Origin of the sequence: Brevibacillus fortis (assembly GCF_003013395.1) — a bacterium.
GTDB classification, from domain to species: Bacteria; Bacillota; Bacilli; order Brevibacillales; family Brevibacillaceae; genus Brevibacillus; species Brevibacillus fortis.
The window spans coordinates 169,387-227,057 of the sequence record NZ_PXZM01000029.1 but is presented as its reverse complement, the minus strand read 5'-3'; the positions used below and the strand labels follow the sequence as shown (position 1 = coordinate 227,057).

Annotated in this window: 15 protein-coding genes (2 of these 15 only partly in view); 12 read left to right on the top strand and 3 right to left on the bottom strand. The window is 46.3% G+C overall.

Translation table 11 applies throughout. The features are described 5' to 3' along the window. The 8 genes in view from C7R93_RS18350 to C7R93_RS18315 are tightly spaced (at most 45 nt apart) and all read left to right on the top strand, a layout consistent with a single transcriptional unit that may run on beyond the window. Positions 1 to 169: the final stretch of an SDR family NAD(P)-dependent oxidoreductase gene (locus C7R93_RS18350; RefSeq protein WP_106840169.1), read on the top strand. It extends 11,780 nt beyond the left edge of the window; the window shows 169 of its 11,949 coding nt (coding positions 11,781–11,949); the start codon falls outside the window, past its left edge; the stop codon is at positions 167 to 169. Further along, complete coding sequence (locus tag C7R93_RS18345; RefSeq protein WP_106840168.1) at positions 166 to 21,678, top strand: non-ribosomal peptide synthetase; 21,513 nt, start codon at positions 166 to 168, stop codon at positions 21,676 to 21,678. The genes C7R93_RS18350 and C7R93_RS18345 overlap by 4 nt, the downstream gene beginning before the upstream one ends. 2 nt (positions 21,679 to 21,680) lie before the next feature. After that, positions 21,681 to 33,059: an SDR family NAD(P)-dependent oxidoreductase gene (locus C7R93_RS18340; protein WP_106840167.1), complete on the top strand. Its 11,379-nt coding sequence runs from the start codon at positions 21,681 to 21,683 to the stop codon at positions 33,057 to 33,059. 18 nt (positions 33,060 to 33,077) lie between these two features. Beyond that, on the top strand, positions 33,078 to 40,424 hold the full coding sequence (locus tag C7R93_RS18335) for a beta-ketoacyl synthase N-terminal-like domain-containing protein (protein WP_106840166.1): 7,347 nt from the start codon (positions 33,078 to 33,080) through the stop codon (positions 40,422 to 40,424). A 30-nt stretch (positions 40,425 to 40,454) separates the two neighbouring features. Further along, a complete protein-coding gene (locus C7R93_RS18330; RefSeq protein WP_106840165.1) occupies positions 40,455 to 46,466 on the top strand; it encodes a non-ribosomal peptide synthetase in 6,012 nt (2,003 codons plus the stop codon). 26 nt (positions 46,467 to 46,492) lie between these two features. Beyond that, on the top strand, positions 46,493 to 48,310 hold the full coding sequence (gene asnB / locus C7R93_RS18325; protein ID WP_106840164.1) for an asparagine synthase (glutamine-hydrolyzing): 1,818 nt from the start codon (positions 46,493 to 46,495) through the stop codon (positions 48,308 to 48,310). 39 nt (positions 48,311 to 48,349) lie between these two features. Beyond that, the gene (locus C7R93_RS18320) at positions 48,350 to 49,666 is read left to right on the top strand and encodes a hypothetical protein (protein ID WP_106840163.1); all 1,317 of its coding nucleotides are present in this window, start codon (positions 48,350 to 48,352) and stop codon (positions 49,664 to 49,666) included. Positions 49,667 to 49,711: 45 nt separating this feature from the next. Further along, positions 49,712 to 50,878: a cytochrome P450 gene (locus C7R93_RS18315; protein WP_106840162.1), complete on the top strand. Its 1,167-nt coding sequence runs from the start codon at positions 49,712 to 49,714 to the stop codon at positions 50,876 to 50,878. Between the two features lie 131 nt (positions 50,879 to 51,009). Here C7R93_RS18315 and C7R93_RS18310 read toward each other — a convergent pair whose 3' ends face one another. Then, entirely contained in the window at positions 51,010 to 51,234 is a 225-nt protein-coding gene (locus tag C7R93_RS18310; RefSeq protein WP_106840161.1) for a PLDc N-terminal domain-containing protein, read from the bottom strand. Between the two features lie 130 nt (positions 51,235 to 51,364). Next, complete coding sequence (locus C7R93_RS18305) at positions 51,365 to 52,255, bottom strand: LysR family transcriptional regulator (RefSeq protein WP_106840160.1); 891 nt, start codon at positions 52,253 to 52,255, stop codon at positions 51,365 to 51,367. 110 nt (positions 52,256 to 52,365) lie between these two features. Here C7R93_RS18305 and hutG point away from each other — a divergent pair, with 110 nt between their 5' ends. From hutG to C7R93_RS18290, 3 genes are all read left to right on the top strand, one after another. Beyond that, positions 52,366 to 53,334, top strand: a complete 969-nt coding sequence (gene hutG / locus C7R93_RS18300; RefSeq protein WP_106840159.1) for a formimidoylglutamase — start codon at positions 52,366 to 52,368, stop codon at positions 53,332 to 53,334. A gap of 12 nt (positions 53,335 to 53,346) precedes the next feature. Further along, entirely contained in the window at positions 53,347 to 54,534 is a 1,188-nt protein-coding gene (gltS, locus tag C7R93_RS18295; protein WP_106840158.1) for a sodium/glutamate symporter, read from the top strand. A gap of 334 nt (positions 54,535 to 54,868) precedes the next feature. Next, positions 54,869 to 56,443 carry an FAD-dependent oxidoreductase gene (locus C7R93_RS18290; RefSeq protein ID WP_106840157.1) on the top strand — a complete coding sequence of 525 codons (1,575 nt, stop codon included), beginning with the start codon at positions 54,869 to 54,871 and terminating at the stop codon, positions 56,441 to 56,443. Between the two features lie 132 nt (positions 56,444 to 56,575). Here the strand turns inward: C7R93_RS18290 and C7R93_RS18285 are convergent, their stop codons facing one another. Then, positions 56,576 to 57,136, bottom strand: a complete 561-nt coding sequence (locus tag C7R93_RS18285) for an AAA family ATPase (RefSeq protein ID WP_425266737.1) — start codon at positions 57,134 to 57,136, stop codon at positions 56,576 to 56,578. A gap of 476 nt (positions 57,137 to 57,612) precedes the next feature. On the opposite strand from C7R93_RS18285, the gene C7R93_RS18280 reads away from it, so the two are divergent. After that, a protein-coding gene (locus C7R93_RS18280; RefSeq protein WP_106840155.1) for a DUF3238 domain-containing protein crosses the window boundary here: on the top strand, positions 57,613 to 57,671 show its start. Its footprint extends 529 nt past the window's final position; 59 of the gene's 588 nt are visible here — the first part of the coding sequence; its start codon is at positions 57,613 to 57,615; its stop codon lies off the right edge, out of view.

Genomic DNA, 57,671 nt, shown 5'->3' with positions numbered 1-57,671 from the left:
AGAGTTGAGTCAGAAAGAGATCGCTTCCACTACAGATGTAGAAACAACGTCTCAGGCTAGCGGTGAACGGACGGAAAATCTCGCAGTCGATATGTTGCAAAAATTCAAAGAAGGCCAGCTAAGTTTAGAAGAGATCGAACAGTTAATCGACAAAGGAGGGATTATATGATGCGACGGGAAATTCTCATGGCTTACAAAGAAGGTAAGCTGTCTGCTGAGGAAGTCCAAGAGAAGCTTCTGGAGCTGGAAAACCCATCGTTTACAAGTCCTCTGTCCGTCGGGCAGCAAGGATTGTGGATGTTGCAAAAAATGTCTCCTACCATGAGTGCTTATAATGTTCCGTTATGCTTTTGCATCCGCCAGAAATGGGACGTAGCATTATTTAAACAGGCTTGCCAACTTGTACGAAAACAGCATCCGATTTTACAGAGTTCGATTATGGAAGAGCAAGGTGTTCCTTATCTGCTTCATCGCCTGGAGCAATCGCTTGCCATTGAGCAAGATGACATCTCGCACCTAACGTCTCAGGATGTTTTGCCGTATCTCAGGAAAAAAGTAAAAGAACCCTTTTCATTGGAAAAGGGTTCTTTGCTTCGCATTCATCTATTGTCACGCGCAGAAGAAGAGCATTTTGTCCTGATTACGATTCATCACATGATATTTGACGGACATTCCTCGTTGCTATTACTACAAGCATTCGTCCATACATATATCGAGCTGGTTGAAGGAAAACAGCCAAACGTAACACCAAATTCAACCGTTTACGCTGACTTCGTAAAGTGGGAACAGGACATGATGGCGAGTGTGGAAGGTGGGGAACATCGTTCTTACTGGCTGGAGCAATTGTCAGGGACGCTGCCACAGCTGGAGCTTCCTGCCGATCGTCCACGTTCTTCTGCACCAAGCTTTGAGGGGCAGGTTTTTACGCACGTATTTTCACGAGAATTGAGTCAAGAGGTGAAGAAGCTCTCCAAGCATTACCGCATGAACCCATCAGTTCTCTTGTTAGGGATATTTAAAGCCTTATTGTATCGCTATACAGCTCAAACAGATGTGATTGTCGGCATGCCGACGATGGGACGTCCAGAAGAAAGATTCGATTCTCTGATCGGTTATTTTGTCAATATGATCCCCATCCGCAGCCAGGTAACAGGGGAAAAGCCCTTCTCCCAGTTCATTCGAGAATTGCAGCTTACACTGATTGACGGCATGGATCATGCGGTCTACCCTTTTCCAGCGATGGTTCGAGAAGCAAACATTCCTCGACTGCATGGAAATTCACCCGTATTCGACATCATCTTTACGTACCAAAATTTTCTGCAATCACAAAACTTGCAGCGACTTTATGATGAATGCCAAAACAAGCTGCCCATCGAATTGATTGATGGTATTCATCAAGAGGGTGAGTATGAATTTGAGTTAGAGGTGTTTGAGCAGGAAGCCGAGTTTGTATTGAATCTGAAATACAATCCACATGTATTTGATCAAGCGACGATACAGCGGATGGCAGAGCACTATCAGAATATCGCAAACGAAGTCATCCAAAATCCTGAGATCGCTTTGGATGAGATACCACTTATTTCTGTGGAAGAACGTAACATGCTGCTCGTGGAGTGGAATGCGACTGAAGCGGCATACCCACAGGCTTTATGCATCCATGATTTGTTCGAAAAGCGAGTCCAACAAACGCCAGATGCCGTGGCTGTTGTTTATGAAAATCAATCGTTGACCTACCGTGAATTGGATGCGCAGATTACCAAGCTGGCGATCTATTTGCAGGCCAAGGGAGCAGGTCCAGAAGCTACAGTTGGGATTTGTGTCGAACGCTCTTTGGAAATGGTCATAGGCATTTTAGGCATTCTAAAAGCTGGGGCAGCTTATGTTCCATTAGACCCAACCTATTCCACAGAGCGGTTGGTATACATGGTGGAAGACAGCAAGACCACTTTGGTGCTTACCCACGCTAGCCTTTTGGACAAGTTAACTTCCTTCACAGGAGAAAATACGAAATGCCTCGTGTTAGACAGGGATTGGGAAGAAGTTGAGCAGACAGCCCAGCTACAGAAAACGCTCAACAGGGAAGTAAACCCAACCAATCTAGCTTATGTAATTTATACATCAGGAAGCACAGGGAAACCCAAAGGGGTTATGGTGAGTCATGAAAGTATCATCAATACCCTATTTTTCCTGGAATCCCGTTATCCCGTTATGGAGAACGACGTTTATCTGCTGAAAACTAACTATGTGTTTGACGTTTCTTTGTCCGAGCTGTTTGGTTGGTTCATTGGCAGAGGACATCTGGTCATTCTTCCGCCACATGGGGAAAAATTGCCGGAGATGTTAGCCGAATACATCGTGAAGCATCGCGTGACGCATGTCAATTTTGTTCCAGCGATGCTTAATGTTTTCGTAAACGGCGTTGTGGAGAATAAGCCATTCCTACAGCATTGCCCGCTAAAATATGTGATGGTTGCGGGTGAGGCCTTTCCAAAAGAGTTGGTGAAAAAGACGGTTGCCACTTTTCAAAAGGCAAAGATTGAAAATATTTACGGACCAACAGAAGCCTCCATTTATGCAGCATGGTTCTCCTGCTCTGAAAATGAACTGGTCAGTAGCAATACACCGATTGGTAGACCTGTCGCAAATACGCAGCTCTACATTGTTGATCGCCATATGAATCCGGTTCCAGTAGGTGTTCCAGGAGAGCTTTGTATAGCGGGGAAAGGCTTAGCTCGCGGTTATTTGAATCGCCCAGAGCTAACCGCAGAGAAGTTTGTGGATAACCCATTTACACCGGGAACCAAGTTGTATAAAACAGGTGATTTAACACGTTGGCTGCCTGATGGAACGATTGAGTATTTAGGACGAATCGATCATCAAGTGAAAATTCGGGGTTTTCGAATTGAATTGGGTGAGATCGAGAGCCAATTAAGTGCTCATCCACAGATCCAAAGCGTTGTCGTGTTGGTGAAAGAAGAGGGAGATCATAAACGGTTAGTTGCTTATTATGTTCCGAAAGCAGGTGCCAACCATGAACGGCTTGAGCCATCAAAATTACGGGATTATTTGAGAAAGAATCTGCCAGAGTATATGCTCCCGGCATTTTTTATTTCCATGGATAAAATCCCGTTAACGGCTAATGGAAAAGTGGATCGCACAGAGCTACTGAATCAAAAGCTTATGGTAACACAGGCAAAGAAACAGAGTCTGCCGCAATCTGATATTGAACAGCGGACGTTAAAGATTTGGCAGGATGTCCTGAATGTAGAGGGGATCAGCACAGAAGATGGCTTTTTCGATGTAGGTGGAGACTCGATTCTAGCTACCATGGTTGTTGCCAAAATGACGGAAGAGTTTCATTGCGATCTTAATGTGACCACTCTCTTTAAGTACGTCAATATTAGGGAGATTAGCGAATATATCGCAACAGTAAAAGAGAATGAATCGGATGAGCAAGCAGATGTTGTCAATCCGAACCAAGCAACGGCGAATAGCGGAGTACAAGTGGAGGAGACTTATCCTGAATACTATGAGGATAGCATCGCGATTATTGGAATCTCCTGCCACTTCCCGGGAGCTAAAAATCATAGAGAGTTTTGGGAGAATTTACGAAATGGCGTAGAAAGTGTGCGTTTCTTCTCTAATGAGGAATTAGATCAATTACACCTACCGGATGAATACTTACAGAATCCTAATTTTATCCCTGTGCAGTCCACCATTGAAGGGAAGGATCACTTCGATCCAGGGTTCTTCCACCTTTCAGCCAGAGACGCAGAATTTATGGACCCGCAGTTTCGACTGTTATTGACCCATTCATGGAAAGCATTGGAGGATGCAGGGTATACACCGAAACAGGTTCCGCAAACGGGTGTATTTATGTCGGCGAGCAATAGTTATTATCAAGCACTCTTGCCGCATTTTACCAAGGAAACACCGAATGTCATGAAGGACCCCAATGAATATGTATCGTGGGTTTTGGCGCAAGGTGGAACCATTCCAACGATGATTTCTCATAAAATGGGGCTGAAGGGTCCGAGCTTTGCCGTCCATTCCAATTGTTCTTCCTCGCTGGTTGGCTTGCATCTGGCTTATCGCAGCCTGCAATCGGGAGAATCGAAAGTGGCTTTAGTAGGGGGCGCAACTATTTTCCCTACGACTTATACAGGGTATGTCTATCAAGCCGGATTGAACTTTTCCAGTGATGGTCACTGCAAGACGTTCGACGCCTCAGCAGACGGAATGATCGGTGGAGAAGGAGTCGGCGTGGTTGTCCTCAAAAAAGCTTCCGATGCGATCAAGGACGGCGATCATATCTATGCCCTTATGAGAGGAATTCGCATCAATAATGATGGGGCAGATAAAGTCGGATTTTATGCGCCAAGTATAAAAGGTCAGGCTGAAGTGATTCAGCAAGTATTAGATGACACCAAGGTTCATCCTGAAACAGTTAGCTATATTGAAGCGCATGGGACGGGCACTTATTTAGGCGATCCGATAGAATTTGCAGCGCTCAATGAAGTGTATACAAAATACACAACCAATAAACAGTACTGCGGACTTGGATCGGTTAAGACCAATATTGGACATCTCGATACAGCCGCAGGGTTAGCAGGTTGCATTAAAGTAGCATTAAGCTTATACCATAAGGAAATTCCTCCATCGCTAAACTATGAAAAGCCGAATCCGAATATCCATTTGGATCAGTCGCCGTTTTATGTGGTTGATACGCTCAAAATATGGGAGGATGCACCCGTTCCCCACAGAGCAGCATTGAGTTCATTTGGCCTTGGCGGGACGAATGCGCATGCCATTTTTGAACAATGGAATGCTGGGGCAGGAGCTAATCGTGGCAGCGTAAGAGATGATGACAACAATCGCGTTTATTTCGTGCCGCTATCAGCTAAAAACGATGATCGCGTACACGCGTATGCTCAGCAACTAGTGGATTTCCTTAGAGATAATCATGAACGAGTCCATATAGCAGATTTGGCCTATACCCTCCAAGTGGGAAGAGAAGCAATGGAGAGCAGGGCCATTTTTATTGTCAAAGATACAGAAGAGCTCATTCAAAAGCTGGATGACTTTTTGAGTGGAGCGGAACAAATAGCGGGTAACTTTAAAGGGAACGCAAAGCAAGCAAGCCATGAAGTCTCCCTATTGAAAAAGAATGAGACGAATCGTGAGCGAATTTCCAAGCTGTTTGCAGAAGGCGAGGGCGAAAAAGCAGCCGAGTTGTGGAGCAAGGGTCTTGATATCGAGTGGGAAGTCCTTTACAACGACGCAAAACCGCGACGTATCAGCCTTCCTACCTATCCTTTTGCTGAGGAGTCCTATGGGGTTCCTGAGATGGCCACGAAACCGAACAAGAATGCCTACACGGAGTCGGGAACGGCTTCTGTACAGATTTCACCAATCGCTTCCGCAACGCCAAAGCAAGAAACGCTTCTTCTCCAACCGTGCTGGAACGAACGGGAGATCAACGAAAGAGCTGGTTCACCTGCTTTTGTGGAGCATCTCGTGATCCTTTGTGAATGGGCAGAGGAATTCAAGGAGCGTATCGAATCCGACATGAACGGAGTGCGCTGCCTAGCCTTACAATCACAATCAAAGCAGGAAAGTATTGCAGAAAGGTTTCATGCTTATACCGTCCAAGTATTCACGGAAATCCAACGAATCCTTGCCAATAAACCAAAGGGAAAAGTTCTGCTTCAGATTGTTGTGCCTGACAAAGAGGAACAGCAATGCTTCTCCGCTCTCTCTGGTTTGCTGAAAACGGCTCAATTGGAAAATCCCAAGCTGATTGGACAGCTCATTGAAGTGCAAGCAGAGGAGCATCCAGCGGAATTGGTCAAAAAGCTGCAACAAAATAGCACCGATGAGAAAAGTAAGCACATTCGTTATCAGGATGGCAAGCGATGGGTGAGCGGCTGGACAGAAATGAAATCTCCTGGGCAAGCGGAGCATGCATGGAAAAATGAAGGTGTTTATCTAATTACAGGCGGTGCTGGCGGATTAGGCTTGATTTTTGCCAAGGAAATCGCTCAGAGAACGAAGGGAGCGACTGTGATTATCGCAGGTCGTTCTTCCTTGGATGAAGAAAAGACAGCCAAATGTAACGCATTGAAAGCTCTGGGAGCCAATATTCAATATCGCCAAGCTGATATCACACAAAAGCAGGCGGTAGAAGAGTTATTTCAAGGCATCAAGCAAGAGTTTGGAAGCCTCACGGGCATCATTCACGCTGCGGGTGTCATTCGCGACAGTTTTATCATTAGAAAAACTACGAACGAACTGGAGCAAGTACTAGCGCCAAAAGTTTCTGGACTGGTTCATCTCGATGAGGCAAGCAAGGATATGGCGCTTGATTTCTTTATTCTCTTCTCCTCTGGGGTGGGATGCTTCGGGAATGCAGGGCAAGCTGATTATGCTGCTGCCAATGCCTTTATGGATCAATACGCCACGTATCGTCGTGGTTTGGTGAAAGCAGGCGAACGCCAGGGCCAAACACTCTCCATCAATTGGCCGCTATGGAAAGAAGGCGGTATGCGTATTGCTGAAGCGACAGAGAAGATCATGGAGGACAGAGGCATGAGCGCGATGCCGACTGCAAGCGGCATTCAGGCGCTGTATCAAGGGGTGGCTTCTGGCTCTGTGCAGATGCTGGTCATCGAGGGCAATCTCCCAATAATCAAAGAACACTTGCTAGGTACTCCTGCCTTGTCGGAGTTCGATTCCACACCAATGCAGGAAGCGAAGCTATCGGTCGATGCAGGCGTGTTAAAAGATAAAACGCTCTATCAGCTAAAAGTGATGTTTGGTCAAGAGACAAGGCTTGGAGCAGGTAAAATCGCTGTCGATGAACCGTTAGAAACATACGGAATCGATTCGATTATGGTTATCCAGCTGAACAAAAAGCTAGAAGATGTCTTTAGCGAATTGTCCAAGACCATCTTGTATGAATACCAGACTCTGGACACCCTTGCAGATTATCTCGTCGCTGAACATCATGAGGAATGCATGAAGTGGACGGGGCTAGATCGTCAGGGTGCGGTCAATGGCGAAACAACACCACTGGTGCGTCATGAACGTGAAACAGCCAATTATGCACCGACTCACAGTGCAGCCGTGCAATCAGGAAATCAGATAGCGCGGGAGCCGATTGCCATTATCGGAATGAGCGGACGTTATCCAAAAGCACGGTCGTTGAACGAATACTGGGAGAATCTGAAATCCGGAAAGGATTGCATTACAGAAATTCCGGAAGAGCGCTGGTCTCTGGATGGCTTTTTCGAACCTGATCCAGACAAAGCTGTTGCAGAAGGAAAAAGCTATGGCAAATGGGGCGGATTTGTAGACGGATTCGCTGACTTTGACCCGCTCTTTTTCAATATGTCCCCGTGGGAAGCGATGCATTTTGATCCGCAGGAACGGTTGTTTATGGAGTCGTGCTGGGAAGTGCTGGAGGATGCAGGCTATACGAGACAACAGCTTGCGGAAAAGTACAATCGACGAGTCGGAGTGTTTGGAGGAATCACAAAAACGGGATTCAGCTTATATGGACCTGATTTATGGAAGCAGGGTGAATTCATTTACCCGCACACATCGTTTAGCTCACTGACGAATCGTGTTTCCTACTTCCTCAACCTCCAAGGTCCAAGTATGCCGATTGATACGATGTGCTCCGCTTCACTCACAGCGATTCATGAAGCGTGCGAGCATCTGTATAACGGGGATTGTGAACTAGCGATTGCCGGAGGAGTCAACCTGTATCTTCATCCTTCCAGCTATGTCTTTTTGTCTGCGTTGCATATGCTTTCCGTGGACGGACAATGCAAAAGCTTTGGGCAAGGAGGAAACGGTTTTGTACCGGGGGAAGGCGTAGGTACAGTGCTGCTCAAACCACTGTCAAAAGCAATTGCAGATGGCGACCATATTTATGGGGTGATTCGTGGAACCAGCGTGAATCACGGTGGAAAAACCAACGGCTATACCGTACCGAATCCAACTGCTCAAGGAGAGCTGATTCGCCAAGCATTGGATAAGGCAGGCGTTCATGCCAATACAGTAAGCTATGTGGAAGCTCACGGAACAGGCACGGAGCTGGGCGATCCAATTGAAATTACCGGTCTCATCCAAGCCTTCCGCAAGGATACGCAGAATACAGGATATTGTGCGATTGGTTCCGTTAAATCCAATATTGGTCACTTGGAAGCAGCGGCTGGAATAGCAGGAGTGGCAAAAATATTGCTGCAAATGAAGCATCAGCAGCTGGTCCCAAGCCTGCATGCCAAAGAGTTGAATCCGAATATTCCGTTTTCGAAAACGCCTTTTGTCGTTCAGCAGGACTTGGCTGAATGGAAGCGACCGCTCATTGAAGTGAATGGAGAAATGAGAGAATTCCCGAGGATTGCCGGGATTTCTTCTTTTGGTGCAGGAGGGGCCAATGCACACGTCGTGATTGAGGAATATATTCCGGAGGTCAAGGAACTTCCTTCGATTACGGTTAGTCCGCAAAATCCGGCGCTCATCGTTCTGTCGGCAAAGAATAAGGAGCGTCTCGTCGAACAAGTGCAAAGACTGTTAGCGTCGATTGAGGAGCAATCATTTTCAGATGTCAATCTGGCAGATATTGCTTATACGCTCCAAGTGGGACGCGAGGCAATGGAAGAGCGCCTGGCCCTGATGACGAGCTCGCTTACAGAACTTGCAGAGAAGTTGCAAAACTTTCTTGCAGGTAATGACAGCATAGTCGACCTCTATCGTGGACAGGTAAAACGCGGCAGAGAAACAGCAGACATCTTCGCAGGCGATGAGGAATTGCAAGAAGCGATTGAGAAGTGGATTCAACGCAAAAAATTCTCCAAGCTTCTCGATTTCTGGGTGAAGGGTTTGAATTTTGATTGGAATAAACTTTATGACGAGAACAAGCCTCGTCGGATTAGCTTGCCTGCGTATCCTTTTGCCAGAGAGCACTACTGGCTGCCAAAACCCAAGGCACAGTCGTCAAATAACGCAAAAGGCACGCTTGGTCTGACTGCTACCCTTCATCCTTTGCTGCATCAAAATACGTCGGATCTCAGTGAGCAAAGATTCAGCTCTACTTTTGATGGTCAGGAATTCTTTTTAACGGATCATGTTGTAAAAGGAAAGAGAATCCTGCCTGGGGTTGCTTATCTTGAGATGGCTCGTGCTGCTGCGGATCTAGCAGCGGGAGCGTTGGAAGAAGAGCCATTCGCGATGGAGCTGAAAAATGTAGGTTGGGCGCAACCGATTGTGGTGGAAGACAAGCCTGTTCAGGTACACATCGGCATTTATCCTGAGGAAAACGGCGACCTTCGTTATGAAATATACAGTGAACCGCAAGTAGAACAGGATGAAGTGGTCGTACACAGCCAAGGAAGTGTTGAGTTTGCAGCGCTCACTGCAACGCCAACGCATAATTTGGATGCGATCAAAGCCCAATGCAGCTATCGCACGCTTCATGCAAGTGAGTGTTACGAAGCCTTTCAAACAATGGGACTTATCTATGGTCCAGCCCATCAAGGAATTGAGCAGGTGTACGTGGGAGAGGCACAAGTATTGGCCAAGTTAGCCATGCCTTCCAAGGTAGCCGAGACGCAAGGAGAATTCACTTTGCATCCGAGCATGCTGGATTCGGCCTTACAATCCTCTATTGGATTATTGCTTGGCGCTGGTGATACGGCGATTCAAAAGCCAATCCTGCCTTTTGCACTGGAGAAGCTGAGCATTTTTAGCCAGACTACATCCCAGATGTGGGTATGGATTCGACAAGCTGTCGGCAGTAGGACGGGAGACAAGGTACAGAAAGTAGATATTGACTTGTGTGACGACCAAGGAACGGTTTGTGTAAGTATGAAGGGCTTCTCCGCACGAGTGCTGGAAGGCGAAGTAGAGACTGCAGATTCCAAAGGGAAAATCGGGACACTGCTGGTTCGTCCTGAGTGGAAGGAACAAGCGGTTGTGAGCAACGCCGAAGCCCCTGACTATACAGAGCGAGTCATGATGATCGTTGAACCGCATCGAGTCTCTTGGAATCATCTCCCAACCTATTTGAATGGCGTACGTTGCATTCCTTTGCGATCCTCACAAGAAGGCATTGCCGAGCGTTTCATTGATTATACGACGCAGGTATTGGAGGTAATTCAAGGCATTATCAAACAAAAAGTACGCGGCAAGGTATTGGTTCAGCTTGTCGTTCCAATGGGAGAAGAACAGCCATTTTTCACCGCATTCTCTGGATTGCTGAAAACGGCGAAATTGGAGAATCCCAACCTGATTGGACAGGTAATTGAGGTAGAAGCGGGAGAAGACGAATTAGATATTGCGGAAAAAGTAAATGAGAATGTAGGTCGCCCATTGGATATTCAGATTCGATACCAAGCTGGAAAGAGATATGTATCTGAGTGGGTAGAACTAGATGCTCCCCAAGCCGCGAGCCTTCCATGGAAAGACGGTGGGCTTTATCTCATCACTGGCGGGGCAGGCGGACTGGGTTATATTTTTGCCAAAGAAATTGTACAAAAGGTTCAACATGCAAACCTGATTCTTACAGGACGTTCCCCATTGGATGAAGAGAAGCAAGGTAAGCTCTATGAATTGAAAAAATCGGGAGCAAGAGTTGAATATCGCCAAGCTGATGTGACGCAGAAACAGGAAATGGCTGATTTGGTCCATACGATTCAACAGGACTTTGGACGTCTTCATGGCGTTATTCATAGTGCTGGCGTGATTCGTGACAGCTACATCCTCAAGAAAAACATGGAGGAGGTCCAAACGGTTCAGGGTCCGAAGGTTACGGGTCTCATCAATCTGGATGAAGCCTGCAAGGATGTAGAGCTGGATTTCTTGGTGTTGTTTTCCTCCGTGGCAGGCAGCTTGGGAAATATCGGACAAGCCGATTATGCTTGCGCCAACGCCTTTATGGACGGATTTGCTCACTATCGCAATGGACTGGTTGCACGAAAGCAACGTCACGGACAGACAATGTCCATGAATTGGCCGTTGTGGAAAGAGGGCGGAATGCAGGCTGGAGCAGATGCTGGTGACATGTTGAAGAATAGCATGGGAGTAGTCGCTATGGAGACTTCAACGGGCATTGCAGCTATGTACCAAGGCTTAGCCTCCGGAAAAGCTCAGGTTATGGTGATGACAGGGGACATGGCAAAGCTCAAACAAACATTGTTTTTGCAAGCACCAGTCAGTTCTTCTCAAACAAAGCTATCTGAAGCTTCGGTAACGATGGATACCAGCAACCTGCTGCATGAAGTGGAACTTGCTTTGATGCAAACCGTGTCGGAGCTGCTTCAGGTTCATACTACGGATATTGATGTCAAAGTAGAATTGTCTGAGCTCGGATTTAATCAGGTTCTACTGACAGAATTCTCCAACAAACTAAGCCAGCAATATAACATTGGGCTGATTCCGACTGTGTTCGTGGAGTGTCCAACACTTCAGAAGCTTGCCTCCTATTTACTTGAAGAATTTGAAGAGATGCTGGTAAAACAGATGCAGCCAGTGGCATCGAGCACACCAACCAGAATTGAGCAAAATGAAAAACAAACGATCACCAGTGTGGAACAAAATGTCCTTCACGAGAGGGCGACTCATTTTGTTAAAAAGGAATTTGCCGAGGTCCTGCAACTGCCAGTGAATCGAATAGAAGAAGATGCCTCTATGGAGACATACGGAATTGATTCGATTCTATCCATGAAATTAACCAACCAATTAGAGAAAAGCTTTGGCTCGCTGCCGAAAACGTTATTTTTTGAATATCAAACCATTCAAGAATTGATTGGATATTTCCTGGATTCCTATCGAGACAAATTTATTGAAATCCTAGGTCTGAAGGAACAGCAGGAAACAGTTGTTATCCAAGAAACAGCATCCGTCACAAAAGAAGAAAACACATCGAAAAGGCTCATGAACAGCCGTCGCGAAAGAGGTCGCAAAGGCTCGCGGTTCACTTCGACACAGAAGGAAACCCAACCAGTAAAAGGCGCTTTGGACATTGCGATCATTGGGGTTTCTGGACGTTATCCGAAAGCGCGGAATACCCAAGAGTTTTGGAACAACCTGCGCGATGGCAAGGATTGCATTACGGAAATCCCTAAAGAGCGCTGGAACCACAGTTTGTATTTTGATGAGGATAAGAACAAACGGGGAAAAACCTACAGCAAATGGGGCGGATTCATAGACGGTGTTGATCAATTCGATCCGCTTTTCTTTAACATCTCGCCTCTGGAAGCAGAAATCATGGACCCTCAGGAACGTTTATTCCTGGAGTGTGTGTATGAAACCTTAGAGGATGCAGGCTATACCCGCGAATCTCTCGGATCGTCCCAAGGATTCGGCCTTGGCGGTAATGTGGGTGTTTATGTCGGCATCATGTATGAAGAGTATCAACTGTATGGCGCACAAGAAACCATGATGGGTAGACCGATGGCCCTTGGCGGAAGCTTCTCATCTGTAGCGAACCGTGTCTCTTATTTCTTTAATTTCCATGGTCCTAGCGTAGCGGTTGATACCATGTGTTCCTCCTCGCTAACAGGCATTCATTTTGCCTGCCAAAGCTTGCTACGCAATGAATGCGAGGTTGCGATTGCGGGTGGTGTCAACGTATCGATTCATCCGAATAAATATTTGATGCTTGGACAGGGAAAATTTGCTTCCAGCAAGGGACGATGCGAAAGCTTTGGGCTTGGCGGTGACGGCTATGTGCCTGGAGAGGGTGTCGGAGCAATACTGCTGAAGCCTCTGGCGAAAGCGATTGCCGATGGAGATCAAATTTACGGTGTGATTAAAGGAAGCGCCATTAACCATGGTGGCAAAACAAATGGTTATACCGTACCTAACCCCAATGCACAAGCGAGTGTAATTGGACGTGCCTTGAAGGAGGCAGGAATTGATCCACGGACGATCAGTTATTTGGAAGCTCACGGTACAGGCACTTCTTTAGGAGATCCAATAGAGATCGCAGGATTGACAAAAGCTTTCCAAGCATACACAACTGACAAGCAGTTTTGCTCAATCGGATCAGCGAAGTCCAATATCGGCCATTGCGAGAGTGCAGCGGGAATTGCCGGGATAACGAAGATCCTGTTGCAGCTCAAACACGGACAACTAGCACCATCGTTACATGCGGAGGTGCTAAACCCGAATATTGATTTCAGCACGACTCCGTTTGTCGTACAGCAAGAGCTGGCGGAGTGGAAACGTCCTATTATTGACGGTAAGGAAATTCCAAGACGCTCGGGTGTGAGCAGCTTTGGTGCGGGTGGCTCGAATGCTCATATTGTCATTGAAGAATACATGCCAGAATATGAGAAACGTCAAGCTATCCAAGTAAGTCACGCGAATCCAGTGATCATTCTCCTGTCAGCGAAAAATGAAAACCAGCTCCACGAACAGGCACAGCGTTTGTTAGCCGCGATCAGGGATCAGTCCTTGTCTGAAATGGACTTGGCGGATATTGCCTACACGCTGCAAATGGGACGAGAAGCCATGGACGAACGCCTGGCTGTAATGACCAGCTCCATTCAAGAGCTTCAGGACAAGCTGATGCAATTTGTAAATGGACAGGAAGGCGTCACAGACGTATTCCGTGGACAGGTGAAGAGCAATAAGAAGACGATCGCCGTGTTTGAAGCAGATGAAGATTTGAAAAAGGCAATCGATGCTTGGATAAGCAAAAGAAAATACGCCAAGCTGCTTGATCTGTGGGTAAGTGGAGGCGTGATTGATTGGCAAAAGCTTTACGGTGAGAAGAAACCTCGTCGCATTAGCTTGCCTACGTATCCGTTTGCAAGAGAACGCTATTGGATTCCTCAGATGGATACGCAATTTGTTAGCGAGGTTGCAGCAGCATCAGAAGGGACGCTCTTCCTTCACCCATTGCTCCAGAAAAACACGTCTGAATTATTGGAGCAGCGGTATAGTTCTACCTTCCGTGGACAGGAATTTTTCTTGTCAGACCATGTTGTGAATGGACAGCAGCTCTTACCGGGTGTTGCCTATCTCGAAATGGCACGTGAGGCAATCGACCAGTCAGCGGGAGCCCTGAGCGCGGGACAGAATGGTATTACGCTCAAAAATATTGTGTGGGCCAAGCCAATTGCTGTCGATGATCAGCCGGTCGATGTTCACATTGGTCTTCAGCTAGAAGACAGTGGAGAGATTGGCTATCGAATCTACAGTGAGCATACAGGAAATGAAACAGAAGAGATTGTCCACAGTCAGGGAAGTGCCGTATTCTATACGGTTGCCGAGACGCCAACGCTTGATCTCGCTATGGTACAAGAAGCGTGTAGCCATAGCATCTTGAGCGGCAGCCAATGCTATGACGTCTATAAAGCAATGGGAATCCAATACGGGCCAGCCCTGCAAGGAATTGAGCAAGTCCATAAGGGCTTCGAGCAGGTGTTGGCGAAGCTGTCTTTACCTTTCGCTGTTTTGGGGACAGAAGAACAGTTTGTGCTGCACCCAAGTATGATGGATTCTGCTTTGCAGGCGGCGATTGGTTTATTTATGGGGGCAGATGACAGGAGCCTCGCTCACAATCTTGATTCGCTAAAGCCCATCCTGCCTTTTGCGCTGGATGAGCTGGAAATCTTCAGTCCTTGCGTGCCACAGATGTGGGCGTATATTCGCTACAGTGATGGCAGCAGTGCTTCTGATCATGTGCAGAAGCTGGATATTGACTTATGTGACGAAGCAGGAAATGTTTGCGTCAGAATGAAGCGTTTTTCCTCTCGTAAGCTGGACGGTAAAGTTGACGGCTTCGAATCCAGAGGGGCACAAGGGATGCTGATGGTAAATCCTTGCTGGAAGGAGCAAGCAGGTGTTCAAGAAACGGCGACTCCTACCTATGCACAGCATATCGTGATGATTGCAGAAGGTTTTGAATCGTCGCTTGCAAGTATATCTGCACAGATGAGCGAAGTGCGCTTGATTTCTTTGCAATCCCAACAGGATGGCATTGCGCACAGGTTCGAGACCTATGCTTCCCAAGTATTTTTAGAAATCCAAAACGTCTTCCAACAAAAGATACTGGGCAAGGTGATATTGCAGGTCGTCGTTCCCCACAAAGCTGAGCAATCATACGTAAGCGGACTTTCTGGATTGCTGAAAACAGCTCGGCAGGAGAATCCAAATCTAATCGGTCAATTCATTGAAATAAACCGAGATGAACATGCGGCAGAAATCGTAGGCAAGCTGCAAGAGAATGCCTGCAATCCGATGGACGACCGAATTCGCTATCAAGCAGGTAAACGCCATGTACTGGGCTGGTGCGAAACTAAGCCATTGCATGATGATGTCACCCTTCCGTGGAAAGATCAAGGAACCTATTTGATTACGGGGGGAGCAGGCGGTTTAGGGTTGATTTTCGCAAGGGAAATTGCGAGTCAAGCGAAACAGTCAACATTAATTCTCACAGGACGTTCTCCTCTGCATGAAGATAAACAAGCGATGCTTCATGATTTGCAAAGGTCAGGGGCAAGGGTTGTCTACCATCAAGTTGATGTGACGGACAAGCAGGAAGTAGAACAGCTCATCCAAAATATTCAACAGGAATTCGGAAGTCTTCACGGCATCATCCATAGTGCGGGTGTTGTTCGAGATAACTTCATCCTGAAGAAAACGACAGAAGAATGGAACCAAGTGGTAGCGCCAAAAGTTGCCGGTCTTACTAATTTGGATGAGGCATGCAAAGATCAGCCGCTCGATTTCTTCGTCCTCTTTTCGTCGATAGCAGGAAGTATAGGAAATGTTGGTCAGGCAGACTATGCTTGCGCCAATGCCTTTATGGATGGCTATGCGAAATATCGGAATGAACTGGTGCAGGCTAAACAACGTCAGGGTCGAACTGTCTCTATCAATTGGCCGCTCTGGAAAGAGGGCGGAATGCAAGTAGATGAAGCAGTTGAGGAGATGGTGAAACAAAGTGTAGGAATGATCGCTTTGCAGACCGCGACGGGTATTCGTGCTTTTTATGAAGCCGTAGCTTCTCGAAAAGATCAGGTGATGGTAATGGAAGGAGATCTACAACGCCTCCACCAAGCACTGGTGGGGAGACCGAAGACAACAGAACAAGACGTCAAAGCCTCTACCGTAATACAACCATCAAGTCATCATTTGCCAAAGGAAAAAGCGATCTATTATTTCAAAAAGCTGGTCTCTTCCGTCATCAAGCTGCCAATAGACCGCATCGAAGCAGATGCCTTGTTGGAAAAGTACGGTATTGACTCGATTATGGTCATGCAATTAACGAATGAATTAGAAAAAACGTTTGGTTCGTTGTCGAAAACATTATTTTTCGAATATCAAACCATCGAAGAAATTGCGAAATACTTCTTAGCTTCGCATCGAGATCAAATGATGAGCATGCTTGGTATGGATGAGAAAGCAGCACCAACGGCATCCCCTGTTATTAAGTCGAGCGTTGCACCAGCGATGGTTGCTGCAACGGCAAAACCGATTATCAACAACCGCAGGAGCAGAGGCAACGCATTGATAGAAACGACGAGAAATACCAAACCAGCCAACGACGCCTTAGACATTGCGATTATTGGGGTCTCAGGTCGATATCCGAAGGCTGGAAATATCAATGAGTTCTGGCGTAATCTGCGTGATGGCAAGGATTGTGTCACAGAAATTCCTGAAGAGCGTTGGGATCACAGCCTGTTTTTTGATGCAGATAAGAAAAAGCAAGGAAAAACCTACAGCAAGTGGGGAGGCTTCCTGGACGGTGTTGATCAATTTGACCCGTTATTTTTCAATATCACACCAAGAGAGGCTGAAATCATGGACCCGCAAGAGCGCTTGTTCTTGGAATGCGTCTATGAAACGTTAGAGGATGCGGGGTATACTCGTGAATCTCTTGGCTCGGCACCTGGCATGGGTCTAGGCGGTAATGTCGGGGTCTATGTCGGAGTCATGTACGAAGAATACCAGCTCTACGGAGCCCAAGAAACGATGCTCGGCAGACCGATAGCGCTCGCAGGAAGTCCAGCATCCATTGCGAATCGGGTTTCTTATTTCTGCAACTTCCATGGACCTAGCATGGCGGTAGATACCATGTGCTCTTCTTCGCTGACCACCATTCATTTGGCCTGCCAAAGTTTGCAGCAAGGGGAATGTGAGGCGGCGATTGCAGGTGGTGTCAATGTTTCGATCCACCCTAATAAATACTTGATGCTTGGACAGGGCAAATTCGCATCTAGCAAAGGACGATGCGAAAGCTTTGGTATCGGCGGTGATGGTTATGTACCTGGCGAGGGGGTGGGAGCAGTCCTGCTTAAACCTCTGGCGAAAGCGATTGCCGATGGAGATCAAATTTATGGTGTGATAAAAGGAACCGCCGTTAACCATGGAGGAAAAACCAATGGATACAATGTACCTAGCCCGAATGCCCAAGCTCGGGTTATTGGACGTGCTTTCGAAAAAGCGGGAATCGATCCACGGACGATTAGCTATCTGGAAGCGCACGGTACGGGGACCTCATTAGGTGATCCCATTGAAATTACGGGCTTAACGAAGGCTTTCCAAGCGTATACCAATGACAAGCAGTTTTGTGCCATTGGATCGGCGAAGTCCAACATCGGGCATTGTGAGAGTGCAGCGGGAATCGCTGGGGTGACGAAGGTGCTATTGCAGCTCAAGCATGGACAATTAGCGCCATCCCTCCATGCAGAAGTACTCAATCCGAATATAGATTTCGGCATGACGCCGTTTGTTGTTCAGCAAGAGCTGGCGGAGTGGAAACGCCATGTCATTGAGGGGCGGGAAGTTCCACGACGTGCCGGTGTGAGCAGTTTTGGTGCGGGCGGATCGAATGCTCATGTGGTGATTGAAGAATATATTCCTAAAACGCAAGAGCAGCCTACTGTAATGGCAAGTCCGCAAAATCCCGCATTGATTCTCTTATCGGCTAAGAATGAGGAGCAGCTTCATCAACGGGTCCAACGACTGCTCGGAGCCATTGAGGAACATGGATTGTCCGATACGGATTTAGCTGAAATAGCGTATACCCTTCAAGTGGGCCGAGAAGCGATGGAAGAACGTTTGGCTGTGATTGCGGGCTCGATGATTGAACTTGAAAAGAAATTGAAGCAATTCGTGGGAAGACAGAAGGACATTGAAGACCTGTACCACGGACAGGTAAAACGTCATAAAGAGACCTTGGCAATCTTTGCAGCAGATGAGGATCTGCCGCAAATGATTGATTCCTGGATGAACAAAGGCAAATACGGCAAATTGCTGGACGTTTGGGTGAAAGGGCTGAACATTGACTGGAACAGCTTGTATGGTGAGAGGAAGCCTCGCCGGATGAGTCTTCCAACTTATCCGTTTAGCAAAGAAGCTTATTGGGTGCCTGGTGGATATACACCATTTACAGGTGCAACATCCATATCCACCTATGAGGAGCCTCCTGTTCAGGAAGACATGCGCTTCGTGAAAAAGCAGTGGAAGGCTTGCCCAGCGATGCCAACCAAGGTAGCCCATCGAACGATTGGTATTCTCACAACGGATGAAACGAAGCAATTGGCGATTCAATTGTCCAGCCAGTTCGCTAAGAGTGAAATCCTAGAGCTGAACGAGCTCGAATCACGATTCCATCGGGATGAGATGGAGTGGAAAAACTATGATGGCGTCGTAGATTTGATCGGTTGTGGACATCAGCAGACTGATTTGTTGACTTGGATTCCATGGTTGCAACAACTCATTGAGAATGGTCATAAGGAAGGCTTGAAGCTATTGGGTGTGACAAAAGGCTTGGAGTCTTACCAGAATGACTTTGTCAATTTGTCGGGCGCCTCACGTGTCGGCTTGTACCGCATGCTGCAAAGTGAGTATAAGCATCTGCAATCACGCCATGTGGATCTGGAGCCATCGGCTGATGTAGAAGAACTTGCGCAACAGATTGCAACAGAGTTTCTCATTGATGACCAGGAAACAGAGGTTTGCTACCGATCTGGTGAGCGTTACAGCGCTTATCTTCAGGAAGCGATAGTAGCAGACAGTCAGGAGTCAGCGCTTGTTTTCCCTGAGAACCATGTTCTATTGATCACAGGAGGTACACGAGGGCTTGGATATTTATGTGCCAAGCATTTTGTAGAGCGTTATGGTGTCAAAAAACTGGTGCTAACAGGGAGAGAAAGTCTGCCACCGCGTGAGCAATGGGGAGCCTATCAGCAGCAAAGCAATTCTGTAGCAAAGAAAATTCAGGCGATACAAGCTTTGGAAGCGCAAGGCGTGCAGGTTCAAGTCTTAGCTGTATCCTTAACCGATGAAAAGGCTTGGCAACAGCATTTGCAGGATTTGAAACAGACGATGGGTCCGATTGGCGGGGTAATTCATTGCGCTGGATATAGCGATGATCAAAACCCTGCGTTTATTCGGAAATCGACTGATGGGATTCAGCATGTATTACAACCGAAAGTGGCTGGACTGCATACGATATACCAAAACTGCAAGGAAGAGCCCCTACAGTTCTTCGTTCTCTTTTCATCTGTTTCGGCAATCATTCCATCCTTGGCAGCAGGACAGAGTGATTATGCGTTAGCCAATGCCTATATGGATTATTTTGCTTGCGCACATGCTGATTCTTGCCCGATCACTAGCATTCAGTGGCCGAGTTGGAAGGAAACAGGAATTGGTGCAGTTACGACCAAAGCCTATCAACAAACAGGACTGGTACACATCACTGATGAGCAAGGACTGCGATTGTTGGACCAAATTCTTTTGCAAAAGATAGGTCCCGTTGTTTTCCCGGCAGTAATCAACCAAGAGTTGTGGGAACCTCATCAATTGATGCAACACAAAAAGCCAGAAGTTTTTGCTGCGAACCTGTCGTCTCATCGTCCAACATCAGGCAAGCCGACGCAAAGCTTAGTTGATCTTGTGAAGACAGCGCAAACAAGATTGATTGGGCTATTTGCGAAGGAGTTGAAAATAGATCCTGCCAGATTGGAGATAGATAAAGAGTTTCCAGACTATGGGATTGATTCGGTGTTACTGGCTCAAGTCATGAATGAGATCAGTAAATGGTTGGGCAAGGACTTGGATCCGACGATTTTATATGAATATCCCACCATAGAAACACTTGCAGAATGGATTGTCGGTAATCACGGTGATTCCATGGCTGACAATCTGGCGTCGACTTCTCCTGAAATGAACGACGATTCGAAGAGTCAGTCCAGGCATAGTGAGACTGTGAAAAGCCAGATGGTGAGTATGAGTAGTCAGGCTGCCCCATATAGAGAGGCAAATCCATCTGATATTGCAGTAGTGGGGCTCTCTTGCCGTTTTCCGGGTGCTCGTAACGTGGAAGAATATTGGAAATTGTTAGCGGATGGCCGATCAGCCATTGGCTCGGTGCCCAAGGAACGCTGGGGGTATGAAAATCCCTATCATGCGGGACTTCTGGACAATATTACTGCTTTTGATCCTTCTTTCTTCCTGATAGCAAAAGAAGATGCGAAGGCAATGGACCCTCAAGCTTTATTGATATTGGAGGAAAGTCTTCATCTATGGCATCAAGCTGGATACACACCGAAGGACATCAAGGGAAAAGCGGTAGGCGTCTACATTGGGGCAAGAAGTAATCATCGCCCAAGCGAAGATCGTCTTCATCAAACACAAAACCCGATTATGACTGTGGGACAAAACTATTTGGCTACAAATATTTCCCAGTACTTCGATCTTAGAGGTCCAAGTATGGTCATCGATACCGCATGCTCTTCGGCACTGGTCGGGATGAATATGGCGATTCATTCGCTTCGTAGTGGAGAGATTGAGGCTGCTATCGTCTGTGGGGTTAACGTGTTAAACGGTGATGAAGCGCATCGGATGTTCCACCAAAGAGGAATCTTAAGCGAAGAGCCTGCCTTCCATATTTTTGACAGGCGTGCGGGCGGACTCGTATTGGGAGAAGGCGTAGGAATGGTTCTATTGAAGACCGTTGAGCAAGCACTTGCTGATGGTGATGAAATACATGCCGTCATCAAGGGAGTAGCGGTCAATAATGATGGACGAACGGCAGGCCCTGCCACCCCGAATCTGCAAGCCCAAAAAGAGGTTATGCAGACAGCACTGGCTAAAGCTGGCGTGAAGCCGGAACAAATCAGCTATATAGAAGCGAATGGCTCGGGTTCAGAGGTTACAGATTTACTTGAACTCAAAGCCATTCAGTCTGTCTATCGCTCATCGAATACAGCCGCTTGCGGATTAGGTTCGATCAAGCCAAATATCGGACATCCCTTATGCGCAGAAGGGATTGCTAGTTTGATAAAAGTCGTGCTGATGCTCAAACATCAAAAATTGGTTCCGTTCCTATCAGGGCAAGAGCGAATGACCCATTTCCATATGGAGTCAACGCCTTTTTATTTTCATCGACAGCTTTCTGAATGGAACGATTCGACCAGAACGGCAGCGATTAATTGTTTTGCAGATGGGGGAACCAACGCCAATGTCGTTTTACAATCCTGGGAGGAGGCAGTCTCGCGTCCGAACAAACGACATTCGATTGCACCTCCGACTCTAAACCGATTTAACGTCTACCGTGAAGAAGCAGATCGTTCAACAGAAACACTGACATATCTGAGCCAGAAACCTAACCATACGACCAGTATTTGGAAGCTACAAATAGTGGAGGGATAAAAGTGCATGATCAGCTTCTCATAACTATCAACCATCCGATCCTCAAAAATCATAAAGCGCACGGTCAGGAACTGTTGCCCGGATTAGCCCATATTGATCTGTTGTATCAAATGTTTCGAGAAAATGGTCATGATTACAGCGAGCTTGAGCTCCGTAATCTAACGATCTATCATCCAATCATGGTAGGACAAGATTATGATGTATGGCTGAGCATACAGTGCCTGGAAGTCAAAGCAGGACAGTGGCAGATTCGGATGGAGGGGCAGACACAGCGCAACGGCATTTTGGAATCGGAGAAAAAGCTATACGTCACTGCTGAAATGCATCGCCATGCTTCTACGCAGTTCGATGAAACGCTGGATCTTCTCATGATAGAGCAAGCTGCAAACAAAAAGGTCCATCTGCATGACGTGTATGAACAATGCCGCCGTCAGGAACTGGTGCACACAGGCTTTATGAAGGCAGAAGGAACGATTTACGAAACAGATTCTGCGGCGGTTATGGAGATTTCTCTCGGTAAACATGCCCTTCCCAGTGCGGAAGGGTTCATGTTTCACCCGACACTGATCGACGGTTCCGCGATCGGCTCGATGGTATTGTTCACGTCGGTAGTCCAAGAAGAGCAACGGCTATTTTTGCCGCTTTTTTATGAATCTTTTCGTGCCTCCGCTCTATTACAGCAACATTGTTTTACCAGAGTACAAACTTCATCCATCCAGCGAAAAAATGAGCTGATGTATATGACGATGGAGTTCTTTGATAGAACCGGTAGAAAAATAGCGCATTTGCAAAATTTTGCGGGCAAGTTAGTTCGTGATCCTGGTCTGATCAATCCCAATAAAAAAGAAGCACCTCAGCTTCGAGCGGATATCCAACCAGCGAAGCAAACAGTATCTCTGTCGAATGTGCCGCAGTCTGCCCTAGTGAATAGAGTCCAAACTTTTTTACAACAACTATTGGGAGATCGATTACAAGCTCCAGCCGCGCTGATCGATACACAGATTGGTTACTATGAAATGGGGCTTAATTCACCGGGCTTGTTGAAGGTTGTGAAGGCTGTTGAAACGAAAGTGGGAACGGTGCTGTCTCCTATTTTACTGTTTGAATATACGAATATCGCTGAGCTGGCCGCCTATCTTGCCGAGAATTATGCTTCTGCATTCAACGGACTTGATTTGATGAAACAGGAAGGTAGACAAGAGTTGCCGCAACCCGAAACGGTCTTAAATTCAGCCTCTGAGAATCAAGCAGCTAATACGAATGAAGAAATTGCAATCATCGGGATGGCAGGTCGTTATCCAGAGGCAAGAAATCTCCATGAATTCTGGATGAATTTAAAAGAGGGCAAAGACTGCATCAGAGAAGTCCCGAAATCTCGCTGGGATTGGCAGCAGTTTGGAGAACTCAAATCCCCTTCTGGAAAGCAGATATCCAAATGGGGAGGATTTATTGAAGATCCAGATTGCTTTGATTCGCCATTTTTCAGGATATCACCACGGGAAGCGGAAACGATGGACCCTCAGGAACGCTTGTTTCTGGAAACGTGCTGGGAAGCGATGGAAGATGCGGGATATACGCCGAAGACGATTGTTCCGCCGCGGGGGAGCAGTAACAGGCGGCAGGTTGGTGTCTTTGTTGGCGTGATGCACAAGGATTATTCCTTAATTGGAGCCGAAGCGATGTCTCGGGGAGAAATGTTCCCGTTATCCTTGAACTATGCACCTATTGCCAATCGTGTCTCTTATTTCTGCAATTTTCATGGTCCAAGCATGGCGATTGACACGGTATGCTCATCTTCGCTGACCGCTGTTCATTTGGCGTTGGAAAGCATCAAGCGCGGAGAATGTGAAGTAGCATTGGCAGGCGGTGTCAATTTATCCTTGCATCCTGGAAAATACTTGTCATATGGCATGATGGATATGCACTCCAGTGATGGCTATTGTCATACCTTTGGCAAGGATGGCGATGGGTATGTTTCTGGTGAAGGCGTCGGTACGGTCGTGTTAAAGCCATTGCGCAAAGCGATTGAGGATAGAGATCATATCTATGCCGTGATAAAAGGAAGCAGTGTTAACCACGTCGGATCGGTGAGCGGACCGTCCGTGCCAAGCCCTGTTGCTCAAGCAGAAGTGATTACGGCATGCTTGGAAAAGAGCGGTGTAGACGCGCGAACGATCAGTTATGTGGAAGCGCACGGGACAGGAACTTCTTTAGGCGATCCGATTGAAATTCAAGGATTGGTGAAAGCGTTCCGTCAATCTACAGAGGATCAGCAATTTTGTTCCATCGGCTCGGTGAAATCAAATATCGGGCATGCAGAATCTGCCGCAGGTATTAGCGGTCTGCAAAAAGCTGTTCTGCAGCTTCACCATAAAACTCTCGTGGCTTCCTTACATTCCAAGGAAGTTAATCCGTTTATTGATTTTGCGCAATCTCCGTTTTATGTACAGCAGCGAACAGAAGAGTGGAAATCGGTGTTCATGGAAAACGGTCAAGAAGTCTCCCGTCTGAGACGAGCAGGGGTAAGTTCGTTTGGAGCTTCGGGGTCAAATGCCCATGTTATTTTGGAAGAATACATCCCAGCTGAAACAATGCCGAAAGCTCAAGCAAATAACCCAGTGATCATTCCGCTATCTGCCAAGAATAAGGAACGACTGCAAGTGTATGCGCGAAAAATAGCGGACTTTCTAAAAGGGGCATCATCTGACCATCGTCCTCAACCAAGCAAGGGAGAGAAGCGGAAGCAACTCCAAGAAATGCTCGAGAAGAAGCTTCGCACGATATTATCCAGTATTATTCATGTGGGAGAAAACATCATTGAGATTGAGCAAGAGTGGCATGAATACGGTGTAGACCTCGTTCAAATCACACAGCTTAAGCAAAAAATGGAAGAGGAGCTGCAAATTCAGCTCGATATCAAGGAGTTCGATCAAAGCAGCTCCATTGCTTCCGTCATCGCTTATCTCATGGTTAGCCATCAAGACGATGTGGAAGAGCAGTCTTTTGCTGACCAAGCAAGGCAAATCGATCTGGAAAATGTGGCGTATACCCTGCAAGTAGGACGAGAAGGGATGAAAGAACGAGTAGCCTTTGTTGTCAAGGGAATACCCGAGCTGATTGAAAAATTGGAAGCTTATGCGAAAGGCGAGAATACGATAGACAATTGCTGGGAAGGGCAATTGAAGCCCAACAACGAGTCATTCGGATTTATAAGCGATGACCAAAGCTGGATTTCAGAAGGCAACGTCAGAAAAATAGCGGAATTATGGGTGACAGGCTATGAAATGGATTGGGAACAGCTTTACTTAAATAGTAGACCTAGACGTGTTCCGTTGCCGACGTACCCGTTTGCGAAGAATCGTTATTGGATTCCAGAGAGCAAAAATAAATCTGTAAGCGGCAAGACAGCAGCCTCATTGACGATCGAAGCAGCCATTCATCCACTGTTGCAGCGGAATACTTCTGATTTTTCTGAACAGAGGTTTAGCTCCACTTTTACAGGTCAGGAGTTTTTTCTAACAGACCATGTCGTGAAGAATCAGAGAATCCTGCCGGGAGTTGCCTATCTGGAGATGGCGAGAGCAGCAGTAGAGCAAGCAACGGCTGCCTTGACAGAAGAACAATCCAGGATTCAACTCAAAAACGTTGTTTGGACACGGCCAATTGTTGTAGGGGACCAACCTGTACAGGTACATATCGGTCTTGTTCCCGAAGAGAATGGCGAGATTACTTTTGAAATCTACAGCGAGTTGGAGGCTATGGATGCAGAGCCTGTCGTACACAGTCAGGGCAGCGTCATGCTTCATTCTATTACGGAGAGACATGTCTTGAACCTGCCAGCGTTACAGGTAGAGTGCGGTCAACGTGAGTTTTCATCCGAACAATGCTACAGCATTTTTCATTCGATAGGAATGGATTATGGTTCGGCTCATCAAGGGATTGACATCTTGTATGTAGGCAAAAGCCAAGTTTTAGCCAAGCTATCCTTGCCAGCCTCCGTTTCCGAAATAGAGAACCCTTTTGTACTGCACCCAAGCTTGATGGATTCTGCTTTGCAGGCATCTATCGGGCTCATGATGGGTGGGGAGGATACCCTATCAGCGGATGGCCCTTCTAGTCGCAAGCCGTCCTTGCCTTTTGCCATGGAAGAAGTTGAAATTCACGGCAAGTGCACATCCTCGATGTGGGCGTACGTTCGCTACAGTGCCAACAGTAGCGTAGATGACAAGGTGCAGAAGCTAGATATTGATTTGTGCGATGAACAAGGAACCGTTTGTGTACGAATGAAGGGATATTCCATGCGAGTGCTGGAGGATGGGAAGCAAGCAAGCCACGTTTCTTCGAGCAGAGCTTCTTCTGTAATCTCACTGGAGCCCCCCGTGGGGAATCTCATGCTGTCCGCTGTGTGGGATTTGACTCCGGTTGAGAAGGGGCAGCATTCCCCTGCTGCTGATGAGCAGGTTGTCATTGTGGGGGGAAATGAAGAGAATTGGAGCGCCATTCAACAATACTATCCGCGTGCACAAAGGTTGACCATTGAGGCTGACAATACCATTGAGGAAATCGCACAACGACTGGAAGAGCTTGGTTCCGTTGATCATATGGTGTGGATCGCTCCTTTTGAAGTGATAGATTCCTTGGCGGATCATCGATTAATCGAGGGGCAAGATCAGGGAGTCATTCTATGCTTTCGAACGATTAAAGCCTTGCTTCACTTGGGATACGGAAGCAAGGAGTTGGGTTGGAGTGTCATCACTGTCCAATCCCAGCCCATTCGTAAAACAGATGTTGTAAACCCTTGCCACGCTAGTATCCATGGTTTAATTGGTTCGATGGCGAAGGAATATCCAAACTGGAAGATTCGACTTGTGGATGTAGAGGCCGAATGTGAATGGCCGTTGGATGATATGTTGACGCTGCCAAGAGATCGTCAGGGGCGTCCGTGGGTTTATCGTCAGGGTGAATGGTATCGCCAGCAGTTGCTTGCCATCGACCATCCTCCGATCGATCAGACACGGTTGAAGCAGGGTGGCATTTATTTGGTTATTGGCGGTGCTGGTGGCATCGGCGAAGCATGGACCGAGTATATGATTCGTACCTATCAAGCCCAGATCGTATGGATTGGTCGTCGTCAAAAAAATGAAGAGATTCAAGCGAAGATTGATAGACTTGCCGCTTTTGGACCAGCACCAGAATATATTACTGCGGATGCAACGCAAAAGAGCGCTTTGCAACAAGCTTATGAACAGATAAAGCAGACGTATACACGAATTGACGGGGTTGTTCATTCTGCCATGGTCTTGGTTGAAGAGAGCTTGGAAATGATGCAAGAGGAAGGTTTCCGAGCAGTACTTTCGTCCAAGGTTGATGTAAGTGTGAACATGGGTGTGGTGTTTGAGAAGGAACCGTTGGATTTTGTTTTATTCTTCTCTTCGCTCATGGCGGTTACGAAAGCGCCTAAGCAAAGCAACTACGCGGCCGGATGTACCTTTAAAGATGCATATGCTCATCAACTGACTCAAGTATGGCCAAGTGCGGTGAAAGTGATCAATTGGGGATATTGGAGCAGTGGACAAGTGGAAGAGTCTCATCAAGAGATGGTAGAAACCTATCGTCGTTTGGAGCAAATCGGCATTGGCCTTATTCAGCCTCCAGAAGCAATGCAAGCCATAGAGACACTTCTCGCAGGAGCCATGGATCAAATGGCTGTAATGAAGATCACGAAGCCGATTGTCATTGAAGGGATGAAGGAAGAGGAATGGGTGGATGTTCACTCTGAACGCTATCCTTCTATGCTACAGCTCTCCGCTCATGAAAATGAAGGTCTTGCTGATGTGGCGGCTTCTTTTATCAAGGAGAGGTTGAAACAGGATCAATCAGCGCGAATGCGGATTCTCGAAATAGGAGCAGGGACAGAAACAACCAGTGCCTCCATTTTACAAAAATTACATGTCTATCAAGAGTGTATTGAAGAGTACTGCTATACCGGTTGTTCCAGAGAAATCGTAATGCGGGGCGAAAAACAATTCGCTGCGAATGATTCATTTATGAGTTTTCAAGTTTTCGACCCAGAAGCGGCGTTTGGTGCACAAGGATTGAACGCTGGCGAATACGACCTGATTATTACAGCTGATAAATTGCACACGGCTCAACATATCCGTCAAGCCTTGCGTAACTACAAGAATCTCTTAAAAAGAAATGGCTTGCTTCTAGTAAAGGAGATGTCTGATCAAAACGTCGCAAAAGGTCTTTCGTTACCTCTTGAAGCTTGGCAGAAAGTATTGAGAGATGAGGGCTATCGAGTTGTCTCCTATCCACAGTTAATGATTGCTGAAAGTGACGGCGTTGTCCGCAAGTCTAAACAGCAGCAGAAATCAACGGGGACCTCAGCTTCCGCTCTACCAGTTCCTCCAGCTACAGACAGAGGAACAGGCACGGAGGATTTGCTTCGTGAGAAAAGCATTGCTTATTTCAAGCAATTGGTCGGAGAAACACTGAAGATTCCATTTGACCAGATCGACTCATCTGCGGCCTTAGAGGAGTATGGCATTGATTCGATTATGATTGTGCAAATGACTAACGTCTTACGGAAAAAATTACATGCGATCAGCACGACCCTCTTCTTTGAATATCAAACCATTGATGCGCTGGTCGAGCATTTCATGACAACACAAACAGATGAATTGCTTGCCTTAGTAGGAATAGAAGAACAGCAGCCTGTTCAAAAGCAAATAACCAACTCAGGAGCTTCTGCAAAGCCAACCAGAGAGCAAGCTGCCCCGACAATTAGAAAGTCAAAATCCCGCCGTTTCCTGCCAGTTCATGATACGGAAGCGGAAAAACCAATAGCATCGTCTAGGCAGGATGTGGCGATCATTGGTCTTTCAGGACGTTATCCGCAAGCGGAGGATGTCTGGGAGTTTTGGTCTCACCTGCAAGAAGGGAAGAATTGTATCACGGAAGTACCGAAGGATCGTTGGAATTGGCAAGAGTTCTTCAGCGAAGAAAAAGGAAAAAGAGGATACATGTACACCAAATGGGGCGGCTTTATCGAGGATATTGATAAATTCGACCCATTATTTTTCCAAATTTCTCCTAACGAAGCGGAGCAGATGGACCCTCAGGAGCGCTTATTTTTAGAAACGGCATACGCCAGTATGGAAGATGCGGGTTATACGCCTTCCACTTTAGGAGAAAGCAGAAAAATTGGGGTATTTGTTGGTGTCATGAATGGAAATTACCAAGCAGGTACGAGCTACTGGTCCATTGCGAACCGCCTTTCTTACTTGTTCAATTTTCAAGGTCCGAGTCTAGCAGTGGATACGGCGTGCTCCTCTTCTCTGACAGCGATCCATTTGGCCTTGGAGAGCCTGTATAGCGGTACAAGTGAATGTGCCATTGCTGGCGGGGTCAATTTAATTGTCGATCCGTTTCACTATATTCGATTGTCTGGAGCGACGATGCTTTCTGCTGGTGACAGTTGCAAGTCGTTTGGCGACCAAGCGGACGGCTTTGTAGATGGAGAAGGTGTGGGAGCTATCGTATTGAAACCTCTGCAAAAGGCGATTGCCGACGGAGACCACATATACGGCGTAATCAAGGGAAGCATGCTCAATTCAGGCGGCAAAACAAATGGATATACGGTTCCCAACCCCATCGCACAGTCGCAGGTAATCGACGAGGCATTGCAGCGGGCAGGAGTGGACGCTCGTGCCGTCAGCTATATCGAAGCCCACGGTACAGGTACCGCTTTGGGAGATCCAATCGAGATTGCGGGGCTGACTCGCGCATTTGGACAATATACGAAAGACAAACAATTCTGCTCCATTGGCTCTGCCAAGTCGAACATTGGGCATACGGAGAGCGCGGCAGGAATAGCAGGTTTAACCAAAATATTGCTTCAGATGAAATACGGTCAAATAGCACCATCCCTGCACGCCGAGGTGATGAATCCAAACATTGATTTCAGTCAAACACCATTTGTGGTTCAGCAAGAGCTGGCTGAATGGAAACGACCGTTCATTGAAAGCAACGGAGTGACCAAGGAGTATCCTAGAATCGCGGGGCTGTCTTCTTTTGGGGCGGGAGGAGCCAATGTCCATATCGTCATCGAAGAGTATCTCGAAACAGATAGACAGCCTCAGAGTAGCATTCAGCCACAACATCCAAAAGTGATCGTGCTGTCAGCGAAGAACGAAGAGAGACTGTTCGCTCAAGTAAATCGATTATTGAAGGCGGTCAAAGAAGAATCATTCACCGATGCCCATTTGGCTGATATCGCCTATACGCTTCAAGTAGGGCGGGAGGCGCTGGAAGAACGCTTGGCTGTTATCGTCAGATCAGTGAATGAGCTGGAGGAAAAGCTAACGCATTTTGCAGAAGGAGCAGATAACATTGCCGAGCTGTATCGTGGGCGAGTGAAGCGCAATCATGACACGGTAGCTCTTTTTGCTGACGAAGATATGAAACAAACAGTGGAGACATGGATGGCCAAAGGGAAATACGCAAAACTGATGAACCTTTGGGTCCAGGGCGTCTCTTTTGATTGGAATAAGCTGTATAGCGACGATAAGCCGCGCCGCGTCAGTTTGCCTACCTATCCTTTTGCCAGAGAGCGTTACTGGATAGATGTTCAAAAGCCAAAGGTAACAGGTAGGGCCGAAGAATCTTCAGTTAGAGGGGATATCCTTCACCCATTGCTTCATAAGAACACCTCTGACCTCTATGAGCTGAGATACAGTTCAAGGTTCACAGGGCAGGAGTCGTTCTTGGCGGATCATCTTGGAAACGAGCAGCGCCTCTTTCCAATCACGGCTTATCTGGAAATGGCACGGGCGGCAGTGGAACAGGCAGCAGGAGATAGAGAGGAGACTTTATCTGGAATCCGAATGACTCATGTTGCTACAGACTATCCGCTAGTGGTGGGCGATGATCTGGTTCCGATACATCTGGGTATCTATCCAGAGGACACTGGAGAGCTTGCTTTTGAAATCTACAGCGAATCGAAAGAAGATGATACCAGGTCTGTCGTACATAGCCAAGGTATGGTCGAATTCACTTCGCTCGTTGATGCACCAACGCTGGATCTACCAGCCTTCCAAGCCGAGAGCAGCGAGATACTTACTTCCCTCCAATGCTACGAGCTGTTAAAAGAACGTGGAATGAATGTTCATCCGAATTTTCGAGGGATTGACCAAGTATACAGGACTCAGGGTCAAGTACTGGTAAAACTCTCCTTGCCTTCAATTGCTGTGGAGACAGCAGGGCAATTCGTTCTCCATCCCAGCTTGTTGGAGTCTCTGTTGCAGTCATCTCCTTATCTCATCAAGGAGTCTACATCATCTGACATCATCAGCTCCATCCAACCAGAGGGTTCTTTTACCCTGGAAGAGCTGGAGATCTTCGAGAATCATCCTGTTGTCATGTATGCTCTCATTCGATCTAGTGATGATGTCCAAGCGGAGAATCATACAAGGAAAATAGATATTGATCTATGTGATGAGACAGGCAGAATAGGCGTGAGAATGAAAGGTTTTTCAGTTGGGATTGAAAAACTAGGTGTAACAGTGAGCGAGACTCAGGAAACAGCGACTTCCACCCCACCGCTGATGGGAACCACGATGCTCACTCCCGTATGGAACGCCGTGTCTTTAGAAAAAGGTGAAATCATTCCAGCAACAAGTGATCAGGTTGTCATCGTTTGCGCCGACGAAAAGGACAGAAGTCGCCTTCAACGTCATTACCCTCAAGCTACTGTTTTGCTGCTTCAGTCAGAGGATTCTATTGAGGTAATCGCAAGGAAGCTGGAAGAGCAGGGTGTGATCGATCATATCCTGTGGGTAGCTCCTGACAGCCCTGTGGAATCCGTAAAAGAGGAAACCTTGATGACCTGGCAGGAGCGGGGCGTTATTCATGTTTTCCGTTTGATCAAGGCTTTGCTTGCGTTGGGGTATCACACGCGAGACTTGGGCTGGACTATCATTACCGTTCAGGCGCAAGCTGTCTACAAAAAAGATAATGTCCATCCAACGCATGCCAGTATCCACGGGTTGATCGGATCGATGGCGAAGGAATATCCGAACTGGAAGGTAAGACTCGTCGATTTGGAAGCTCATGTCGATTGGCCTCTGGGTGATGTTTTTGCTATACCTACCGATGCTCATGGAAACGCTTGGGCATATCGTGGACAAGCGTGGCATCGCCAACAGTTGATGCCAGTCCAGAGTCCTTCCATCAACCAAACCGTTTACAAGCAACAGGGAGTTTATGTTGTGATTGGAGGCGCGGGCGGTATTGGACAAGCGTGGAGCGAATACATGATCGGCACCTATCAAGCACAGGTGATTTGGATCGGCCGCCGCAAAAAAGATGAGTCGATCCAGAACAAAATAGTTCAACTTGCTACCCTAGGACCTTCGCCGCTCTACATTGAAGCAGATGCTACGGATCGCGAATCGCTGCAATCTGCATACGAAGAGATCAAGAAGCGATATGGCAAGATTAACGGAGTGATTCATTCCGCTATTGTTCTACTGGATAGAAGTCTGGCGAATATGGACGAGACAACCTTCCGAGCTGGATTGGTACCAAAAGTAGAGGTAAGTGTGCGGATGAGCCAAGTATTTGGAGAAGAACCATTGGATTTCGTCCTGTTTTTCTCTTCGATTAACTCGTTTACGAAATCGCCTGGACAAAGCAATTATGCTTCTGGTTGCGCCTTTAAAGATGCTTTCGCCCATCAGCTTGCCGAGGAATGGACATGTGCGGTGAAAGTAATGAACTGGGGATACTGGGGCAGTGTTGGAATCGTTGCGTCCAAGGGCTATCAGGAACGAATGGCACAAATCGGCATTGGCTCGATCGAACCTTCGGAAGGGATGGAGGCATTGGAAGCCTTGCTAGCAGGTCCGATGAATCAATTGGCGCTGATGAAAACAACCAAGCCACTCGATATGGAAGGAATCCATACAAGTGAATCGGTTGCGGTCGTTTCAGAGAGAATTTCCTCCAGCATGGCAAGCATTAAAAACAAGCTAAAAGTAAAAAAGATGCCAAAAGCAGCTTATTTTGCATCAGAATCGGATACGGACACAGACAGCTTGTTTGATAAAGTTCAAGCAGCGATCATTCAACTCGCCTCTCAAATCCTCAAGGTAGAGAGAGAAGAGATAGATACGGATATTGAACTACAGGAGTATGGATTCGATCCAGTCAAGCTCACCGAACTTTCTAGCAAAATCAATCAGAAGTACAAGCTTGAATTGACACCAACTGTGATGACGGACTATCCAACGCTTAAACATATCGCTGAATATGTAGTCGATACCACCCTGAAAAATCAATCAGCAAGTGAACAGAAGGAACGGGTTCAATACGTGTAAGCCGAAGGAGTGCCTAGAATGAACAAAATGGACGAGCTTCTTTTAAAGTTACTGTGGAGTCAAATGCAGTCGCTTGGCTGCTTTACAAAAAAGAATCAAGCGCTCAGCGATCTCAAAAGAAAAAGCGGTCTGCTTGACTTATATGACATGTGGCTCGAAGAAACGGCTTCTGTTTTGGCTCAGAATGATTATCTCGTTTACGATCACTCAACATCTACCGTGATCGATCCTGCTCCCATTTCTAGTGCCGATGTCTGGCAAGAATGGGAGCAAGAAAAAGAGGTCTGGCTAAAGAATTCGGATACGAATGCGCAAGTCAAGCTCGTAGAGACAACCTTGCGTGCTTTGCCGCAAATTCTCACGGGAAAAGTGCGGGCCACAGAAATCATCTTTCCCAATTCATCGATGGAATTAGTCGAGAAGGTATACAAAAATAACACGGTTTCCGACTACTTCAATGAAGTGCTTGCCGATACATTGGTTGCTTTTGTTGAGGAACGGCTGAACCAAGATTCTGCGGCACGCATTCGTATTCTCGAGATTGGTGCAGGTACGGGAGGAACGAGTGCTGTCGTTTTCCAAAAACTAAAGGCGTATCATGAGCATATCCAGGAATATTGCTACACAGACCTGTCCAAAGCCTTTTTCATGCATGCAGAAAAAGAGTATGGTCCAAGCAATCCTTATTTGACCTACAAGATTTTCAACGTAGAAGAGCCGCTGATGGGACAAGGAATTGATCTGGGCGAATATGATATTGCGATTGCAGCAAATGTACTGCACGCCACGAAAAATATTCGCCAAACCCTGCGTAATGCGAAAGCCGTAATAAAAGAGAACGGCTTGCTGCTGCTAAATGAAATGAGTAAAAATACCATCTTCCTCCATCTTACCTTTGGTTTGCTGGAGGGATGGTGGCTGTACGAAGACCCAGAGCTGCGCATCTCAGGCTGCCCTGGGTTATCTTCGTCAACGTGGCAGAGAGTATTGGAGGAGGAAGGGTTTCAGTCTGTCTTTTTCCCAACAGAAGAGGCGCATGCGATGGGGCAGCAGATTATTGTTACCGAAAGCGACGGCGTGATTCGCCAACAACAAAAAAAGCAGCCTAAACCTGCGCCGAGAGTAAATGCGGAACAACCAAAAGCAAAGAGAGTGAACATGCCTTCTGCTCCAAAAGGAAGAGCATTCGAGGATGTCCTACGCGAAAAAAGTACGGAATACATCAAACAGTTGATCGCTGAAACGCTGAAAATGCCAAGTAACCGAATGGATACTTCGGAGCCGTTAGAGGCATATGGTATGGATTCCATTTTATCTGTACAACTGATCAATCAATTTCGGAAAATTTTCGGCGAGACCATCAGCGGTACTTTGTTTTTTGAATATCAGACGGTGGATGACTTAGTAGAACATTTAATCGAAACACAAAGAGAAGCGCTGATTTCGTTCACAGGATTAGATGAGCAGAAGCAGGAGCCAAATCGAACGGAAGATCATGCTGAGTTTGATCAATTACTGAAAAGTGAAGTGAAACGAAACCCAAGAAAAACGAGAGCATTTACGTCTTCTACTCACTCGCAAATGACGGCGTCCAAGCCTGCATCCTCCGGTAAAATCGCGATTATTGGCATGAGTGGGCGCTTTGCTCAAGCGAACACCTTGGACGAGTTTTGGGAGAATTTAGTACAGGGTAAAAAGTCTATCTCAGAAATCCCAGAAAAGCGTTGGGATTGGAAAGCGAATTATCATCCAAATCGGGAGGAAGCCATTTCCCAAGGAAAAAGCTATAGCAAATGGGGCGCTTTCTTAGAAGACTTTGATCAGTTTGATCCATTATTTTTTCAGATGACTCCGCGAGAAGCAGAGAATATAGACCCTCAAGAGCGCCTATATCTAGAAGAGTGCTGGAAGGCGTTAGAAGATGCAGGCTATGCCTCATCGAAGATGTCTGCGGAGCTGCGTAAGAGAACAGGGGTATTTGGTGGGATTACGAAACAAGGATTTCACTTGTATAGCACGGAAACCACCCATCACTTTCCGACAACCTCGTATGCATCGATGGTCAATCGGGCTTCGTACTATTTAAATTTACAGGGGCCGAGTATGCCGATCGATACGATGTGTTCCTCAGCTTTGGTAGCGATTCATGAAGCATGTGAGTACATCCGAAACGGTAAGGGAAGCATGGCGATTGCTGGTGGAGTGAATCTGTACACACATCCGCATACCTACTTCGGTCTGACTGTGGGACAGCTCATCTCCCATACTTCTGACAGTGCTGCCTTTGGGAACGGCGGAATTGGTTTTGTACCGGGTGAGGGAGTGGGTGCGATTGTTCTCAAGGATTACGATCAGGCTGTACAGGACCTGGACCATATTTATGCCGTGATACGAGGAACCGCCGTCAACCATAAGGGCAAAGCCAATGGCTACATGACACCGAGCCCCAATCCTATTGCAGATGTGATTGGAGAGGCGTTGGAAGAAAGTGGACTGGACCCTCGATCCATTAGTTATCTAGAAGCATCTGCCTATGGATCAGACATAGTGGATGCCGTAGAAATGACAGCGGTGACGAAAGCTTTTCACAACCGGCAAGGAACAGAAGGGGATTATCGACTCGGTTCGGTCAAACCGAATATCGGGCATTGTGAATCAGCTTCTGGCATGTCGCAGTTAATGAAGGTGATTTTGTCCTTACAGCATCAGACGCTGGTTCCAACCTTGATGCCTGACGATTTGAATCCGAATATTCATTTTGGTCAACTCCCATTTCAATTGCAGCGGGAAGTATCGGAATGGAAACAAGTCACAGTAGATGGGCAGACAGTCCCCCGACGAGCAGGCATTACCAGCTTTGGCGGCGGTGGAGTGAATGCCCATCTTATCGTTGAGGAATACGACCGCAACCTGCAACCTCAAACCCTGTCATTATCAAACAGAGTAAACGCCCCAGAACCTGAGCTGTTTGTCTTTTCGGCCAAGAATAAAGAGAGATTGCAGGAATACATTCAACGCTGGGTTGGTTATTTGCATAAGAACGAGAATATTGATGTAGCAAATACTGCCTACACCCTTCAAATCGGAAGAGAAGAAATGTCTTGCCGTTTAGCTGTCATCACCAATAGTCAAACAGAGCTATTACAGCAACTGGAACGCTGGTTGGAACATCAAGAAGAGACGGAACAATGCTTTTTGGGAGATCTCAAGGATCACAAAGAATTGCTGTCAGACCGGGTTGCTCTGGCAATCGAATCAAGAGATGTAGGCGAACTAGCAAAATTGTGGGTTCTAGGCAATCCCATCCCTTGGCAGAAGCTGCATGCAGGGAAGGAGTTATTCCGAGTAGCTAAGCTCCCAACCTATCCGTTTAAGAGGAGAACATGTTGGATCGAACGTAATCAAACGAATCGCTCTAGGAGGGAGACGAGCATGACATCCGCTCATCCAGAATTCGAAAACAAAGCCGTTGAGATTTATACATATAGCGCCAACAGCAGCGAAGCGGAGTTTTCGGAAGATTACTTGACCGTATGCCCATTTGAAAGGAAAATTCCAGGGTTTTCAATGAGCCGTGTCATCTTGAACCCTGAAAAATATCCGTTGGAAAGAGAAATGGTAAGAGAGAAGCAAGTAGAGATGCGCCAAGTACTATTTTGCAAAGAAAATTTTTCTCGTGTGCAAAAGGTGTTGGACTTCGGATGCGGTCATGGGACAGATGTAATTCAAATAGCAGAGCTCTATCCGCATATTGAAACCCATGGATTTACGATTACCAAGGCGCAAGCAGAGCTTGGAAATCAACGAATCGCGCAGAAAAACCTGGGAGCTCGTGCGAAGATATTCAATAAAGACAGCTCCAAGGATGCTTTTCCCGATCTCTACGACATCATTGTTGGGATTGAAGTAAGCTTCCATATTCGAAACAAACACGGATTATTTCAAAATATCTCATCTTCTCTGAACGAAGAGGGAACGGTTCTATTGATCGATTATATTGCCAATACGCGAGGACCGATTGTAGATCCGAACGTAGAAATCACGATCCCTACTGTTCAAGAATGGATGGAGCTTTTAGCCGAGCATCAGTTCGTGATCGATGAAATCATCGACGTATCGCCGCAGATTGCTAACTCCTTGCATGATCCTGACGTGGAACAGTACATCAAGCATCTGCCTAAAGCCGTTCAAGATTTGTATATTAACACGGTAAATCAATCCATCTCTCTTGAAAAAGGGTGGATCAGCTATTGCTTGTTTAAGCTGAAAAAGGCTCCACATCTTGCGTACACGAAGCGTTGTGAATGGAATGCCAGCAAACTATCGAAGAAAAGGCCTTATCCAGAAGCATTAGCGGAAATGGTAAACAGCGGTTATATTCCTTATCCGAAAAAGCAAACGAGAGCGCTCACCACTCCAAATCAGCAAGACTACAGCATCCATCGGAATAGGGAAACAATCAAAGAATCCTTGGTTGAGGCGTTTGCCGCCGTTTTAGGTCTTCAACCAGAAGAACTGGAAGAAGTAGAGACCTTGAAGGATATAGGAATTGGCTCTCTTAACGCAGTTGCCTTATCCGAAATGATTAACAGTAAATTCAATCTGAAATTACCGACCAGCGTTGTGTTTGAACATAATACGTTAGATTCATTGGCAAGCTATATTGGCAGTCATGTGCAGCAAGACGAGCCTAGCCAACTCGACTCAAGTAAACCATACGTGTCGGATGCTCAACATCAACCGATTACATCAGAATATTCTGGATCAAAGCGTAATTTGGCGGATCAGTCCATTCCAGATCGGACAAAAATCAAAGCGAGCCTGATCGAGGTCTTTTCTACCGTTTTAGGCTTGAGACAAGAAGAGCTGGAAGAAGTAGAATCCCTTAAGGATTTGGGAATTGGCTCGCTCAATGCCGTTCAATTATCCGAAGCCATCAATAGCAAGTTTTATCTGAAGCTACCAACAAGTGTTGTGTTTGAGCATAATACGCTAGGAGCATTGGCGAGCTACATCGCTACTCATCTACCAGAGCGCCAACCAGCGCAAACAGAATCGGTTTACCAAAATCATAGAAATTTTGAAGAGAAGCCTGTTTATACAGAACCGCAGAAAGCAGCCTCCGATGATATTGCGATCATTGGAATTTCCTGCCGCACAGCAGGTGCCCAGGGGCAAGATGAATTCTGGGAGCTTGTCAGTCAGGGTAAGGATTGCATCAAAGAAGTTACGAATCCAGACTGGCGCGCCTTTTTTAAAGAAAATGCACTCGTAGATATTCCGATTAAATACGGGGCGATGGAGGATATTGAATACTTTGATCCAGCGTTTTTCAAAATTTCTCCTACCGAAGCCCAATCGATGGATGTCACGCAGCGCATCCTTTTACAAGAGAGCTATAAAGCGCTAGAGGACGCAGGTTACACCCCGTCCATGCTGAGAGGCCAACCCGTTGGAACCGTCATTGGTGCCATGGCGGGAATGACAGTAGAACAAGATTTCTCTCATTTTGGCATGCTCGGATCGGATACGAGTATTCTCGCCTCGCGCATCGCTTATTTCCTTGATCTAAAAGGACCCGCTTTGGCTGTTAACACAGCTTGCTCATCTTCTTTGGTTGCGATCGATATTGCCTGCCAAAAGCTGAAGACGGAAGAGGTCAATCTGGCCATCGCAGGAGGAGTTACGATTTATTCTCATCCTGCTCCGTTTATCTCGATGAGTAACGCAAGGATGCTTTCTCCTACAGGAGAGTGCCGCCCGTTTGACAATGGTGCGAATGGCATTGTAGTTGGGGATGGAGTCGGCGTTGTGATTTTAAAAAGGTTGCAAGATGCAATGCGGGATAACGACAACATCTATGGTGTCATCCGTGGCAGTGGAACGAATCAGGATGGACGGACATTGGGCATCACCGTGCCGAGCTTTCAAGCGCAAAGTGACCTGCAAAAAACCATTTACGCGAAAAAACAGATTGATGTGGAAGACATTCAATATATTGAGGCACATGGAACTGCAACCAAATTAGGGGACCCTGTAGAGATTCATGCGCTGAGTGAATCGTTCCGCCAATTCACACCGAAGAAACGTTTCTGCGCGATTGGTTCTTTGAAGGCCAATATCGGTCATACCACAGCAGCGGCTGGGGTGCTGAGTGTCATCAAGGTTTTACTCAGCATGAAAAACAAGAAGATGGCTCCTTCTATCCATTTTGACAAAGAGAATGAGCACATTGATTTTGAAAACAGCCCTGTCTATGTGAATACCAAGCTGCAAGACTGGCAGACCAATTCCAAAGGCTCTCGTTTGGCAGCGATCAGCTCTTTTGGTTTCAGCGGCACCAATGCTCATCTGGTAATCGAAGAGCTTGATAGAAGCAAGGTAAGATCCGCTGCTCCTGTTGAGGGTCAAGAGATAGCGACGGGAGTCTTCGTGCTATCAGCGGAATCACGTGAGCAATTAATGGCCTATGCCGAGAAAACAAAGGTATTTATAGAGAAGCATCATGATGTGGACCTGGCAGATTTCCTTTACACCTATCAGACTGCAAGGGAATCCATGTCTCACCGAATAGCAGTCGTGGTCAACAGTAGAGAACATCTGATGGCACAGCTAGAGCAATTCATACAAGGTAATGGGGCAAAGACGGCTGATATGTTTATCGGAGAAATAAACAAAACAGGCGGAATCAAGATCGGCGACACTGAAGAGGGAAGGGATTTTATCCGCAATCTCGCTCTGAACAAGAAGATCAAAAAGCTGGCCGAGCTATGGGTTCATGGTAACGAAATAGAGTGGGAAGCTCTCTATCCAAAAGGAATGGTGAGCCGTATATCAGGTCTGCCAAGCTATCCTTTTGCCAAGGAACGATACCGTTTACCCAAAGTTGTCATAGGCAACCGTACCCGTCAAGAAGCCGCGGCCACCTCCGAGCTAACAGCAGAAAAACACGAACAAAGAGCAACCGACATAACCGAATCAACTGAGCTACCTCGTGTTCAGGCAATAGACACTGATGGGAGGAAGACAGAAAGCCAAAACTTCGTGACCCATCAAAATATCATACATGCTGACGATGACGATGCACCACGTAACGAACTCGTGCGAAAAATTGCGGCTGCTTGGGAAGAGGTACTTGGAGTGAAAAACGTTGATATCCACAAAAATTTCCAAGACCTGGGGGGCGATTCGATCATGGCAACTCAGATTATCTCCAGATTAAAGAATAGCTTCCCGGTTGATTTGAATTTAGACAATCTCTTTTCGGCGCCAACTGTTGCAGGAATGGCGGAGCTGATTGAGGAGGAACTGATTGCTGCTATTGATGAGCTTCCAGAAGAGGCGATTTTGGAGCTATTAAGCTGATGAATTCATCTATAGGGAAGGAGCAATCCAATGATCAATAATAAGGAATCAGCTAAAGCGAGAGATGAGATACTTGCTGAGAGCAGATCGAAGCTTTCCGACAAGAAACTGGCATTGCTTGAGAAGCTGAAAGGCTCAAAGCTGGAGACGAAAAAGGCTGGGATTGCGCGGCGTTCAAGAGAGGGCTTCGTGCCCCTCTCTTTTGCCCAGCAGAGATTATGGTTTTTAGACCAGTTGGTACCAAACAGTCCAGCCTATAATGTGGTTGCCGCCTTTCATCTGTCGGGTGAGCTTCGCACAAACATCATGGAGCAGTGCATACATGAGGTCGTGAAACGCCATGAAGCCTTGCGAACCACCTTTCAAGTCGCAAATGGAGAGCCGTATCAGGTTATCGCTCCTGCATGGCAAATTCCTTTTCCCATTGTCGATCTTACTGGACATCCCGAGGAGGAGAGGGAAGATGAGTTTCGCCGACTAGCTAAAGAGGAAAGCATGCATGTTTTCGATCTGTCAAAGGGGCCGCTTTTGCGTGTTACTTTATTCAAACTCGGCGAGGATTTGCATGCTCTACTTTTGAACGTTCACCATATCATCATCGACGGATGGTCAGTCGGGGTTTTCTTCAGAGAAATGGTTCTGCTTTATCAGGCCTATCTCGCGGACAAGCCTTCACCATTGCCTGAGCTTCCGATCCAATACGCTGATTTTTCCATCTGGCAGCGGGAGTGGCTTCAAGGAGAAGTGCTTGAGAAACAGCTTTCTTACTGGAGAGAAACCCTTGGAAAAGAAAGCAGTGTGTTAGAGCTACCTGTAGACCGTACAAGGCCTCCCATCCAATCGTTTCAAGGAGGGAGCTTAAAACTACAAATTCCCGCTTCACTTTCTCATGCTATGAAAGCGCTGAGCGAGCAAGAAAATGCCACGCTGTATATGGTCATGATCACCGCCCTAAAGATATTGCTGCACCGTTACAGCGGGCAAAATGATATCCGGGTCGGAGTGCCCGTAGCGAACCGTAACAGAGTGGAAATTGAGAATTTGGTCGGCTTTTTTGTAAATACGTTGGTTCTCAAAACCAATCTGTCTGGCAATCAAAGCTTTAGAGAGCTGTTGTCTCGTGTTAGAGAAACGGCGAACAGCGCATACAGGCATCAAGACGTGCCCTTTGAACGATTGGTGGATGAATTGCAGCCTGAGCGTAATATGAGTCAAAACCCACTGTTCGAAGTCTGCTTTGTGTTGCAGAACTTTCCTATGCCGAAAAAAACGGACACGGCTGAATTGGGCTTTTCCTTGGTCAAATTTGAAGAATTCCGTAACCATACATCCAAGTTTGATCTCTGGATTCAGGTTGTAGAAAAAGGAGATATCCTTGATCTGGACGTTGAGTTCAACTCCGATATTTTTAATGAATCGACAATTAGTCGAATGTTAGAAAGCTTTCTAATCGTCCTGGCTGGTATTGTCGCCAATCCGAACCAGCCGATTTCAGATCTGCCGATTTTGACCGCTGATGAAAAGCATAAGCTGTTGGTTGAATGGAACGATACGAAGACGTACTACCGACAGCAAGATATGTGCCTTCATGAGATTATCGAAGCTCAGGCTGCCGAAACACCAGATGCGCCAGCTGTTATTTTTGAAGAAGAGCAACTCTCATACAGTGAATTGGATCAACGGGCGAATCAACTGGCTAATCATCTCCGGAAACTGGGAGTAAGAGCGGAAACGCTTGTGGGCATTTATATGGAGCGCTCATTTGAGATGGTCGTTGGGCTGTTAGGTATCCTCAAAGCAGGCGGGGCTTACGTTCCCCTGGACCCAAGCTATCCGCAAGATCGGGTTGCCTTTATGATCACAGATGCGAATCCTTCTTTCCTATTGACTGCGGAAGAACTGAAGAACACTCTCCCTGAATACGGAGGAGAAGTGATTTGCCTCGATTCAGATTGGGAGACAATCGGCATGGAGAGCCGCGTGGCACCGGCAAGCGGGGTCAACAGCGACAATTTGGCGTACATGATTTACACCTCAGGCTCTACTGGTAAGCCAAAAGGTGCGATGAATGCTCATCGCGGTATCGTCAATCGACTTATATGGATGCAGGAACAGTATCAATTGAACGAAACAGATCGGGTGATGCAAAAGACGCCTTTCAGCTTTGATGTATCGGTATGGGAATTTTTCTGGCCGCTAATGACGGGCGCCTGCATGGTTGTAGCTCGTCCAGAAGGTCATAAAGATACGACCTATCTGGCACGTCTGATCAAAAAAGAGAAAATCACCACCATGCACTTTGTTCCTTCGATGCTCCAAGTTTTCCTGGAGGAGACGGAAATTAGCGGCTGCGATACGCTGCGGCGAGTCATTTGCAGTGGTGAAGCCCTATCGTATTCAACGCAGGAGCGCTTTTTCGAGTGTCTCAACGCGGAATTGCACAACCTCTATGGTCCTACAGAAGCGGCGATTGATGTCACTTACTGGGCATGCCAAAAAGGAAGCAAGCTTAGATCCGTGCCGATTGGACGCCCTGTGGCCAACACCCAAATCTATCTGTTAGACGAGCACCTGAATCCTGTTCCTGTCGGTGTTGCTGGCGAGTTACACATCGGTGGTGTACAACTGGCTCGCGGATACTATAACCGACCTGAGCTGACAGAAGAGAAATTCATCCCTGATCCGTTCAGCAAAAAAGAGGGAGCACGTCTCTATAAGACAGGTGACTTAGCACGTTACATGCCTGATGGAACGATCGAGTATCTGGGCCGAATTGATTTTATGGTCAAATTAAGAGGGTTCCGTATCGAGCTGGGTGAGATTGAAGCGGTATTAGATGAACATCCAAATGTACAAAAAGCGGCTGTGATCGTTCATGAATCCGAGCAGAGACCAGGGCATAAGCAATTGGTATCTTATATCGTGCCAGATTCACAGTCCAAGGAAAAACTGAAAACGGCAACAGAAGAAGCACTCCCTGCGGAACAAGTATCAGAATGGCAGGATGTCTTTGATAAAGCCTATGATGACGAGAATCAATATGAAGCCGATTTCAACATTACCAGCTGGAACAGCAGTTATACGGGTCAGCCTCTTTTAGCGGTAGAAATGCGTGAATGGGTCAATTCGACGGTTGACCGTATCCTTGCCTTGCAACCGAAAAAGGTACTCGAAATCGGGTGCGGTACAGGGCTGTTATTATCCCGGATAGCGCCTCATTGTGAACAATATTGGGGAACAGATTTTTCGACGATGGCGTTGGATTATATTACTGCGAAACTGATCAACCAACGAGAGGATTTATCCAATGTAACACTGCGTAAGAGCTATGCGGATGATTTTAGTGGACTAGAAGGACAACAGTTCGATGTGATTGTGCTCAACTCTGTTGTGCAGTATTTTCCGGATGCGAACTATTTGTTGGATGTGCTGAAAAAGGCCATGCACTCCCTGAGTGACAACGGAGCAATCTTTGTCGGTGATGTTCGCAATCTTTCTTTACTGCAAACCTTCCTCACTGAGGTTGAGATGGAAAAGTCACCGGAGACGTTGACCACGGATCAATTGATGCGCCGGGTGCAGAAGCGAATGAGACAAGAGCAGGAGCTGGTCATTGATCCTGCCTTTTTCTATGCGCTGCAAGAGCAGCTGCATTCAATCAGCCATGTAGAAATCAAGCTGAAGCGTGGGAGTCATCATAATGAATTAACTCGATACCGCTATGATGTGGTTCTGCATCTCGGCAAAAAAGTGCAGCCGATTGAGGACTTTTCATGGCTGGATTGGCATGAGGAGGGGCTCCAAAATATTGATGGACTTCGTCAAATCATGACCAAGTATAAACCGCAAATCTTGGGTCTTACGAATATCCCTAATTTGCGGTTGGACAGGGCGAATCACTACCAGTCTTTGCTTGCTGACAGTGATATTCTCAAAACCGTGGAAGAACTGAGAACAGAACAGAGTCATCCAGGCACTGGAATAGACCCTGAGGAGCTTTGGAAGTTGGGTGCTGAGCTTCGATACAGCGTGGATATTGCTTGGGTTGGTGATAGAGAGGATGGCAGCTATGAGGCTGTGCTCAGACCTGAACATTTACTAGAAAAAAGAAAGCGTAACAAAGTGGTCACCGCGTGGCACCGTCCAACGAAAAGATACCAGCCGATCGAAACGTATGCGAACGATCCTTTGACAGACAGAGTTGCTCGTCAGTTCATTCCAGAGCTGCGCAGTTATTTACGAGATAAGCTGCCAGATTACATGGTTCCGTCTATTTTTGAGTTTATCAAGGAAATGCCAGTGAACATGAATGGAAAATTGGATCGCAAAGCGCTTCCTGCGCCGCTTATTGAAGTGCCAGAGATGGAGGGGGATTTTGTACCACCAACGACGGAGACGGAAAAGATTCTAGCCGATATCTGGGCTGAAATATTGGGCTTGGATAAGGTTGGTATACATAATAACTTCTTCGGCTTGGGCGGCGACTCCATTCATACTATCCGAGTGGTTGCCAGAGCAAAACAATTCGGTCTGGAATTGACTCCACAGCAAATTTTCCAATTCCAGACCATAGCTGAACTGGCAGAGGTTACAGGTGCGGCTTCTACCAAAAATGCAAAACGAGCAGCAACAGCAGTTGAGCTACCAACTCTTGAACAGCATCAGTTGGATAGGATAAAAGCAGACAACCCATACATGGAGGATGTTTATCCGCTTACGATCATGCAAGAGAATATGCTTTATCGATACAAGCATCATCCAGAGCCTGGCTTGAATGTGGTTCATCATGCTTTTCGCATAGAGGGGGGGCCTTTCCATGTAGCTGCTTTTGAGCAAGCATGGCAGCATCTCATCCAACATTTCCCTGCATTGCGAACATCCTTTATTTGGGAAGAGCTGGATGAACCGATGCAGATCGTGCATGAGAAAGTGGATATCCACATCAAACAGGAAGATTGGCGTGACATTCCTGAAGCTAAACAAGATGAACAATTGCAATCTTATATTCAAAAGCTTAGAAAACAAGGATTTGAGATGGGCCAAGCACCACATGCACATCTTGCTCTGCTTCAAGTAGGAGATGATGTCTACTACTTTATTTATGTCTTCAACCTGATGTTGCAGGATGGCTGGAGCTATACGTTAATCGTTAAAAGACTATTCGAATATTATCAAGCGTTTTCCCAAGGGAAGGCGATTGATATTTCGCCTGTATATCCGTATCGGGATTATGTTGCACTACAAAAACAGCAGGACTTAACGGATGCCGAGTCGTTTTGGAAGAAAAATCTTGAAGGAATGACCAGCTCCACTCCTGAATTAGCGCAAGCGAGCGGGGAGAATATTTCTGCCGAAGATCCTCCCTATTCTCAGGAAAGGTTTATCGTATCGCCAGAAGTCTCCGCGGCGTTGTTATCCTTGTCCAAGAAGTATCATCTGACGCCATATACATTGGTACAAGGGGCGTGGGCATTGCTGCTCCATCATTACAGCGGAAAGGAAGACGTTGTTTTTGGGACAATCTTCTCCGGCCGCAGCATAGCGATGATGGAGGTCGAACATTCTGTCGGGCTTTTCTTCAATATTCTGCCCATTCGAGTGAACATCGAGCAAAACATGAGGTTCCTGTCTTGGCTCCAAAACATGCAGTCCAAAGTAGTAGAGACGAGTCAGTACGAGTACACGCCGCTGAAAAAAATATACGAGTGGTGCGATATCCCACGAGATCGTCTTTTGTTTGACAGTTATCTGGTAAGCGAACAGCTTCCTGATTTTTCTTCTGTATTTCGAGGTTTTAATGATGTCCTCGGCGCTACCATCTATGATTCTATCGCGCAGACGGAGCATCCATTACGTGTGGAAATTCTTTTCTATGAACAAGTGCTAGTCCTGCATATCAACTACTATCGACGCTTCTTCAACGCTACGGAGATTAGCAGGATGTTGCAGAACTTGAATACTCTTTTGGAAGGATTAGTAGCGAGTCCTGAGCAAAAGGTAAGCGAGTTGGTCCAGGTTATAAAGTATCATCCCCAACACTAAATTTGTGAACAAGAGGAGAGGTTACTATGTGTGGAATTGTGGGATGGCTTGATTGGGATGACGATTTGTCATCCCAGCATGCTATTTTGCACAAAATGGCGCAAGCGATCCAACATCGCGGGCCAGACGAAGAGGGATATTGGTTATCTCCTCGGGCAGCTATTGCGCATCGTCGTCTGATCGTGATCGACCCAGAAGGCGGCAAGCAGCCAATGATCTACCGAGAAGGAGAGCAGACATGCGTCTTATCGTTTAATGGCGAAATCTATAATTATTTGGAACTGCGCCGCCAGTTAGAGATACTCGGGCACTCCTTTCAAACCAATTCTGACACGGAAGTATTACTGCACGCTTTTTTGGAATGGAGAGAGGATTGTGTCCGTCATCTCAATGGAATTTTTGCATTCGCCATTTGGGACGAAAAAAATCATCGATTGTTTTTAGCACGTGACCACTTAGGTGTAAAACCATTATTTTATTGTCAACGAGGGAGCTCGTTCATGTTCGGCTCCGAACTGAAGGCCTTGCTTGCCCATCCAAAAGTGAAACCTGAGGTAGAAGCGGATGGATTAGCAGATATTATCGGACTCGGCCCGGCGAGAACGCCAGGATTTGGAATTTTCCGTAATATAAACGAGGTTCGAGCTGGACATTGTGTAACAGTCACGAAGGATCAAATCAGGACAAGCCAGTACTGGAAACTGGAGAGCAAGGTGCATACTGACGATATGGATACCACGACAGAAAGGATACGCGCTCTGTTACAAGACACGGTTCAACGTCAGTTAATCTCTGACCTGCCTTTGGTTAGTATGCTGTCTGGTGGTTTGGACTCCAGTGGCTTGGTAGCGTTGGCCGCTGAAGAGCTTCGAAAAAAAGGGAAGTCGTTGCAAACCTATTCGGTTGATTTTGTTGACAATGATCAGCATTTTGAAGAAGGCTTGCTGCACCTTAGCTTGGATGCGCCATGGGCGAAATCAGTCTCAGAGCATGTACAAACGAGGCATCAAGAAATTGCCTTCAACTCGCAAGATCTGATTACTCATTTTCATATGCCGTTGAGAGCGCGGGATCTCCCGGGATTAGGAGAGACGGATACCTCGCTCTATTTGTTCTGCCGTGAAATGAAGAAAAAAGCGACCGTCTCGCTATCAGGTGAATCGGCAGATGAAGTGTTTAACGGGTATCCTTGGTTTCAGAAGGAGAAGTTTTTGAATTCAGGCAAATTCCCATGGATGGAGCATGACGGATGGAGTTCATTTTTAAATGAAGAAGCCATCGAAAAGATTCGCCCACAAGAATATCTTCGCAGGCGGTATGAAGAAGGGATTGCGGAGGTACACCCTTTGGAAGGGGAGACAGCTTTGGAAGCTCAACAGCGCAAAATGTCGTACCTCTTTATCACGCGTTTTCTTCCGTTGCTATTGGATCGCAAGGATCGAATGAGCATGTATACGGGGTTTGAAGTACGTGTTCCGTATTGTGATTACCGTCTGGTTGAATATTTATGGAATGTTCCATGGAAAGTAAAAAATATTGATCAAATCGAAAAAGGCTTGCTCCGCAGAGCGTTCAAAGGATATTTGCCGCATGAAGTATTGTACCGTAACAAAAGCGCATACCCCATGACCTATCATCCAGAGTATTACAACGCGATTTTGGACCATATGAAACAAATTCTAGCGAATCCGAATTCGCCTCTATTACCATTGATTAACAAGTCTGTGATCCAATTTGTACTGGATGGAAAAGCACCTATGAATCTCGCTCAATCAACGAAGCTGATCGAATACCTTGTTCAAATAAATATGTGGTTAGAGGAATACAAGATTTCCATTCGGTAGAAGCCCTTGGATTTGCTGATAAAAAGGAGTGTGTAGGAAATGAATGCCAGTGAGGTAAATCAGAACATGGCAATACCACAACGACTGCCTGCTAACGGAAGTGACAGGTTTAATTACATGGTCAGCTATCTTTCCGATTGCCAACTTCAAATGGTGCTGGAGATGGACGGGCATGTGAATCAACAGCGATTGCTTCAAGCGATGGAGGTAAGCACCATTGCTGAACCTATCATTGGTTGCCGCTTTATCAAAGATCCAGTCCGCCCATATTGGGAGCGACGTAGTGATTTGGCGTCAAGCGGTTGGTGTTCCTTGCAACTTCTTGGTGATTCCGATTCCGAAGAGCAAGGCATACATGATTGGCTGTCGAGCCCAATCGACATCGATGCTGATGCGATGGTCAAAGTTCGTATTCTGCGGACCTCGACCACAGATATCCTATGCATCAAATTGAATCATCTATGCAGTGATGGTGCAGGGTTGATAGAGTATGTTCACTTGTTAGCTTCGATCTATAGTGAGCTTGCCAAAAACCCTCACTACGTTCCCAAGTCAAACCCTGAGGGCAGGGATCAGAATCGTTTGTTCAAGGAAATGGGTATCCCAAATAGCGAGATGCCGCAAGCTCCAGAGCCGCAGGGACCAACACTTCCTTTTACCCCTGGAGAACCAGTGAAAAGGAGACACGCCATTCGCAGAATACCGCGCGAAGAGTGGATGGAGCTGGCGCAAGGATTTAAACAAAAAGGATTCACGGTAAATGATGTGTTATTGGCTGCCTACATGCGAGCTTTATATCAAAATATGAAGAATGTTCCGGCTGAGCAAATCAAAGTCATGGTGACTGTTAATGTAAGAAAATTCTTGCCCACTGGCAAGGCAGACGCCATTTACAACCTGTCTGGCGTGGTTCACGCCTCCATGAACCAAGCAACTGGGACATTTGGAGATAAGGTTACAGAAGTGGCCGAATTTATGAAGAATCAACGCGATAATAAAGAAATTCTGCATGATGCGGTAACCACTTTTGCCTTCGTGGAGAATTTAGAGTTCCAACACACATTGAAGATCATACAGGATGTAAGAAAGCAAATTGTTGAGGATGGAAATAGTACACCAATATTATCAAATTTTGGTATGATTAGTACGAGTCAGATAACATTTGATGATGTGAAAGTCTCAGAGGCATATATAGTCTCCCCAGCCTATTACGCACCAGGATTGATGCTTGGAGCGAGCACGTATCAAGATTGCATGACCCTCAATATTTCCTTCTTTGAATCGAACACAGACGTCGGGTTAATGGAAAAACTCCTTGATACCATGTTAGAGGAAATTAAGTCATTCCGAGAGTAGCAGCTTGCAACAACTACCTACCCATTTCGATAAGGAGTGAAAGAAATGAATAAAATAGTATTCCCGAATGAAATATCAGGTGCCGAGAATCTGCAACAACAGTTTGAACCGTACGGCTGGTATGCCGAAATGAGAAAAAACAGCCCGGTACATTACGATGAAAAGCAACAGGTATGGAACGTATTTCTGTATCCGGATGTAGAACGTGTGTTGACCGATTATCACCTCTTTTCAAGCGATACAGGCAAACGAATCGCTGGCTCCCTCGCATTGAAAGAAAAGGGGATCACAGAGATGGACCCGCCTGATCACGGAAAAAGGAGAGCTCTTTATACAAAGGCCTTTTCCACAAGAACGCTCCAGGAATGGGAGCCGCGTATTCAAGAAATTTCACGTCAGTTATTGGAGGAAGTAAAAGAAAAGCAAAGCATCAAAATTTTAGGGGATCTCGCAGCTCCGATGCCGGTGATTGTCATTGCCGATTTGCTCGGTGTACCGTCCAGTGATTGGATGTTGTTCAAACAATGGTCCGATGTTCTCATCACCTCCGGGACCCGCGAAACGTATGCGGATGTTAACCTCAAGAAGGAAGAAATCATGAAGGAAATGGCCGTTTATCTCTCTCCGATCATTCAAGAAAAAAGAGAGAACCCAGCAAAAGATTTTCTTTCCGATTTAACGCAAACAGAATATAAAGGGCAACAACTATCTGACCGAGAGATTATCGATATTGCAATCAGCTTGCTGCTTGCTGGAAATGTAACGACAAGTACGCTCTTGTTCAGTGTTTTCTACTGCTTTTTACTAGATCGACCAGGTGTATATCGTGAATTAAGAGAGAATCCGGAACTGGTAGATCAAGCGATCGAGGAAGTATTGCGCTTCCGTCCGCCCGCACAGGTTTTGATGCGCAAGGTTCAAGAAGATACGGATATGTTCGGAAGTCTGATGAAAAAAGGCGAAATCGTCATGGCATGGCTCGGTTCTGCCAATCGTGATGAAAATACCTTTGCACAGGGAGATCAGTTTGATATCCATCGACCTAACAGTAATAAGCATTTATCCTTTGGGAAAGGGTGCCACTTATGCCTGGGCGCACCACTATCTAGATTAGAAGCAAAGATAATGCTAACAGAAATGATCAAATGCTATTCTGACATCACAATCGGTGGATTTGATAACGATCTGATCCTCAATGTGACGAGAGACTAATCATACCGTTACCATAAATTTACCCGCTAAAGCAGTTGAGCAGGAAGGATACCCCTGTTCGACTGCTTTTTTTATATAAACCTGATTTTCCGAGAAAATAAAAAAGCAAGGAAAATAGAATTCCTCACTTTTTAAAACTTATCTTTCCGAATCACCAAATAAATAATCAACCCAATAATCGGAAAAAACAATAAAGCAACAAGTACGATGATGGAGAATTCCTTGCTATTTCCTCGTCTTCTCGCATCACGGTATGCCCAGATGCTAATGACAATGTTAATTATGTTCAAAAATAAGAAGAGTAAGAGCGGGAGGAACACGATAAAGGTAGAGGGAGCATCGCCTATTTGAACCAAAGGATCACCTGCTTCAGCATATTTGCAAGACTTTCCTAATTATATATAAAGATGAGAGGATTGTGAAATCTGCTACCGATAAAATGGGTGAGCCATTTTCGTAATCCTCACAATTCCGTTTCTCACCAGATTAGAAATGGGATGTAAACTTCCCCCGGACCTCCTCCAAAAAAGCCTGCACAGCCGGCGCTAAATAACGATTTTTCATATATGCCAAATAAACCGTCCGATCCAACGCAGGTGATTCAATCGTTTTCCGAACAAGCGAAGCATCTGTTGATCCCGATAAATAGTTCTCAGGAATGATCGTAACTCCGAGATTCTCCCTCACTAACGTTAACGCGGTTTCAAAACGTTCTATCTCAAACTTGATTTGCGGGTTCACTTGTTCAAGTGCAAAGGCCGTTAAAATATCCTCCCTCGTCTGGAATCCCTCTGTGCTAATGATAAAAGGCTCACTCGCCAAGTCGTTCAATCGAACAGAATCCTTTTCAGCCAGAGGATGATCCTTGTGCAGCACCAGCATTAAGCGCTCATCATACAGAGGAAATGATTCGATATCCTCTTCATCGATGAATTGGTTAGTAATGAGTAAATGCGTATGATACTTCCGCAGTGATTCCTTCACGGCTTTCCCACTCAGTACTTCGATCAGTTTGATGTTAATAGAGGGAAACCGCCCCTGATATTCGCGAATGACTTTCGGAATCCAATGCTTCACAGACTCAATAATGCCGATGATGAGATCTCCGCTGCCGGTCAGCTTTACTTCGTCCATTTCTTTTTTCAGCATGTTCATTTGGGAAAGAAGCAGCAACGATTTCTGGTACAAAATTTTACCAGCGTCCGTTAATTCCATTTTTCTCGTGTTTCTCTCGAGCAGTGGAGAGCCGACTTCTTGCTCTAGATTTTTAATCGCGTTACTTAAGGAAGGCTGCGAAATATGCAGTTTTTGTGCGGCTTTGGAGTAGCTCAGTTGATCGCAAACTGTCACAAAATAGTGCAAATGTTTGATGTCCAAATGGATCGCCTACCCTTATTTATAGCTTTAAGCTATCAATTTATATAAATTATATATTAGAAATAATAAGTTTGTCATTATATAATCAATAAACAAAAGGTTCAGAAAGGATGAATAGCTTGCCAAAGAGTGTATCAGCAGATTTGTGGACCGGCCGGACTGACCATACGGAGAGAAGAAGCAGTTTTCGTTACCATCAGATTGTGGAAATAACGGACTTGGATACATTGCTAGCTGCCAAGGATCGCACCGTCGCCATCATCGGGTTTGAATGTGAAGAGGGAGTCAGGCGCAACCAAGGACGATTAGGTGCAGCCATTGCTCCAAACGCAATTCGGCAAGCGCTTGCAAGCCTTCCTTGGAAAGTGGAGGAAGGGAAACGGATTGTGGATGTGGGGAATGTTACTTGTCAAAACGAAGAGCTAGAGGCTGCCCAGGAAGTATTGGGGAACGCCGTCTCTACTATCTTTTCCAAATCCATGACACCGATTATTTTAGGCGGCGGCCATGAGACCTTGTATGGACATTACGTAGGTGTCCGAAACCATATTGGAAAAGAGGCTTCTCTGGGAATCATCAATATCGACGCTCATTTCGATTTGCGCTCCTATGAAGTTCAACCTTCTTCTGGTACGATGTTTCGGCAAATACTAGAGCATGATAAAAAGAGCAGCTACCTCGTGTTGGGGATTCAGCGTTTCGGAAATACGCAGGAGCTGTTTGATAAAGCGGACGAGCTCAGTGTCCGATACGTGTATGAAGAAGAGATGACAGACGCACGAATGGATGAAATTACTTTATCTGTAAGCGAATTTATCGAAAAACATGATCATGTCATGCTGACGCTGTGTACAGATGTTTTAAACGCAGCTTTTGCACCGGGGGTAAGTGCTCCATCTCCTTTTGGCTTAACACCAATGGTTGTCCGCACTTTGATCCGTACCGTTACCGCTCATAAGAAAACGCTTTCTTTTGATATTTGTGAAGTGAATCCGGTTTTAGATGAAAACGGAAGAACAGTAAAGTTAGGTGCTTACTTGACGAATGAAGCCATCATGGGATTACTACTAGAGAACTAAGGGGAGACAACTATGACGTTAGCACTTAATCAAGTAACGACGATTTTTCTCGCAGTAGCACTTCTCGTATTAGGTACATTCCTCGTAAAAAAGGCTAGTTTCTTGCAAAAGTTTTGTATCCCGGCACCAGTGGTTGGGGGCTTGTTGTTCGCAGTCATTGCAACCGCTTTGAAAGCGACCGGAATTTTACAAATTACATTGGATACTTCGTTGCAAAGCTTGTTCATGCTCACTTTTTTCACGACGGTTGGCTTGGGAGCGAGCTTTAAGCTGATCAAGCTAGGTGGTAAGCTACTCGTTATTTACTGGCTGGCATGTGGATTCTTGGCTTTGGCGCAAAACGTAATTGGCGTTTCCTTGGCCTCGGTGTTCGGCATTCATCCATTGATCGGGATGATGGCTGGAGCGGTTTCCATGGAAGGTGGACATGGGGCGGCTGGCGCTTTTGGACAAACGCTTGAGGACATGGGCATTCAATCTGCGCTGGCGATTGGGATCGCGGCAGCTACCTTTGGTCTCGTAGCTGGGGGCTTGGTCGGCGGACCGACTGTGAAATATTTGATTACAAAATACGATCTGAAGCCGACGGAAACCGAAACAGTAGTAGAAACAGTTGAAGAAAAAGTACAACCGATTACGTCGAATACCTTCTTCATCCAAGTGCTGTTGATTACATTCTGTATGGCATTGGGAACGTATTTGGGAGAGCTGTTCTCGACCGCAACCGGATTTGTTCTGCCAGGTTATGTGGGGGCAATGTTTGTAGCGGTGATTGTCCGTAACATCGTAGACAAGCTCAATCCAAAGGCAATCGACATGAAGAGCATCAACTTGATCAGTGATGTGACGCTCGGAATCTTCCTGTCCATGGCACTGATGAGCATCAAGCTGTGGGAAGTTGCAGATCTAGCGCTTCCAATGCTCGTAATTGTGTTTGTACAAGTTGTCTTCATTGTATTGTTTGGTATTTTTGTCCTGTTCCGTTTGCTTGGCAAAAACTACGACGCTGCAGTAATGGTCGCGGGCTTTACAGGGCATGGTCTGGGCGCTACACCAAACGCAATGGCGAATATGGCGGCAGTAACTGGACGATTTGGTCCGTCGCGAAAAGCATACTTGGTCGTTCCGATCGTAGGTGCCTTCCTGATTGATGTGTTCGCGATGCCGATCATTATTACCACGATTAATTTGTTTAAATAAAGACGATTCAAAAATCCCTTCATGCTGGAGATAGTCTAGCTGGAGGGATTTTTTGTCTTTACGTTTACTTTGCCCTGTTTTCGTTTTTTGCAAATAATAGATAGAAAAGGAAATATTTTCTTGACTGTTCTCATTGTGTTCGTATATATTTAAATGAGAACATTTGTTCTTGTTTGAGGAAAAATGAGGAGATGATGCAGAGTCAAGAATTGCGGAAGTAGGAGGCATTGGAAAAAATATTTAGTTTTTTCTGCGAAAATTGTAACTTATTGTCATTGATCTCGTATTTATTGGCAGAATCAACCAAACAAAATAAGAGTGGAGGAAATAAAAGATGAGAGAACTTCATGCTGATGTAGTGATTATTGGGGGAGGTACTGGTGGCTGTGCAGCAGCACTGGCAGCAGCGAAATCAGGAAAATCAGTCATTATGACGGAAGAAACCGATTGGATTGGCGGTCAATTTACGAGCCAAGCGGTACCGCCAGATGAGCATCCATGGATCGAACAGTTTGGTTGCACCCGAAGCTATCGCACATTCCGTGACAGCGTGCGTGACTATTATCGCAACCATTATCCAATGACGGCAGAAGCACGTGTCATTCCGAATCTTGACCCTGGTAACGGTTCCGTAAGTCGACTTTGCCACGAACCAAAAGTAGCGCTCGCTGTTTTTTATCAGATGCTTGCTCCTTATATTAATAGTGGTAGACTTACTATTCTGACGAATCACAAGCTGCATGCCGTTCGCATGGCTGGCGATAACGTACTGTCGATCACAGTAGAAGATCGGAAGCATCATGATTTTCATGAATTAGTAGCACCGTATTTCTTGGACGCGACAGAATGTGGAGATGTACTCCCGCAAGCCGGCGTAGAATATGTCCTTGGCGCTGAATCAGTCGATCAAACAGGAGAGCCAAATGCGGTTGTCGGGCCGCCGCAACCAAATGATATTCAGGCGTTTACGTATTGCTTCGCGATGGATTATTTGGAGGGAGAAAATCATACGATTGCCAAGCCGGAAACGTATGACTTCTGGCGCAACTACAAAGCAGATTTCTGGCCAGACAAGCTGCTCAGCTGGACAGGCTCCAATCCGCGAAATACTGCTGACTCTGTACGATATGAGCTGTTCCCGGGGACTAAATATTTTCCGCTCTTCACGTATCGTCAGATTGCTGATCCGAAAAACTTCCAAACCGGTTTATACAAGAGTGGTGTATCAATGGTGAACTGGCCGCAAAATGACTACTGGTTAGGCTCGATCATTGATGTGCCAGAGGAAGAGCGTCAGCGTCACCTTCAAGGCGGTAAACAGTTGAGTCTCTCCCTGCTCTATTGGATGCAAACAGAGGCACCTCGCCCCGATGGTGGACAAGGGTATCCGGGACTGCGACTGCGCAAGGATGTGGTGGGGACAGAGGATGGACTGGCGATGTATCCATATATTCGTGAATCCCGCCGGATCAAAGCCGAATTCACCGTATTGGAGCAGCATGTGAGTGCATTTGTCCGCAATACAGGCAAGGCAGAAGCCTTCCATGATTCCGTTGGGGTCGGCAGCTATCGAATTGACCTGCATCCGAGCACTGCGAATCGTAATTACGTGGATGTGTCGACTTATCCGTTCCAAATTCCGTTGGGCAGCTTAATCCCTGTGCGTGTAAATAACCTGCTTCCGGCGGGCAAAAACCTTGGGGTTACGCATATTACGAATGGATGCTTCCGTCTCCACCCAGTAGAGTGGAACGTCGGTGAAGTAGCTGGCTATTTGATAGCGTATTGCTTGCAATATGGCCTGACTCCTCGCGCTGTCCGAAATACTCCTGATGAGCTGAAAAAGTTCCAAGCGTTCTTGTACGCGGAAGGCGTAGAGTACTTCTGGCCAACGATGTACGCAGTGTAAGCAGTTAGACGATCTGGTTGCCTGAGTTCGGGATTTCACCGAACTCAGGTTTTTTCATGAAGATCGGGCAAAAGATCAGATAAGTCTTGAGAGTGGTGATTTTACATGAGGGGGCATTCAATAAGCCAGACATTACTGGGGAGTTTGAGAAAAAGCCCGCCGCAAGATTTCTTCGACAGTTTCCTCAGGCGTTTGCTCGGAAGAATCGATCCACATGCCAAGCTTTGGTGTTTCAGTCTGCAAGATTTTATTGAGGTGGGCAATCGTCCAGGCACCATACCCTGTTTTGGAACGGGAAGCTTCTCTCTCTTCAATCGCTTTTTCGTTTGGCGTGAGCACTACAACATACAACGGACGGTTCCGAATCATTTCAACAAATTGGCCCAAAAAGGGGCCGACCACAACATCCTGGACAACGACATTAAATCCTTCCTCAAAAAAAGTGTCTGCCGTAGAGGCTGTTATTTTGTAGCGCAGCCACAACTGACGAATGGCTTCTTCTGACGGTTCAGGCATATACTCCTCTCTGCCCGTTACAATCATTCGTCGGAACGAATCACCTCGCAGATGAACACCTCGATTCAGTTTTTCAGCGAGTAATTGAGCTACGGTTGATTTTCCAGACGCCATAATCCCAGTAACGAGAAAAATACATCTGTCTGGATCGTGAAGAGTGGCATTCTCGTGCGACATAATCATCCCACCCTACTCATACGATGTTATTTGAAAATCATATATGGTAATCACTGGATAATCCTTATCTTTTTGCATCATAACATGGCTCTCATTAAAACGCGATTAGGAAAGTGATGAGTCCTGAGGCTGCACAGTCTAGGATGAATTTTTTTGACAAGAAAGCTATAGGATAATTTTTCTACATGTCGAAAAAGCAAAGAGAAGCCACAGTCTACGAACTGCTTTCGTGAACCACAACATGAAAATTCTATCAAAGGAATACTCATGGCGTTTGCTGTATTAGTAATCCAAGGATGGGTGTTGAAAGGATTCATGTCCCAACGAACCTGATTAGTTTGTGTGATAACAAAAATTTTGAAGACATTGATGTTGAGTTTGTTCCGAGTAAAAACTTCACGTATTTGTCCAGCAAAACATAGCCAGTAGCATGTACCATTTCAGGTAAGAACGAAAATACGGAGGTGCTAAGATTTATGGTGAACCTGATCAAAATAAGAGCGAGTGTATTTATCCCCCTGTCATGGACAGAACC

Coding starts and splice junctions, on each gene's coding strand:
- C7R93_RS18345 (WP_106840168.1), top strand. CDS start 166: ATGATGCGACGGGAAATTCTCATGGCTTACAAAGAAGGTAAGCTGTCT.
- C7R93_RS18335 (WP_106840166.1), top strand. CDS start 33,078: ATGAACAAAATGGACGAGCTTCTTTTAAAGTTACTGTGGAGTCAAATG.
- C7R93_RS18330 (WP_106840165.1), top strand. CDS start 40,455: ATGATCAATAATAAGGAATCAGCTAAAGCGAGAGATGAGATACTTGCT.
- asnB (WP_106840164.1), top strand. CDS start 46,493: ATGTGTGGAATTGTGGGATGGCTTGATTGGGATGACGATTTGTCATCC.
- C7R93_RS18320 (WP_106840163.1), top strand. CDS start 48,350: ATGAATGCCAGTGAGGTAAATCAGAACATGGCAATACCACAACGACTG.
- C7R93_RS18315 (WP_106840162.1), top strand. CDS start 49,712: ATGAATAAAATAGTATTCCCGAATGAAATATCAGGTGCCGAGAATCTG.
- hutG (WP_106840159.1), top strand. CDS start 52,366: ATGAATAGCTTGCCAAAGAGTGTATCAGCAGATTTGTGGACCGGCCGG.
- gltS (WP_106840158.1), top strand. CDS start 53,347: ATGACGTTAGCACTTAATCAAGTAACGACGATTTTTCTCGCAGTAGCA.
- C7R93_RS18290 (WP_106840157.1), top strand. CDS start 54,869: ATGAGAGAACTTCATGCTGATGTAGTGATTATTGGGGGAGGTACTGGT.
- C7R93_RS18285 (WP_425266737.1), bottom strand. CDS start 57,136: ATGTCGCACGAGAATGCCACTCTTCACGATCCAGACAGATGTATTTTT.